We start from the raw sequence: 55,655 nt of genomic DNA, 5'->3' as shown, positions 1-55,655 counted from the left end.
AGGAACTGCCCGCACCGGAGGAGCAGACCCTCTTCTGAGGGCAGCGGCTCCCCTCCCGGGGCCGCGCCCGGCCCGAGCGCCCGTCCCGTGCCTCGTCGCGCCCCGTCCGTGTCGTTCCGCCGCGCAGTGCCGGACGGGTCGGCGGCCGGACCCTGACAGGATGCGCGGTGTGAGCGAAGCAGCAGATGCAGCAGATTCAGCAGGCACAGCAGATGCAGCAGGCACAGCGGACGCAGCGCAAGCAGCAGAGGCGGCCGAGGCCGGGCCGGCCGGTGAGCCGCAGACGGTCGGGACCCCGCACGGTGAGGCGCGGATCACCTGGTACCGGGCGGGGCGGCCGCACACCGTGCTGGCCCTCGGGCACGGCGCCGGCGGCGGGATCGAGGCCCGGGACCTCCAGGCGCTGGCCGCCGCGCTGCCGCCGGAGGGCGTGACCGTCGCGCTGGTGGAACAGCCCTGGCGGGTGGCGGGCCGGAAGGTCGCCCCCGCGCCCCGGACGCTGGACGCCTGCTGGCGCGCGGTGTGGCCCCAGCTGACGCGCCCCGGGCTGCCGGTGGTGGCGGGCGGGCGCAGCGCGGGGGCCCGGGTGGCCTGCCGTACGGCGCGGGAGCTGGGCGCGCGGTCGGTGCTGGCGCTCTCCTTTCCGCTGCATCCGCCGGGCAAGCCGGAGAAGTCCCGTGCGGACGAGCTGACGGAGGCGGGGCTGCCGGTCCTCGTCGTCCAGGGCGGGCGCGACCCCTTCGGGCGGCCGGAGGAGTTCCCGGACGGCACCCCTCTGGTCGAGGTGCCGGGCGGCGACCACGGGTTCGCGGTGCCCCGGTCGGCGGCCGTCTCGCAGCAGGAGGCGCTGCGGGTGCTCACCTCGGCGGTGATCGACCGGCTGAAGCGGGAATGACCCGGCGGGTCTCCTGGTTGTACGAGTCGGCGTGCACGTCCGGTGTGGTGCAGAGACCGCCGCAGCGGGCCGGTCACGCCGTCGATGCAGTCGGACACCGAGCAGAGCACCACGAGGAGAGGGAGCCGCCCGCATGGGTTCTGTCGTTTGCCCCCAGCGCCCACAGGCCGTCGACCTGGACTGGGCCACGGTGGCGCTGTCCGGAGGCTCAAGGATTCGAGCGGCGGACGGTACGGATCGTCGTCTATTCTCCGATTCGAGCGGGTCTTCGTTCGGGCCCGTCACGACGTTGGAGGAGGTGGGTCCGGTCACCGGGACCGAAGGCGGCTCCAGTGCAGAGCAGGAAGGCCGGGCGTCCGAGACGGCCGAGCAGCGCAGCGCGCGCTTCGAGCGGGATGCCCTGACGTTCCTCGACCAGATGTACTCGGCCGCGCTGCGTATGACGCGCAATCCGGCCGATGCCGAGGACCTGGTGCAGGAGACCTACGCGAAGGCGTACGCGTCCTTCCACCAGTTCCGCGAGGGGACCAACCTCAAGGCCTGGCTGTATCGCATCCTGACGAACACCTTCATCAACTCCTACCGCAAGAAGCAGCGTGAGCCCCAGCGCAGCGCTGCGGAGGAGATCGAGGACTGGCAGCTGGCGCGCGCCGAGTCGCACATGTCGACCGGGCTGCGCTCGGCCGAGGCGCAGGCGCTCGACCACCTGCCGGACTCGGATGTGAAGGAAGCGCTTCAGGCGATCCCCGAGGAGTTCCGCATCGCCGTGTATCTGGCGGATGTCGAGGGCTTTGCGTACAAGGAGATCGCCGACATCATGGGGACACCCATCGGTACGGTGATGTCCCGTCTGCACCGTGGGCGGCGCCAGCTCCGCGAGATGCTGGAGGGCTACGCGCAAGAGCGCGGCCTCGTTCCGGCCGGTGCCGCGGCGGACGGGTCGCAAGACCGGAAAGGCTCGGGCTCATGAGTTGCGGAGAGCCGCACGAGACGGACTGCTCGGAGGTGCTCGACCACCTCTACGAGTACCTCGACCGCGAAATGCCGGACGGTGACCGCGAGAAGTACCGGGAGCACTTCGACGAGTGCTCGCCGTGCTTCGAGAAGTACGGTCTGGAGCGCGAGGTCAAGAAGCTCGTGAAGCGCTGCTGCGGTCACGACGATGTTCCGTCGGACCTGCGCGCGAAGGTGATGAACCGTATCGAGGTCATCCGGCAGGGCCAGGAGCCCCTGGATGCCTCCGCACCGGATCCCGCCGGGGGTCACGGTGCCGGTCCGCGCGAGGAGGACACCGGCGTGGCCGGTCCCCGCGAGACGCCGGGGATGACGCACGGCGGCGCGGCCGCCGGTGGCGCCACCACCTGACCGGTCGGCCGGACCTTCCCGGACGAACGCCCCGCCGAGCCCGGGCCACCCGCCTGACGAGGCCGCTCGGCGGTGAGCCCACTGAGCCCACCGGGGCGCCGTACGTGCCCAGTTGCCGTCGGCGCCCGGACAACTCTCCCCGCCCTTCCCGGAGTCGGCGCTGACCGGGTCCCGGCGTCGGTGCTTCCCGCCCCCGGTCCGAGCACGATCCGCCGGGTCGGCTGTGCGCGCGGGCACCGCCGTCGGCAGCCCCGCGTGGCACTCGCTGTGTCGCACAACTCTTCGTCCGGCGCGGGGTGTTCGGGGCGATGTCACCTCTTCGTGTGAGCGGTTCCCTCCCGTACGGGGGAACGTGCGTCCACGCCCCTCCTCGCGCTGCGTACCGACCTATCCTCCCCGTCCTGTGAGAGGTGGGGAGGAGGGTCATGATGGGGACTCGGGGAGCGGATCTTCCGGCGCGCGCCCTTGTGCCTGCTGCCGTGCTCACGGCGGCGGCGTGTGCCGTGCCGGCGGTGCGGCAGCTCGACGGACTCGGTGCGGTGGGCGGGGCGGGCGCCACGGGCTGGACGGTGTGCTGCGTACTGGCCGCCGTGCACGCCGGCTGTGTCGTCCTCACCCGTGAGCGGGGCCCCTGGGCCGGGCTCGCCGCGCCCGGACGCGCGGGGCGGGCGCGCGAGGCCGACGGCGCGCCTCCGCTGGTCTTTCCCGTGCTGCTGGCCGGGGTCTTCCTGCTGCCGCCGTCCGGCGCCGCGCTCGTCGCCGTGCCCGGTGCGCTGCTCGCGCCGCTCGGCGCCGGGGCCGGGCAACGGCTGTGGCACGCAGCCCGGCTGGTGCTCGCGCTGTACGCGGCGGGGCTGGTGCGTGCGCTGTGCGAGCGGGCGTGCGGCGCACAGGGCGCGGTGCAGCGGGCGGAGCTGCCGCTCGCGCTGGTCGCGGCCCCGTTCGTCGCCGTCACGTTCGCGCTCGTCCTGGCCGTACTGGACGGGACGCGGACGGCCGTGTCGGGCGGCCGGGTGCCGGCCACGCTGCGGCGCGGGCTGTGTCCGCGCACCGTGGGACCGCACCTGGTGCACGGCGCGGCGGGGCTGATGATGGCGGTGCTGTGGCGCAGCCCGTACGGACCGGTCGCCGGGCTGTTCGTGCTGTTGCCGATGCTGCTGTCGTCCTGGGGGTTCGCGCAGTACCGCGCGGAGCGTGCCGCCTACCGCGCGACGATCGGCTCCCTGGTGAAGTCCGTGGACATCAAGGACCGTTACACCTGCGGGCACGGCGAGCGGGTCGGCAGGGCCTGTGCGCTGATCGCCCGCGAGCTGGGCATGGGCGAGCGGCGCGCCGAGGAGCTGCGGCTGGCCGGGCTGCTGCACGACGTCGGCAAACTCGGCGTCCCCACCCGGGTGTTGCGCAAGAACGGGCCGCTGACGCCGGCCGAGCGGCAGGAGATCGAACGCCACCCGGAGCTGGGCGACGAGATCGTGCGCGGCATCGGCTTCCTGGGCGAGGCGCGCCCGGCGATCCTGCACCACCACGAGCGCTACGACGGCGACGGCTATCCGTACGGGCTGGCCGGTGCGCGGATCCCGCAGGCCGCGCGCATCGTCGCCGTCGCCGACGCGTTCGACGCGATGACGTCCACGCGCAGCTACCGCAGGGGCCGTCCGGTGGACGCGGCGCTGGCGGAGCTGGAGCGGTGCGCGGGCAGCCAGTTCGACCCGCAGGCCGTCGGTGCGCTGGTGCGCGCGCTGGCCAAGCACGACTGGGCGCGGCTCGTGGCGGATGTGCCCGGGCCTCCCTCGGCCCTCGACGCCGAGGACGCCTCGGCGGCGCGTGCGGGCGCCGGACACGGTGCGGCGGCCGGCGGGCGGCCCGGCGGCGGAAACGTACCGGCCCGGTGAGCGCGCGTTCCGTGGAGGCCCGGCTGCCGGCGGCGCGCCGGCTGCGTACCGTGCCGGCGATGTACGCGGCCGCCGCCGTGCTCGGCGGGGCCGCGCTGTGCGTCACGGTCTGGCGGGGCCTGGAGGAGCCCGGGACCGCGCTGGCGTTCGGACTGCTGGTGGCCGTCGGCGAGTTGGCGCGGGTCCCGCTGCCCGGGTCCGACGGGCGGTCCCGCTCGGCCGGTCCGCTGGCGGGCGCCGCCGCGCTCGGCTACGCGATGCTCGACGCCGCCGGCGGGGAGCCCGCGCTGCACGGCGCGGCGCAGGTCGTCGCGGTGGTGATGACCGGCTCGCTGGTGGGCATGGTGCCGCATGTGGCGCTGGGCCGGCCGCCCGCGCTCGACGTCGCCGCCCGCACCGTGCTGGGGGTCGGGTTCGTCGCGGTGTGCTTCCAACTGCTGCACGGCGGCGGCCCGTTGTACTGCTCGGGGGCGCCGGGCCCGGTGCACGCGCTGTGCCTGCTGGGGCTGACCCTGCTGACCGGGCTGTTCGACGCGGTGCTGGGCGCGACGACCGCGGCCGAGCACACCGGGCGCTCCTACGCGCCGCTGCTGCGCGAGGAGTTGCGCATCCGCTGCGGGATCGTTCCGGCGATCGCCGCCTCCGGCGCCGTCCTCGCGCTGGCGGTGGCCGTGGCGGGGCTGTGGGCCCTGCCGGTGCTGGGGCTTCCGCTGCTGCTCACCCAGATCGCCTTCCGCCGGCACGCGGCCGTCCGGGCGACGCACCGGCAGACCGTGCTCTCCCTCGCGCGTGTGACGGACATCTCCGGGCACACCCCGGGCGGGCACGCGCGCCGTGTGGCGGCGCTGTGCCGGTCCGTGGGCCGGGAGCTGGGGCTGAGCGGCCGGGAGCTCACCGTGCTGGAGTACGCGGCCCTGCTGCACGACGTCGGCCAGCTCTCCCTCGTCGACCCGGTGCCCGGGGGCGCGACGGAGCCGCTGGAGGGCCGGGAGCGGCGGCGGATCGCGCTGTCGGGCGCCTCCGTCGTACGGCGGGCGGGCATCCCCGGCCGGGGGACGGGCGGTGCGGAGGTCGCCGATGTGGTGGAGCGGCAGGCCGACCCGTACCGGCAACAGCCGGTGACGGCCCGTGTCCTCCGTACGGTCAACGCCTATGAGGAGTTGCGGCTGGGCGGTGCGGGAACGCCCGGAAGAGGAGCCGAGGGGGCGCTGGAGCGACTGCGTGCGGCCACCGCCCAGGACCACGAACCACGGGTCGTGGAGGCGCTGTCACGCGTGGTGATGCGGGGCCGGGGAGCCTGACGCACGGGTAATGAGCGGGCACCCGAGCGGGCATGGTTGGATGCGAAGGGGGAACCGCGGAAGACACGTGGGGATGTGTGGAACGCGACGACCTCGAAGGCAAGGCGCGGACACCCGGCGCGCGGCAACTCAGCGGACAGGCGGGACATCGGGCGGAACCGGCGGGATCGGCAGGAACACAGTGAGGATCTTCGGCAAGGTGCGGCACCGTCCCTCCGCCTCCTGGCGGCAGGCGACGGACCGTGCGTTCACGCTTATCGGCGACGGGCGTTACGAGGACGCGGGCGCCCTGCTCACCCGTGCCGCCGATCTGGAGCCGTGGCTCTCGGAGTCGTGGTTCAACCTCGCGCTGCTGCACAAGTTCCGGCACGACTGGGAGCAGGCCCGTACGGCGGGGCTGCGGGCAGTGGCGCTGCTGGACCGGGAGGCGGGGGCGCCCGACTGGTGGAACGTGGGCATCGCGGCCACCGCACTCCAGGACTGGCCGCTGGCCCGCCGGGCGTGGCAGGCGTACGGGCTGCACGTGCCCGGCCAGGCGCACACGGCGGCGGCGGGCGGCGAGCCGAGCGGTATGCAGCTGGGCAGCGCGGCCGTCCGGCTCTCCCCGGAGGGGGAGGCCGAGGTGGTGTGGGGCCGCCGGATCGATCCGGCCCGGCTGGAGGTGCAGAGCATTCCGCTGCCCTCGTCCGGCCGCCGCTGGGGCGAGGTGGTGCTGCACGACGGCGTTCCGCACGGCGAGCGCACCACGGCGGCCGGGCCCGCCTTCCCGGTGTTCGACGAGATCGAGCTGTGGGCGCCGTCGCCGGTGCCCACCTGGGTCGTCCTGCTGGAGGCGGCGACGGAGAGTGACCGGGACGCGCTGGAGCGGCTGGCGGCGGATGCCGGCTTCGCCGCCGAGGACTGGTCGTCGTCGGTGCGGCTGCTGTGCCGCGCGTGCTCGGAGAGCGCCATGCCGGCCGACGAGGGCGACGGCGGGCTGCATCTCGACCCGCACGACCACAGCTCTCCCGGCCACCCCGGGCCGCTCGGCCACATGACGCAGGGCGGGCCCGGTGAGCTGTGGGTGCCCGAGCGCGAGTGCGGGCTGGCGGCGCCCGCCGGGCTGGTCCGCGGGCTGCTGGACGGCTGGGTCGCCGACAGCCCGGACACCCGCGAGTGGCGGGACCTGGAGGAGGTCTGCTGAGGCCGTCGCGGGCCCCGTACCCTGGGGGGCGACGCAGGACGTGTGAGGTCGCAGGAAGGCGTACGAGGCATGGCGCAGCAGCAGGAATCCCCCTCCGGGGCCGCCGGTGAGGTGTTCATCGACGACACGACGGACGCCGCCGCGCGCGAGGAGGCACATGTCTCCCGCGGCACGGTCCGCCCGATCACCGTCGTCGGCAACCCGTTGCTGCACAAGGAGTGCCAGGACGTCACCGAGTTCGGTCCGGAGCTGGCCACGCTGGTGGACGACATGTTCGCCAGCCAGCGGGCCGCCACCGGCGCGGGACTGGCCGCCAACCAGATCGGCGTCGACCTGAAGATCTTCGTCTACGACTGCCACGACGACGAGGGCGTCCGCCACGTCGGCCATGTGTGCAACCCGGTGCTGGACGAACTCCCCGCCGAACAGCGGGTGCTGGACGACAACAGCGAGGGCTGCCTGTCCGTGCCGGGCGCCTACTGCCCCACCCCGCGCCCCGACTACGCCGTCGTGCGCGGGCAGGACATCGAGGGCAAGCCGATCACCGTGGAGGGCACGGGCTACTTCGCGCGCTGCCTCCAGCACGAGACGGACCACCTGTACGGCTATCTGTACATCGACCGGCTCTCCAAGCGGGACCGCAAGGACGTCATGCGGCAGATGGCCGAGAACACCCCGCGGTACGAGATCGTCCCCAACGACTAGGCGCGTTCCGCCGGTTGGCGGAGATGGGCGAAGGGGGCTCCGTTCGCGCGGAGCCCCCTTCGGCTGTGCCGCCGGGTGGGCGGCGGAACCGGGCGGGGGCCGGGCCACCTGGCCCCCGCCCGGTGGTCGGGGCGGAGTTGCGCGGTATCCGGCTGTCGCCGGTGTCCGCGGTGGTCGCTGTCAGCGGCGGTGGCCGCTGCCGGCTGTCGGCGGCCGAGGGCAGCCGACATCGGTTCGACCGCGCTCCTCAGAAGTCGTCGTCGAACGAGACCGAGCCTTCCACAGCGACCTGGTACGCGGAGGCACGTCGCTCGAAGAAGTTGGTCAGTTCCTGGACGTTCTGCAATTCCATGAAGGAGAACGGGTTGCTGGAGCCGTAGCGCACGGGGAAGCCGAGGCGGGCGAGCCGCTGGTCGGCGACCGCCTGGAGGTATTCGCGCATGGACGCGGTGTTCATTCCGGGCAGCCCGTCCCCGCACAGATCGTGGGCGAATTGCAGCTCCGCCTCGACGGCCTCCTCCAGCATGGCCGTGACCTGCTTGCCCAGCTCGTCGTCGAACAGCTCGGGCTCCTCGGCGCGTACGGTGTCGACGACGTCGAACGCGAACGACATGTGCATCGACTCGTCGCGGAACACCCAGTTGGTGCCGGTGGCCAGGCCGTGCAGGAGGCCGCGGGAGCGGAACCAGTAGACGTAGGCGAAGGCGCCGTAGAAGAACAGCCCCTCGATGCAGGCGGCGAAGCAGATCAGGTTCAGCAGGAAGCGGCGGCGGTCGGCCGCGGTCTCCAGCTTGTCGATCTCCTCGACCGAGTCCATCCAGCGGAAGCAGAACTGTGCCTTCTCGCGGATGGAGGGGATGTTCTCGACGGCCGCGAACGCCTGGGCGCGCTCGTCGTGGTCGGGCAGATAGGTGTCCAGCAGCGTCAGATAGAACTGGACGTGGACGGCTTCCTCGAACAGCTGGCGGGAGAGGTAGAGCCGCGCCTCGGGCGAGTTGATGTGCTTGTACAGCGTCAGCACGAGGTTGTTGGCCACGATCGAGTCGCCGGTGGCGAAGAACGCCACCAGCCTGCCGATCATGTGCTGTTCCTCGGGGGAGAGCTCGGCCAGGTCCGCGACGTCCGAGTGGAGGTCGACCTCCTCGACGGTCCAGGTGTTCTTGATGGCGTCCCGGTAGCGCTCGTAGAAGTGCGGGTAGCGCATGGGGCGCAGGGTCAGTTCGAAGCCGGGGTCGAGCAGGTTCCGGGCGCGCGCGGCGCCGGGTGCCGTGCGGTCTTCCTCGGCGGTGGCGGACGGTTCGGGGGTCACTGGCATGCCTCGCAGGTTTCGGGGTTCTCCAGGGAGCAGGCGACGGCTTCGCCGGCCGGCGGCTGCGGTGTTCCGGACGGTCCGGCCGGGGCGGTGGGGGAGGCCGGGGTCCTCGTGGCGGTGGCCGTGCCGCCGGCCGCCTGCGCGATCCGGGTGGCCGGGCGCGACCGCAGGTAGTAGGTGGTCTTGATGCCGCGCTTCCACGCGTAGGCGTACATCGAGCTGAGCTTGCCGATGGTGGGGGAGGACAGGAACAGGTTCAGCGACTGGCTCTGGTCGAGGTACGGGGTGCGGGCGGCGGCCATGTCGATCAGGGCGCGCTGCGGAAGCTCCCAGGCCGTGCGGTACAGCTCGCGCACGGGCGCCGGCACCCAGTCGAGGCCCTGCACCGAGCCGTTGGCCTCGCGCAGCTGCGCGCGGGCGCGCGCGTCCCACCGGCCGAGCCGCTTGAGCTCCGCCACCAGGTACGCGTTGACCTGGAGGAACTCGCCGCTGAGGGTTTCGCGTTTGAAGAGGTTGGAGACCTGCGGCTCGATGCACTCGTAGACGCCGGCGATGGACGCGATCGTCGCGGTCGGCGCGACGGCCAGCAGCAGGGTGTTGCGCATCCCGGTGCGGGCGACGCGTGCGCGCAGCCGTTCCCAGCGCTCGGGCCAGTGCGGCCGCGCCTCGGGGTAGTGGTCGGGGTGCAGGACACCGCGGGCGGTGCGGGTGTGCTGCCAGCCGTCCGGGACGCCGTGCCGCTCGGCCAGTTCGGCGGAGGTCTCGTAGGCGGCGAGCATGATGCGCTCGGAGATCCTGGTGGACAGGGTGCGGGCGGCGTCGGAGTCGAAGGGCAGTCCGAGCCGGAAGAAGACGTCCTGGAGGCCCATCAGGCCCAGACCGACGGGGCGCCAGCGGGAGTTGGAGCGGGCGGCCTGCTCGGTGGGGTAGAAGTTGACGTCCACGACGCGGTCGAGGAAGGTCACCGCCGTGCGGACGGTGGCGTCCAGGCGCTCCCAGTCCAGCGCGTGGTCCGGCTCCCGGCCGGGGCCCCCGCCCGGTGCGCCGTCCGAGGTCCCCTCCGCCGTGCCGCCGGGCAGGCCGTCCCCCGCCGCGCCGGGGCGGACGTCCTCGCGCAGATGTGCGGCGAGGTTGACCGAGCCGAGGTTGCAGACCGCCGTCTCGGCGTCGTCGCTGACCTCCAGGATCTCGGTGCACAGGTTGGAGGAGTGCACCGTGCGGCCCGGGACCGCGGTCTGGTTGGCGGTGCGGTTGGAGGTGTCCTTGAAGGTCATCCAGCCGTTGCCGGTCTGCGCCAGGGTGCGCATCATCGCGCCGTACAACTGCCGTGCGGGCAGGCGGCGTTGGTAGCGGCCCTCGGCCTCGGCCGTGCGGTAGGCCGCGTCGAACTCCTCGCCCCACAGGTCGACCAGCTCGGGCGCGTCCGACGGGGACATCAGCGACCACTGCTCGTCCGCCTCGACGCGCCGCATGAACTCGTCCGGGATCCAGTGCGCGAGATTGAGGTTGTGGGTGCGGCGGGAGTCCTCGCCGGTGTTGTCCCGCAGCTCCAGGAACTCCTCGATGTCGGCGTGCCAGGTCTCCAGATAGACACAGGCCGCGCCCTTGCGCCGGCCGCCCTGGTTGACGGCGGCCACGGAGGCGTCGAGCGTGCGCAGGAACGGCACGATCCCGCCCGAGTGCCCGTTGGTGCCGCGGATGAGGGAGCCGCGGGCGCGGATGCGCGACCAGGACAGCCCGATGCCGCCGGCGTGCTTCGAGAGCCGGGCCACCTGGTGGTAGCGCTCGTAGATCGAGTCGAGTTCGTCCCGTGGGGAGTCCAGCAGATAGCACGAGGACATCTGCGGATGCCGGGTGCCGGAGTTGAACAGCGTGGGGGAGGACGGCAGATAGGCGAGGGAGCTGGTGAGCCGGTACAGCTCGGCGACCTCGTCGACGTCTTCGTCCGTCTCGCCGGCGGCCAGCCCGCAGGCCACGCGCAGCAGGAAGTGCTGAGGGGTCTCGACGGCCTGCCGGGTCGTCGGATGGCGCAGCAGATAGCGGGAGTGCAGGGTGCGCAGCCCGAAGTAGCCGAAGCGGTCGTCGGCGCCCTCGGCGACCGCGGACTCGACGAGGGCGTCGAGGCGGGCGGCGTGGGTGCGGACGAAGCGGGCGGTGGCGTCGGCGATGAGGCCCTGGGCGTGGCCGAGCGCGACCGAGTCGGAGAAGGAGCGCACGCCCTGGCCCGCGGTCTCGTCGCGGAGGGCGAGGGTGAGCAGCCGGGCGGCGAGCCGCGAGTAGGCGGGTTCCTCGCCGATCAGACCGGCCGCCGCCTCGATGGCGAGGGCACGCAACGCGCCCGCGTCGGCGCCGGGTTGGCGACCGCGCAGCACGGCCGCCTCGACGGGGGCGGGGTCGGCGTCCGGCAGGTCCGCGGTGAGCGCGGCGAGTGTGCGCCGGAGCGCGTCGGCGGGGTGGGCGGCCGGGCCGCTGCCGTCGGTGCCGCGGGTGTCGACGGAGCCGTCGGAGGCTTCGTCGGCTGCGGTTCCGGCGGCGGTTCCGGGGGCGCTTCCGGGGGTGGAGGGCGCGGGGGTCCCCTGCGGCGGGGCGGTGGGTGCGATGGTCACTCGGTGCTCTCCCTCACTGCTGCGCCGGCCATCGGGGCAGGGCAGGAGGGCGCACGGCGGCACACCGGCGCTTCCCGTCGGCCCGACCCACGAGGCCCGTACGGACTGCATGCACCGTCGGCAGGTGATCGGACTCGCGGGCACGCGTCAGGACGCGCGCTCGCACACCGTTGCGGGACAGTCCCGGATTCGCACCGGGTTCCCCTGCGGTCGACGGCCTGGAAGAGCATACATGTTGTGGCGCCCCCGCCAAGTCCCCCCATATCTTGTGTCTGTACGGGGCGTGTCGCGGGAGCGCCGGGCGTCCGGCTTCAGCGGGGCGCGGGGCTCACAGGCGCAGCGCGTACGTCCACAGGGTGATGCCTTCGAGGGGCTGCCAGTCCCGCTCGGGGGTGCGGACGAAGCCGAGGCGCTCGTAGAGCCGGTGTGCCGCGTGCATCATGTGCTGGGTGGACAGGACGAGCCCTCTCAGCCCCAGCTCGCGGGCGCGCTCGACGCACGCGGTGACGAGGTACTCGCCGACGCCCCGGCCGCGCGCCGCTTCCCGTACCGCCAGCATCCGGAACTCGCCCTCGCCCTCCCGTGCGCGCTCCGCGTACGGCCCATCGGGCCGGGTGAAGGTGACGGTGCCGAGCAGCGCGCCCGACTCGTCGACGGCGACGAGGAGTTCGGCCTGCTCGGCACGGGTCGCCGCGTCGCGCAGCGTGGCCAGGTAGGGGTCCAAGGCGCCGAAATCCAGCAGCCCGTCGTCCAGATAGGCGCGGGCGACCAGCTCGCCGGCCTCGGCGTACTCCTCGGGGCGTGCGGTCCTGATGGTGATGTCCATGGCCGCCATCATGCGTCCCGGCACCGACAACCGCCGCCGGGTTTCCGCCGGGTCTCCGCCCGGGCCGGGTCTCGCCGGGTCCTGACGCGTCCTGCTGGGTCCTGCTGGGTCCTGCTGGGCTTTGCCCGGTCTCTGCCGGGGTGCGCCGCGCACGGGACGGGCCCGGCACGGCTGGTGACCGTGCCGGGCCCGGGAGGTGCGGACGCGCGGCGGTGTCAGGGGGCGCCGGCGGGCGTCAGGGAGCGGGGACGGGCTCGGGCCGGTCGTCGTCCGGGCGTCCGGCGTCGCCCCCGGGCGCACCGGCGGACGCGGCGGGGCGCGGCGCGGGCGCCGGCGCGTCGGCGGTGTAGTCCTCCGGGCGGGTCTCGTCCACGCCGTCGGGGGCCTTGACGGCGCGCAGGACGACGGTGAGGACGACGGTGACCAGCACGTTGAGGACGAAGGCCGTCACACCGATGTAACCGGTCTCCTTGATGCCGGGGATCGCGGCGTTGCTGCCGCCGAAGTGCTCCTGGGTGGGGCTGGCGACGCCGTACGCGGCGAGCGTGCCGTAGACCATGCCGACGGCCCAGCCGGCCAGCAGCGCCCAGCGGTGGAACCAGCGGGTGAACAGGCCGCCCACCAGCGCGGGGAAGGTCTGGAGGATCCAGATGCCGCCCAGCAGCTGGAAGTTGATCGCGACGGTCTTGTCCATGCCGAGCACGAACACCAGCGCGCCGACCTTCACCAGCAGGGAGACCAGCTTGGAGACCTTCGTCTCCTGTTCGGGCGTCGCCCCGGGCTTGAGGAAGTCCTTGTAGATGTTCCGGGTGAAGAGATTCGCCGCCGCGATGGACATGATGGCGGCCGGTACGAGGGCGCCGATGCCGATGGCGGCGAAGGCGACGCCGGTGAACCAGTCGGGGAACATGTTCTCGAACAGCTGGGGAATGGCCAACTGCCCGTTGTCGACCTTGATCCCGGCCGCGATCGCCATGAACCCCAGCAGCGCCAGAAAGCCGAGCATCAGCGAATACAGCGGCAGAATGGTGGTGTTGCGCCGGATGACGGTGCGGTTCTTGCTGGAGAGCGTCGCGGTGATGGAGTGCGGATACATGAACAGCGCGAGGGCCGAGCCGAACGCGAGCGTGGCGTAGGCCCACTGGGCGTCCGGCCCGCTGGCGAGTTCACCGCGCGGCTTCCCCGTCGCGGGGTCCTTCTGGGCGAGTGCGTCACCGGCCTTGGCGAAGATCTCGTGGAATCCGCCGAGCTTCAGCGGGATGTAGACGATCGCGACGGCGATGACGAGATAGATCAGCCCGTCCTTCACGAAGGCGATCAGCGCGGGGGCGCGCAGCCCGGACGAGTAGGTGTAGGCCGCGAGCACACCGAACGCGATGAGCAGCGGCAGGTCCTTGACGAACCAGTGGGTGGATTCCGAACCGCCCACGCCCATCACGTCCAGCACCGACTGGATGCCCACCAGTTGCAGCGCGATGTAGGGCATCGTCGCCAGGATCCCGGTGAGCGCGACGGCCAGCGAGAGGCCCTTCGAGCCGAACCGGCCGCGGACGAAGTCGGAGGTGGTGACGTAGCCGTGCCGGTGCGAGACCGACCACAGCCGGGGCAGGAAGGTGAAGATGAGCGGGTAGACGAGGATCGTGTACGGCACCGCGAAGAAGCCGGAGGCGCCGGCCGCGTACACGGCCGCGGGAACGGCGACGAAGGTGTAGGCGGTGTACAGGTCGCCGCCGAGCAGGAACCAGGTGATCCAGGTGCCGAAACTCCGCCCGCCCAGGCCCCATTCGTCCAGGCTGTGCTCGTTCTCGGCCTTGCGCCAGCGTGCGGCGCGGAAGCCCATCACCGTCACGAGGACGAAGAAGAAGACGAAGACGGCGAGTGCCACGCCGTTGACGCCGCCGTTCATCGCGGATCACCCGCCTCGGCCCGCTGCTGTGCCCGGTCGCGGTTCTCCCTGCGGACGAGGACGTAGGCGACCGTCGTGAGCAGCGCGGAGACCAGCACCCACAGCATCTGGTACCAGTAGAAGAACGGGATACCGATGAGTTCGGGTTCCACGCGGGCATAGGAACCGACCCACAGGATGCCGACGAACGGCGCGAAGAGGCACAGTCCGGCAAGAACGCGGGTGGGGGTGATCACCGCGCCGGCCGGGCGTCTGCCCGGGGGAGTCGGGGGTGCTGCGGACACGGGCCGCTCCGTTCCTCGCAGAGGCTTATGTAATGTGCACGCAACCTAGGCGAGGAATCGCGCGGCCGTCACCCGGAGTCCGGATAGCGGACAGGGTGCGGGCAGGCCGAACGGCCCGGGGCGCGGCCGGGTTCGGGCCCGGAACCGGCGGTGCGGCGGCTCAGCAGCAGCGGAAGCCCTCGCGCGGGTCCGCCTCGCGGGCGTCCGTCCTGCGGCGCTCGAACTCGCGGCGGCCGGGCACCGCGGCGTCCGGGCCCCGGTGTGCGCGTACGTGCGCGACATAGCGCTCGTAGGCGCTCTCGTCCGTCAGTTCGCGCACGTACCAGCGCACCCAGCGCCCGGCCCGCAGCAGCGCCCCCGCGCCCGCCCGGCCCGTCATCCGTCGCCTCCGCCCGGCCGGTGCGCACCGGAGCCGCCGCCGGGCCCGCCGCCGTCCGGTGTGCCGCCCCCGCCGGCGGACGCCGCGGCCAGTTCGGACTTCTCCTCGGCCGTGGCGAACAGCCCGGCAGGCGCGGTCAGTTGAGAGGGCACGTACGGGGCCTCGTGCAGCGTCGCCTCGCGCGGGTGGCGCGCCGCGCGGACACAGGTGCGGCCCGCGTCGACGAGGACGACGACGACCAGGATCGCGAAGAGCGCCGAGAGCACGCCGTCGACCGTGGAGTTGGTGACGACCGTGTGCATGTCGTCCATGTTCTTGGCCGGGGCGATGACCTTGCCCTGTTCGATGGCCTCCTGGTAGTCGGCCCGCTGCTGGAAGAAGCCGACCTTCGGGTCGGTGGAGAAGACCTTCTGCCAGCTGGCGGTGAGCGTCACCACCGCGTCCCACACCAGCGGAACGCCGGTCACCCAGGCCCACTTGAGCCGCCCCGACTTCACCAGGAGCGTCGTGCAGACGGCGAGCGCCACGGCGGCCAGCAGCTGGTTGGCGATACCGAACAGCGGGAAGAGCTGGTTGATCCCGCCCAGCGGCTCGTGCACCCCGACCCACAGGAAGTAGCCCCACAGCGCCACCACCACCGCGCTGGAGAACAGCAGCCCGGGCCACCAGCTGACCCGCCGGAAGGACCGGTGGACGTTGCCGAGCATGTCCTGGAGCATGAACCGGCCCACCCGGGTGCCGGCGTCCAGCGCGGTCAGAATGAACAGCGCCTCGAACATGATGGCGAAGTGATACCAGAACGCCTTCATGCCCGCGCCGCCCACGACTTGGGAGAAGATCTCCGAGACGCCGATGGCCAGGGTGGGCGCCCCGCCGGTGCGGGAGAGCAGCGTCTGCTCCTCGACGGCCTTGGCCGCGGCGGCCAGTTGCTCCGGGCTGATCGAGTAGCCGAAGCTGCGGACCGCCTCGGAGGCGGACTGGACGGTGTCCCCGATCACGCCGGCCGGCGCGTTCATCGAGAAGTACAGGCCCGGGTCGATGATGCAGGCCGCGACCATGGCCATGATCGCCACGAACGACTCCATCAGCATGGAGCCGTAGCCGATCATGCGGACCTGGGTCTCCTTCTGGATCATCTTCGGGGTCGTGCCCGAGGAGATCAGCGCATGGAAGCCGGACAGGGCGCCGCAGGCGATGGTGATGAAGACGAACGGGAAGAGCGAACCGGCGAACACGGGCCCGTCACCGACGCCGGCGAAGTCGGTGATGCCGTCCATCTTCAGCGTCGGCACCGTGATGACGACACCGACGGCCAGCAGCCCGATGGTGCCGATCTTCATGAACGTCGACAGGTAGTCGCGCGGCGCCAGCAGCGTCCACACCGGCAGGATCGAGGCGATGAAGCTGTAGACGAGCAGCCAGATGACCAGCGTCCCCGGCTCCAGTGTGAAGGCGCCGGCCCAGGAGGACTCGGCCACCCAGCGGCCGGAGACGAGCGCGAGCAGCAGCAGCGCGATACCGATCAGCGAGACCTCGGTGACCCGGCCCGGCCGCAGCACCCGCAGATAGAAGCCCATGAACAGCGCGATGGGGACGGTCATCCCGATGGAGAAGGTGCCCCAGGGCGACTCGGCCAGCGCGTTGACGACGACCAGGGCGAGCACCGCGAGCAGGATGATCATGATGGCGAAGACGGCGAGGAGCGCCGCGGCGCCGCCCACCGGGCCGATCTCCTCACGGGCCATCTGACCCAGCGACTTGCCGTCCCGGCGCATCGAGAAGAACAGCGTGACCATGTCCTGCACCGCGCCCGCGAGGATCACGCCGGCGACGATCCAGATGGTGCCGGGCAGATACCCCATCTGCGCGGCCAGCACGGGCCCGACGAGCGGCCCGGCGCCGGCGATGGCGGCGAAGTGGTGCCCCAGCAGTACCCGGCGGTCGGTGGGGTGGAAGTCGATCCCGTTGTCGAGGCGTTCGGCGGGCGTGGCCCGGTGCTTGTCCACGCGCAGCACGCGCTGCGCGATGAAGCGGGAGTAGAAGCGGTAGCCGATGGCGTACGAGCCGAGCGCCGCCGCCACCATCCAGGCGGCGGAGACCTCCTCGCCGCGCGCCAGCGCGAGCATCGCCCAGCCCACGGCGCCCACCAGGGCCACGGCGGTCCAGACGACGACGGACCGTGGGCTGATCCGGCTGACGTTCCGGGCAGTGCTCACGCTGTGTCCTCCTCGACTCCGCGTACCCCTCGCACCCCTGGCGTGCCCGGCCGGTGCGCCGTGGTGGCGGCGAACGGACGGTGCAGCCCGACGGACGAGACCGTAGAGCAGCCAAGTGATCTGCGCTACACCCCGGTTGGGGGCAGTTGGCGGCGGAGCCGGGCCGGGTCGCGGCTCAGCGCGGGTTGTGCGACACGGCGGGGCGCTGGAGCGTCGCGACGAACTTGTAACGGTCGCCGCGGTAGACCGAGCGCACCCACTCCACGGGTTCGCCCGAGGTGTCGCGCGAATGCCGGGAGAGCATCAGCATGGGGAGCCCGACGTCGGTACCGAGCAGCCCGGCCTCGCGGGGCGTTGCGAGCGAGGTCTCGATCGTCTCCTCGGCCTGGGCCAGATGGACGCCGTAGACCTCGGCGAGCGCGGTGTAGAGGGAGGCGTGTTTGACGAGACTGCGGCGCAGGGCGGGAAATCGCTTCTGGGAGAGGTGGGTGATCTCGATGGCCATGGGCTCGCCGCTGGCCAGCCGGAGCCGCTCGATGCGCAGGACGCGCCCGCCCGGCGGGATGTCCAGCAGCGCGGAGAGCCGGTCGTCGGCGGTGACGTAGCCGACGTCGAGGAGCTGGGAGGTGGGTTCGAGGCCCTGGGCCCGCATGTCCTCGGTGTAGGAGGTCAGTTGGAGCGCCTGGGAGACCTTCGGCTTGGCGACGAAGGTGCCCTTGCCCTGGATCCGCTCCAGCCGTCCCTCGACGACGAGTTCCTGGAGCGCCTGGCGCACCGTCGTGCGGGAGGTGTCGAATTCGCTGGCGAGGGTGCGCTCGGGCGGGACGGGGGTGCCGGGCGGCAGGGTGTGCGTCATCTCCAGCAAGTGCCGCTTGAGCCGGTAGTACTTGGGCACGCGTGCGGTGCGGGCCGCCCCGTTGCCGCCCGCTGTGGAGGCGGCGGAGCCGCCCGTGGCCGGCGCCGTGGCGCTCCCGTCCGCGCTCATGGCCCGCCTTCCCGACTCGTCTCGTGCTGCCGTCACCGGCTTCCTCCGTGTACGTCGCGGCTCACAGTTCACAGCGTGGCACGGGCCGGGGCCCGCCGAGGTGCCCCGGCCCAGATGTCGTTCCGGTAACGGAACGGACGGTGGGCACTGCACACCGTTGACACCCCTATAGGTCTAGGCCAAGCTCTGCACACTGGTCTAAACCATTAAAGACCACTTCCAGTGTGCAGGGGAGGATGCTGTGAAACGTGGACTCATAGCCGCGGCCGGAGTCGCGGTTCTGGTGGTGAACGTCGCGGCCTGTGGGTCCGACGGGGGCGACACGTCGGGTGCGGACGGCAAGGGCGAGACGCTCACGGTCTGGGCCATGGACGGTTCCACCGCCGACCAGTGGCAGAAGGACGTCCAGGCCGACTTCGAGAAGAAGACCGGGGCGAAGCTCAAGGTCGAGATCCAGCAGTGGAACGGCATCCAGCAGAAGATCACCACCGCTCTCTCCGAGTCCGACCCGCCGGACGTGATCGAGGTGGGGAACACCCAGACCCCCGCGTACGCCAAGACCGGCGGGCTGGCCGACCTGAGCGATCTGAAGAAGACCCTCGGCAAGGACTGGACGCCTTCGATCAACAAGTCGGCCGTCTATGACGGAAAGCAGTACGCCGCCCCCTGGTTCGCCGTCAACCGCGTCGTCATCTACAACAAGAAGATCTGGTCCGAGGCGGGCATCAAGGGCACGCCCAAGACGCGCGAGGAGTTCTTCGACGCGCTGGACAAGATCGAGCAGAAGACCGACGCCGAACCGCTCTACATGCCCGGTCAGAACTGGTACTTCTTCGACGGTCTGCTGATCGGGAACAACGCCGACCTCGTCAAGAAGAAGGGCGGCAAGTGGGTCTCCAACCTCTCCGACCCGAAGATCGGCGAGGCCATGGACGTCTACAAGAAGTACGCCTCCTACTCCAAGGCCCCCAAGGACAAGGACGAGGCCACCCCGCAGCAGGGTGAGGTCTTCGCCAAGGGCAAGACCGGCGCGATGATCGGCCTCAGCTGGGAGGCCGCCACCGCCGTCAAGGCCAACAAGAAGATCGAGAAGGACATCGGCTACTTCACCATCCCCGGCGAGACGGCCGACAAGCCCGAGGGCGTCTTCCTCGGCGGCTCCAACCTGGCCATCGCCGCCGGCAGCGAGAAGCAGGAACTCGCCAAGGAGTTCTTGAAGATCGCGCTGTCCGACAAGCACGAGGGCGCCCTCGCCAAGGAGAACGGCGTCATCCCCAACAAGGAGTCGCTCAGCGGGAAGTTGAAGGGCAACCCCGCCGCCGAGGCCGCCGCGCCGGCCGTCGCCGACGGCGGTCTGACCCCGCTCATCCCGGAGTGGGCCGCGGTGGAGAACCCGCCGAACCCGATCAAGACCTATATGACCTCCGTGCTCAAGGGGAAGTCCCACAAGGCCGCGGCGGCGGCGGTCGAGGGCGAGATGAACAAGAGGCTGTCGCAGAAGCAGTGACGCCACCGGATCCGGCCCGGGCCGTCCACCGGGCCGTACCGCCCGCGAGGGAGCACGCCGGTGCCCCCTCGCGGGCCCGCGCCCCGCAACCGTGTTCTTCCGTGCGACTTGGAGCTCGACCACATGTCTGTGCAGACCGGCGAGGCACCGCCCGAGGACAAGGTGCCGATCAGGCCAGCGGCCACCGCCGTGCCCCCGGGGCGCGGCCGGAAGAGGGCGTCCGGCGGGCTGCCCTACCTCCTGCTGCTCCCGGCCCTCGGCCTCACCGTGATCTTCCTGGGCTACCCGCTGGTGCAGAACGGCGTGCTGTCGTTCCAGAACCTCAACATGACGCAGCTGATCCAGCACGTCACCGAGTGGCGGGGGTTCGGCAACTACGGCGACACGCTCACCAGTGAGACGTTCTGGCGGGTCACCCTCCGCTCGGTGCTCTTCACGCTGGTCAACGTCGTACTGATCATGGGGATCGGCACGCTCGTCGGACTGCTGCTGGCCCGGCTCGGCTCCAAGATGCGGCTCACGTTGCTGATCGGGCTCATCCTGGCCTGGGCCATGCCGGTCATCGCCGCCACCACCGTCTACCAGTGGCTGTTCGCCCAGCGCTTCGGCGTCGTCAACTGGGTGCTGGACAAGGTCGGTTTCTCCGCGATGGCCGACTACAACTGGACGGGCAGCCAGCTGTCCACGTTCTTCGTCATCACGCTGCTGATCGTGTGGACGTCGGTGCCGTTCGTCGCCGTCAACATCTACGCCGCCTCGACGACGATCCCGCGCGAACTGTACGAGGCCGCCGCGCTCGACGGCGCCGGCGCCCTCAAGAGCTTCCGGGCCGTCACCCTGCCGTTCCTGCGGCCGTTCCTGATGGTCGCCACGTTCCTCGAAGTCATCTGGGTCTTCAAGGCGTTCCCGCACGTGTTCGCCGTCAACGAGGGCGGCCCCGACCGGCTGACCGAGACCCTGCCCGTCTACGCCTTCGTCGAGGGCGTCGGCAACCAGCACTACGGAGCCGGCGCCGCCATCGCCGTGCTCACCATCCTGATCCTGCTCGCCCTGATGTCGTACTACCTGCGCATGGTGCTGCGGCAGGAAGCCGCCGACGAGGAAGGCGAACCCGGTCCGGGCGCCACCGCGGGCGCGGGCGTCACCGTGGGGGAGAAGTCCTGATGAGAAAGTCGCTCGTGGGCCGGATATGGCCCAACGCCACCGCCCTCGTGCTGTTCGTGGCCTTCGTCTTCCCCGTGTACTGGATGTTCAACACGGCGCTGAAGCCCAACGGGCAGATCATCAGCGAGGATCCGGTGTGGTTCCCCGGCTCGCCCACGCTGGAGCACTTCACGACGGCGGTGAACGCCGAGAACTTCTGGACGCTGGTGCGCAATTCCGTCACCGTCACGGTGGTGGCGGTCGGACTCTCGCTCACCGTCGCACTGTTCGCCTCGTTCGCGCTGGCCCGGATGCGGTTCAAGGGGCGGCGCGGCATCGTCCTCGTCTTCATGATCGCGCAGATGGCCCCCTGGGAAGTCATGGTCATCGGCATCTACATGATCGTGCGCGATGCCGACATGCTGAACAGCCTGGTGCCCCTGACGCTCTTCTACACCGTCATGGTGCTCCCGCTGACCGTGATCACCCTGCGGTCCTATGTCGCGGCCGTGCCCAAGGACCTGGAGGAGTCCGCCCTGGTCGACGGCTGCTCACGCACCCAGGCGTTCCGGAAGGTGATCTTCCCGCTGCTGGCGCCGGGCCTGATGACCACCTCGCTCTTCGGCTTCATCACCGCGTGGAACGAGTTCCCGATGGTGCTCATCCTCAACAAGAACGACGAGGCACAGACCCTGCCGCTGTGGCTGTCGAAGTTCCAGACCGCCTTCGGCGACGACTGGGGCGCCACCATGGCCGCCGCCTCGCTCTTCGCCATCCCGGTCCTGCTGCTCTTCCTCTGGCTCCAGCGCAAGGCGGTCAGCGGCCTCACCGCGGGCGCGGTCAAGGGCTGACGGGGCGAGGGCCGCCACCATCCGCGGCTGTCGGGGGACAGCCGAGTGAGCCGGGGCTGTCGGGGGACAGCCGCAACCGCCCGGCCGCGACGCACGTGACGTGAAGGGACACCGCGCCAGATGACCACCTCTCTCCCAGCAACCGACACCCTCACCCGTGACGCCCTGGCCGTACTCCAGCCCGGCTTCACCGGGACCTCGGCGCCGTCATGGCTGCTGCGGCAGCTGGACGAAGGGCTCGCCTCCGTCGGGCTGTTCGGCCGCAACATCGACTCGCCCGAACAACTGGCCGTGCTCACCGAGCAGTTGCGCGAGGCACGCCCCGACGTCCTGGTCGCCATCGACGAGGAAGGCGGCGACGTGACCCGGCTGGAGGCGCGCACCGGCTCCTCCTTCCCCGGCAACCTCGCGCTCGGGCACATCGACGACCCGGACCTCACCCGCGCCGTCGCACACGAACTGGGCCGCCGGCTCGCCCAGGCCGGCGTCACCCTCAACTGGGCGCCCTCCGCCGACGTCAACACCAACCCGGACAACCCGGTCATCGGCGTACGCTCCTTCGGCGGCGACCCCAAGCTCGTCGCCCGGCACACCGTCGCCTATGTCGAGGGCATGCAGGCCGCCGGGGTCGCGGCCTGCGTCAAGCACTTCCCCGGGCACGGCGACACGGCCGTCGACTCCCACCTGGCCGTCCCGCGCATCGACGCCGACCTGGAGACGCTCAGGCGCCGGGAACTCGTCCCGTTCCGGGCCGCGATCGAGGCCGGCTGCAAGTGCGTGATGAGCGCGCACATCCTGCTGCCCGCGCTGGACGCCGCACGCCCCGGCACGCTCAGCCGGGCCGCGCTCACCGGACTGCTGCGCGCCCCCGTGAGCGAGGGTGGGCTCGGCCACACCGGGCTGGTCGTCACCGACGGCATGGAGATGCAGGCGATCTCCGCCACCTACGGCCTGGAGCGCGGCAGCGTGCTCGCGATCGCCGCGGGCGCCGACGCCATCTGCGTCGGCGGCGGACTCGCCGGACAGGACACCGTGCTGCGGCTGCGCGACACGCTCGTCCAGGCCGTACGCGACGGCGAACTCGACCGCGAACGCCTCGCGGACGCCGCCGACCGCGTCCGTGCGCTGGCCGCCTGGACCCACGAGGCCCGCCGCTCCGGCACCGGAGAGCTGACCGACCCCGCGCTGCGGCCCGACCCCGGCATCGGCCTGGAGGCCGCCCGCCGGGCACTCGTCGTCACCGGCCTGGAGCGCTACCGGCGGCCCCGGGGACCGCTGTTCGTCGCGGCGTTCACCCCGCTCGCCAACATCGCGGTGGGTGACGAGACCCCCTGGGGTCCGGCCGCCGAGCTGGAGCGCATGGTGCCCGGCACCCGCACCGCGAGCTTCGGCAGCACCGACGGCGACGCCGCGGCCCGGGTGCTCGACGCCGCCGAGGGCCGCCCGGTGGTGGCCGTCGTCCGCGACATGCACCGGCACCCGTGGATGGCCCAGGCCGTCGACCGGCTCATCGCCGCGCGCCCCGACACCGTCGTCGTCGAGATGGGCGTACCGCAGTCGGCGCCGCGCGGCGCGCTGCACCTGGCCACCCACGGTGCCGCCCGCGTCTGCGGACGCGCCGCCGCCGAGGTCATCGCCCGCGGCTGAAGCCACCCCCGGCCCCTCCCGGGCACCGAGCCGGAGGGGCCGGGGGCCACCACGCGACGAACCCGCGGACCCGGACGGGACCCGTGGACCGCCGGAGAACGGACCGCCGGAGAACGGACCGCCGGAGAACGGACCGGCGGGGGCAGCGGGGACACAGGAACCGGCGGACCGGCCGGACAGCGGCACAGCCGCAGGAGCCGCAAAAGCCGCAGGAACTGCGAAGAACCGCACGGTCTGCGACAACCGCGGGAGCCGCAACAAGCGCAACGACCGCAGGATCAATCGGAATCGAAAGAACCGAAACAACCGGAAGAACCGGAAGAAGCGGAAGCAGCGGGAGAATCCGCCGGTTCCCGGGAGATACGGGGTGAAGGAGCCGCCCGACCCCGTACGCCGTAGGATCGGTTGCAAGCCGACACTCGCACCGCACCATGGAGGCCATCCGCATGTCCCCGACCACGTCCGAGCCGGGCACCATCATGTCCGGCGAGATGGCAGAGCAGCCGGCCGTGCTGCGCCGCATCCTGGACGAGGGCGCCCCGCGCATCCGCGAGGTCGCCGAGCGGATCGCCGCGAAGAACCCCCGGTTCGTGCTGCTCACCGCCCGCGGCACGTCCGACAACGCCGCGCTCTACGCCAAGTACCTGCTGGAGATCCGCCTCGGCAGGCCCTGCGGGCTGACCTCCATGTCGACGACGACGGCCTACGGCGCCGAACAGGACCTCACCGACTGCCTCGTCGTCACCATCAGCCAGTCCGGCGGCAGCCCCGACCTGGTGGCCTCCACCGAGGCGGCCCGCGCGGCCGGCGCGGTGACGCTCGCCGTCACCAACAACGCCGACTCGCCGCTGGCGCGGGTCAGCGAGTTCCACATCGACGTGCTGGCCGGCCCGGAGAAGGCGCTGCCCGCCACCAAGACCTACACCGCCGAACTGCTCGCGCTGTACCTGTTCGTGGACGGTCTGCGTGCCGCGCTGCGCGGCGAGGCCCCCGCCGGCGCCGAGGCCGCCAAGGCGCTGCCCGCCGCCGCCGAGGCGGTGCTGGCCCGCCGGGACGAGGTCAAGGAGCTGGCCCAGCGCTACCGGTTCGCCGAGCGCATGGTGATCACCTCGCGGGGCTACGGCTACCCGACCGCGAAGGAAGCCGCGCTCAAGCTGATGGAGACCAGCTACATCCCGGCGCTCTCCTACTCCGGCGCCGACCTGCTGCACGGCCCGCTGGCGATGGTCGACAACGTCTCGCCCGTCATCGCGGTCGTCCCCGACGGCAAGGGCGGCGAGGCCCTCCAGCCGGTCCTCGACCGGCTCCGGGACCGCGGCGCCGACCTGGTCGTCATCGGCAGCCAGGAGCAGGTCGAGCGCGCCTCCGCCGGGTTCGCGCTGCCCACCGAGGGCCTGCCGGAGGAGCTCCAGCCGGTGCTGGAGATCGTCCCGCTCCAACTGCTCGCCTACGAGGTGACGATGGCCCGCGGCCAGGACCCGGACGCCCCGCGCTCCCTCGCCAAGGTCACCGAGACCCGCTGACGACGCTCCCCGACCCGTACCGCACCAGGGGCCCGGCCCGCCGACACCGGCGGCCGGGCCCCTGCGCGTGCGTGCCCGCGGCCGTGCACCCGCTTGTCACCCGGCGGCGCCGCGAGGCAGGATGAACGGAAGCTCGTCCGTACGTACAAAAGTTCAGCCGGTGGGGGCGTCGATGGAGGCCAGGGAGTTGCAGGGGCGGGTCGCCCGGCTGCACTACGAGCACCACATGACCCACCACGAGATCGGCGCGCTCCTCGGCCTCTCCCGGGTCAAGGTGACGCGGCTGCTCGCCGAGGCCCGCCGCTCCGGGATCGTGGAGATCCACGTGCACAGCCCGCTGACCCCCTTCGCCGAGCTGGAGGCCGCCCTGACCGGGGAGTTCGGCCTCGACCAGTCGTGGATCGCCCCCGGCTTCGCCGACCCCGCGCGCACCCGGGAGGCCGTGGGCCGGGCCGGCGCCGAGTGCCTGGCCGCGCTCGTGCCGTCGGCCCGCACGGTGGCGATCGGCCTCTCCGCCACGATCGCCGCCGTCGTCCCGCATGTGCGCCCCGAGCCCGTGCCCGGCCTGGGCCTGGTGCCGCTGGCCGGCAGCTGGGGCGGGCTGTCCCGGGGCACCAGCCCGCACGAACTGGTCCTCAACCTCGGTACCGCGTTCCAGGCGGAGACCTATCATCTGCCGGCTCCCGTGCTCGCGGCGGACCCGGAGACGGGCCGTGCGCTGCGCGCCGACCCCGCGGTGCGCGAGACGCTGCGGCGGGCCGCCGGCGCCGATCTGCTCGTCGCCGGGATCGGCGGCACCGGCCGGGACGCCGGGCTGCTCGTCGGACGCCTCGGCGCGCACGAACGGCGCCGGCTGGACGAGGCCGGGGCCGTGGGCGACGTCTCCGGCCGCTTCTTCACCGCGGCGGGGGAGCCGGTCACCGGCCCGGCCGACGAGCGCGTCGTCGGCCTCACCCTGCGCGAACTGGCGGCCATCCCGCGCCGGGTGGCCGTCGCCTGCGGCCCCCACAAGGTGACGGCCCTGCGCACCGCCCTGCGGACGGGGCTGATGAACGCGGTCGTCACCGACGCCACCACCGCCGAGGCGCTCCTCGCGCACGAGGACGCCCCCACCGCACAGAAAGCGACAGCGCGATGAAGAAGGCGACCACCGTCGAGGGTCTGATCGAGCAGCTCACCGACGTCGGCAGCACCGCCGTGCAGCGAGGCTTCGTACTGGCCAGCGGCGGCAACCTCTCGGCCCGGCTGCCCGGCTCCCAGGAGTTCGTGGTCACCGCGGCCGGCACCTGGCTGGACCGGCTCGCACCGGAGGACTTCACCGTCATGAACCTCGACGGCGAGGTCGTCGGCGGGAACCCGGTGCCCTCCAGCGAGTGGAAGCTGCACCAGCGCACCTACCGCGTCCGGCCGGACGCCAACGCCCTTGTCCACATGCATCCGCAGCACGCCGTACTCGTCGACGCGCTCGGCCACGAGATCCGGCTGCTGACCCTCGACCACGCCGTCTACGTCCGCTCCTACGGGCGCACCGACTTCCACCCCAACGGTTCGGACGCGCTCGCCGACACCGCCGCCGAGCAGGCCAGGGAGCACAACTGCGTCGTCCTCGCCCACCACGGCTGCTCGGCGCTCGGCGAGGACGTCGGCATGGCCTTCCGGCGGGCGATGAACCTGGAGGAGGCGGCGACCGCCACCTACCGCGCACTGCTGCTCGGCGACCGTACGACTCGGTTCCCGACGACCGCCGACGAGGCCATACAGCACGCCTGAGCCGGCGGGGGAGCCCAGTCCCCGGAAAACACTTCGGGCCGCGGCGCCGGAGCGGGACCCTCAACCCGCCCGGCACCGCAGCCCGGAGCTACAAGGCCCGTCCGCAGTCAGGGCAGAGAGCGGCGCGGACCTCGATCCACCCTCCTGTGCGGGGAGGGCAGAAGCGCACTGCCGGAAATTGTGGACTAGACCACGGTCGGCTGTCCATGGATCGCACACACTTCCGCACCCGGAACCGCCCGCCGCGCACCGCCGAGCCCCCTGCGACGCCCCCTGGGCACACCCCGCCACGGCCCGGTCACCCCGGGCTCATCGGGCGCCGTCCCGGCCCGGCACCGCCGTCCCGGCCCGGGTGCCCGGCCGGAGGGCTGTCGTACCCTCGGCTCCGTGCCCTCCATGAACGACCTCGTACGCCAGCACACCGCGCTCTCGGACGCGGAGCTGGAATGGCTGCACCAGCTGATCTCCGAGTGGCAGCTGCTGGCCGACCTGTCCTTCGCCGACCTCGTCCTGTGGGTGCCCACGCTCGACGGCACCCGGTACGTCTCCGTCGCGCAGATGCGGCCCAACACCGGGCCCACCTCGCACCAGGACGACATGGTCGGCCATCTCGTCCCCCGGGGCCGCCGTCCGCTGCTGGACGCGGCGCTGGACGAGGGCCGCATCGTGCGCGAGGGCGACCCGGAGTGGCGCGAGGAGGTGCCCGTCCGCGTCGAGTCGATCCCGGTGCGCCGCGAGGGCCGGGTGCTCGGCGTCATCGCGCGCAACACCAATCTGCTGACGGTCCGCACGCCGAGCCGGCTGGAGCTGACCTATTTGCAGAGCGCCTCCGACCTCGCCCAGATGATCGCCGCCGGCTCCTTCCCGTTCCCCGGCCACCAGGTCGACATGGACCATGTGCCGCGCGTCGGCGACGGGCTCATCCGGCTGGACGCCGACGGCATCGTCCAGTACGCCAGCCCCAACGCCACCTCCGCCTACCACCGGCTGGGCCTGGCGGCGGATCTGGTCGGGCTGCACCTCGGCCAGGCGACGGCCGAACTCGCCCCGTCCCGCGGCCCGGTGGACGAGGCCCTGGTGAAGCTCGCCAGCGGCTGGGCACCGCGCGGCGCCGAGGTGGAGGGCACCGACTGCGTCGTCCAGCTGCGCGCCATCCCGCTCAAGCCCAAGGGCACCCGCATCGGTTCGCTCATCCTGCTCCGCGACATCACCGAAGTGCGCCGCCGCGAGCGGGAGTTGATGACGAAGGACGCCACCATCCGGGAGATCCACCACCGGGTGAAGAACAACCTCCAGACCGTCGCCGCGCTGTTGCGCCTCCAGGCCCGCCGGATGGACTCCGTCCGCGGCAAGGAAGCCCTCGACGAGGCGGTGCGCAGGGTCGGCTCGATCGCGATCGTGCACGAGACCCTCTCCCAGAACCTCGACGAGCGCGTCGACTTCGACGAGATCGCCGACCGGGTCCTCGCGATGGTCGCCGAGATCTCCCCGGGCCGGATCACCGGCCGCCGCACGGGCCGCTTCGGCATCCTGGGCGCCGAGACGGCGACACCGCTGTCCATGGTGCTCACCGAGGTGTTGCAGAACGCCATCGAGCACGGTTTCGGCCCCGAGGAGCACGGCAGCGTCGAGGTGCACGCGGTGCGTGGCGGGGGCGCGGGGCGCGAACAGCCGCGCCTGCTGGTCACCGTCCAGGACAACGGGCGTGGCCTGCCTGCCGGGTTCGACGCCAAGAGCGCGGGCAACCTCGGACTACAGATCGTCCGGACGCTGGTGGAGGGCGAGTTGGGCGGAAGCTTCGACATGCTCCCGGCGCCGGACGGCGGCACCCGGGTCCTGTTCGACCTGCCCGCCGGAACCGAGCAGCGGGACAAGCGGGAGAGCACCAACGCCCCCCGCGCGCACGTGACTTCGTGAAGCGGGCCGCGTCGCGCGAGAGCCTCCACGGCACTGCTCACGGCACCGCCCGGACAACGCGGAGCCCCCGACCCTTGAAGGACCGGGGGCTCCGCGTTTCCTGCTTCGCGTGCGTGGACGCTGCGCGGGCGGCTCGGCGCTCCGCGTGCACTGCGCGCTGCGGCTCGGGGTGCAGCTGGTGCCAGGGCTGGCTGGGCGTCAGGCGGTCGCGGCGTTGTTCCGCGCCCGGTTGCGGGCGGCGCGGCGCTTCATCGCACGGCGCTCATCCTCGCTGAGGCCACCCCAGACACCGGAGTCCTGACCGGACTCCAGGGCCCACTGCAGGCACTGCTCCATGACGGGGCAGCGGCGGCAGACGGCCTTGGCTTCCTCGATCTGCAGCAGCGCAGGACCGGTGTTGCCGATGGGGAAGAACAGCTCGGGGTCTTCCTCGCGGCAAACGGCGTGGTGACGCCAGTCCATGGCTGCTACCTCTCCTTGTGTGGCTTGCTTGTGAATGTGAACGCTTTCACGAATCCCCCCGCAGGGGAAGGGGGGCCCTCAGGAGTGTGAGGGGTCCCACTGAAGTGAAGAGGAGGATTCGGACTCTCAAGGGGGCCCTTCGAAGGGGCCGTCCCGATCGCCACGAAGAGACTCGCAAACCTCGGCTCCGGATACAACCCCTTCCGGAAAGTTTTTTTTGAATCCGAGGTGTCGACTAGCTCACAGCCCTCATTCCAGTGGGTGGAGGCTGGTTTAAACGTTCGACTGGAAGGAGTTTGGGGCCTTCGACTTACACAATCACACGCAGTGCACGGCGTACGCCTGTGAAGCTGACGTTCGTACGCAGTCCCAGGTGGTCACCGTCCATCTGAAACGGCAGTGGAACCTGCGAATGCAAGGTGAACTCACTGAGGTCGTGCAGCGTCGTCGCGTGCTTGCCGCGCGGCCCCCGGTCGGGCCCGGAGGTCAGCAGCTGGGTGCCGTAGCGGCTCACGGCCGCGGGCGTCAGCCGGCTCAGCCCGAGCACGTCGAGACCGGTGTCGAAAGACGCCTGCGGCGCCGCGTACAGCGGTTTGTTGCCCAGATAGGACCAGGGCGCCGTATTGCACACGATGGAAAGCGCGAGTTCCTCGACCGGTTCCGCGTCCGGGCGGCGCAGCGTGATCGTTCCTCTCGCGCGGTGCGGCTCCCCGAGGAACTGCCGTACCACCTGGCGCACATAGAGCGTGTGCGTCGAACGCTTTCCCCGTTCCCGCTGCTGTTCGACCCGGCCGATCACGCCCGCGTCGAACCCGAGTCCGGCGGTGAAGGTGAACCAGCGGGCCGGCGCGCCCGCGTCGTCCGAGCCCGGTACCCCCGAGGCCAGCCCGAGGCCGACCGTGCGCTCCGAGCCGGCCTCCAGCGCGTCCAGCAGGGCGCCCGTGGCCTCCACGACGTCGTTGGGCAGCCCCAGCGCCCGCGCGAAGACATTGGTGGAACCGCCCGGCACCACCGCGAGCCGGGGCAGCCGCTCCGGGTCCGGGCCCTCGTGCAGCAGGCCGTTGACGACCTCGTTGACGGTGCCGTCCCCGCCGAGCGCGATCACCAGCTCCGTGCCGTCCCCGCCGCAGGCCGCCTGCCGGGCCAGATCGCGGGCGTGGCCGCGGTACTCCGTGGTGGCGACCTCCAGCTTGAGGTCGCTGGCGAGCGCGTGCGCCAGGACATCACGGGTCCGCGCGCTGGTGGTGGTGGCTGCCGGGTTGACCACGAGGAGAGCGCGCATGGGGTGCAGGGTACCCAGCGCCGGATCCGGCGGCCCACCCCCGTCCGGCGGCCACGGGGCCGGACCCCGCGAGCCCGGCGGGATCCGGGCGAGAGGCCCGGAGCATTCCGACGACGAGGCCCTAAGCTTTCAGGCGTGAGTGAGAGCGCCAACCCCACCGACACGACGGAAGCGGACGCCGAAGAGGCAGCGAAGGCGGCAAAGGCAGCACAGGGCGCCGCCGAGGCGCCACGTCCCCGCCGGATCGCGGCCGCCGCCGCGGTGACCGGGCTCCAGGGGGTCGTCGTCGCGGTCTTCGGACTCGTCTCGCTGGTGATGCTCGTCACCGGTGAGCCCGACGACATGACGCAGGCCGTCACGCTCGCGGTGACCGTGCTCGCGCTGGCCGTGCTGCCGCTCGCGGCGGCCCGGGGGCTGTGGCTGCGGCGCCGGTGGAGCCGCGGCCCCTCGATGATCGTGCAGTTGATCGCGCTCCCCGTCGCCTGGCAGATGGCGCAGAACGGGGGGCTGCTGCTGGCGCTGGCCGTGCTGCTCGCCGGCTGCGCGGTGGCCGTGCTGTGCTGCCTCGTCAACCCGACCGCCACCGAGGCGCTGGGCATCGGGCCGCGCTGAATCCGGGCCGCACGGGGCCACAGCAGTGAGCCGTACGGGCCGGGACGGAGACGCGGAAGGGGCCGGGCCCCGCCCCCGGGGGGAGAGGGGCGGGGTCCGGCGGGTCACTCCTCGACCAGGAGGCGGTCGCGGAGCTGGGCGAGGGTTCTGGCGAGCAGGCGCGAGACGTGCATCTGCGAGATGCCGACCTCCTGCGCGATCTGCGACTGGGTCATGTTGCCGAAGAACCGCAGCAGCAGGATCTTCTTCTCCCGCGGCGGCAGTTGCTCCAGCAGCGGCTTGAGGGACTCGCGGTACTCGACGCCCTCCAGCGCGTCGTCCTCGGCGCCGAGGGTGTCGGCCACCGCGGGCGACTCGTCGTCGGTGTCCGGCACGTCCAGGGAGAGCGTGCTGTAGGCGTTCGCCGACTCCAGTCCCTCCAGGACCTCCTCCTCGGAGATCGACAGGCGCTGCGCCAGCTCGTGCACGGTCGGGGCACGCCCGTGCAGCTGGGACAGTTCCGCCGTCGCCGAGGTCAGGGAGAGCCGCAGCTCCTGGAGCCGGCGAGGTACCCGGACCGCCCAGCCCTTGTCGCGGAAGTGCCGCTTGATCTCGCCGACGACCGTCGGGGTCGCGTACGTCGAGAACTCGACGCCGCGTTCCGGGTCGAAGCGGTCGACCGACTTGATCAGTCCGATGGTGGCGACCTGCGTCAGGTCGTCCAGGGGCTCGCCGCGGTTGCGGAAGCGGCGTGCCAGGTGCTCCACGAGCGGCAGGTGCATCCGGACCAGCTCGTCCCGCAGCCGGGAGCGCTCCGGGCCGTCGGGCAGCTTGCGCAGTTCGACGAAGAGCGCGCGGGCGCCGCCGCGGTCCGCGGGGTCGGAGCCGCGGGAGGCACCGTTCGCCCGCCGGCTGTGCTCCTGGCGGTCCTGGTGCTCCTGGCGCTCCCCGCGCTCCTCACGCTGCTCGTGCTCCATCGCGTCCGCCCGCTCCGGTCGCTGACTGCTGGGGTCGGCCGGGTGCTGGAGGGCCTGCTGCTCAGGAATGCCCACGGGGGCCGCCTCGGGGCGGCCCGCCCACATCTCCCGTGCCTCGTGCTCGGTCACGACGCTCCGGGGCCCGCACCGCGCTTCTTGTGCAGGCTGATGCTGACCGTACGGTCTTCCGACACTGATGAATCCACCTCACCGGCCAGGGCCGACAGCACCGTCCACGCGAAGGTGTCGCGCTCCGGGGCGCGGCCGTCGGTCGTCGGCGCCGAGACGGTGACCCGCAGCGAGTCGCCGACGAGCTTGAAGACGCAACTGAGCACGGAACCGGGGACGGCCTGCTGGAGCAGGATCGCGCACGCCTCGTCCACGGCGATCCGCAGATCCTCGATCTCGTCGAGGGTGAAGTCCAAGCGGGCCGCGAGACCGGCGGTGGCCGTTCGCAGCACCGACAGATAGGCACCCGCGGCCGGCAGCCGGACCTCGACGAAGTCCTGCGACCCGGGCTCGCCTGCGATCTGGGACACCCTCACCTCCAAGGTGACACGAGCCGGTTGGGCCCGCGCGGGCCGGCACGGCTGTTGGTTCGTTTCGTCAGCGACGCTATCGCGATCCGCGCCGCGATGCCGCACGTGCGGATCTTCGCCGCTTCACTTCGCGGGTGTCACCCATAGTAAACATATGGGCACTTTCTGTGGCTAGGGGTTGGGGCCCTCAAATCCTGTGCGATTACGCTGTGTTGGCGCTTCGGGGAAGCCTCAGAGGGATTCCCCGCCCGTGCAGGACCGTTTCGGGAGCGGCCGTTCGCCGGGGTCGTCCGCTGCCGCGCGGGCAGGGCGGCCGACGAAAGGGCCTGCCAAGTCATTACCCGCCACCCGATGTCTTCATAGCCACCTGCGGAACACCGTCCAAGGAGGGCCGAAACCCGACCCCGGGGGCGCCCCGGAGTGCGGCTGCCGGGCGGCGGATCGGAGGGTGCTCGCTCATTTTCCTTACACAGAGTGATGGTTGAGCGGGCGGCTTCCGAATGACGGTGACAGAAAGTCGTGGCGACTATCACTGTGTGTCATGGGCTCGGGCCGGTGCCGCGGTCGCCTCCGACGGTTTCTCTCACTCTCAGGTGGCCTGCTGTCCGCTGCCCGTCACGACGGCCGTGACGGTGCTGCCGGCCGGGAAGGCGCCCTCCTGGGCGAGGCGGTCCAGCGCGTACAACAGCTTGGCGACGTAGACGAGATCGAGCGGGGCGAGCGCGTGGCGCCGGGCGAAGCCCTCGGCGAACTCCCGCAGTTCCGCGCTCACCCGCGCGTAGCCGCCGCCGTGGAACCGCTCGTCCAGCCACCAGGTGCCGCGCGGCCCGCCGAACGCCGCGCGTTGCAGGGCCCGTATCTCGCCGGTCAGGAAGCCGCCCTTCAGTACCGGGACGCCGAGCACGCGCTGACCTGGGGAAACCCCCGCTGCCAGGCCGGCGAGCGTGCCGCCGGTGCCGCAGGCGACGGCCACCACATCGGTCCGGCCGCGCAGTTCCTCGCCGAGCCTCGCGCAGCCGTGCACGGCCGCCGCGTTGCTGCCGCCCTCGGGCAGCAGCGCGCACGGACCGAAGCGGGAGAGCAACTCCGCGTGCCAGTCGGGGTCGGCGCGGCGGCGGTAGGCGGAGCGCTCGACGAACTCCAGCTCCATGCCGTCCGCGGCGCAGCGGGCCAGCGAGGGATTGAGGGGGCGGGTGGCCAGTTCGTGTCCGCGCACGATGCCGATCGTGCGCAGGCCCAGCAGCCGGCCGGCGGCAGCGGTGGCCCGCAGATGGTTGGACCAGGCCCCGCCGAAGGTCAGCAGCGTCCGGTGCGACGAGTCCAGGACCGACCGCAGGTTAGGGGCGAGTTTGCGCCACTTGTTGCCGGGGAGCGCGGGATGGATGAGGTCGTCGCGTTTGAGGAGAAGGCGCACGCCGCGGCGTGCGAACCGCTCGTCGTGCGCCTCCTGGAGCGGTGAGGGCAGCCGCGGGGCGAGAGCGGCGAGCGGATCGGACATGTGTCCATTGTGGCTCCGGTGCCGAGCGCACCCGCGGGGCCTGCCGTGGTCGCCGGGCGCAGCGCTGCGCCCCGGCGCCGCGGGGGTGCGGGCGGCGCCGGGGCGCGGTTGCCGAGCCGGTTACTTGAGGCGCTCGGTGATCTTCTTGCGCAGGGCGTCCATCGTGAACCCGCGGGGATCGGTCTTCTGGTTCGTCCACTCCAGATGGCCGATGACCGAGCGCGCGTTCCAGCCGTGGTGGCGGCACAGCGCCGCCGAGGCCCGCACGATCGCGTCGATCTGCTCATCCGGCCACGGGTCGTCCCCGTCGCCGAGGTTCTCGCACTCGAAGCCGTAGAAGTGGGTGTTCCCGTCGGTGTCCTGTTCGTTCGGGTCCGGGGTGCTGCGCTCGGCGATGACCGCACGCAGGACGTCCCCGTCGCCCGTCCCCGCGTGGTTGGCCCGCCCGTGGCCCGTCAGATGGACGGTGCCGTCCTTGGTGATGCAGCCGTGTGCGAGCGGGCCCGGCAGGTCGGAGCGGCCGTCGTAGACGAGGTCGACGGTCTCCTTGGCGCCGCTGGTGACCGTGTGGTGGATCATGATGCCGTGCACCGGGCCCCAGGGCCCCTGCTGGTTGCGGTTGTGCTCGCGCCAGTTGCGCACCTCGTCGACCTTGACGCCCTCCTTGTCGAGAGCTTCCAGGAGTGCCTTCGCGGTGATCGGTGTGGCCATGCTCTACGCCCCGTGTCCGTCGTGGCTGTCCGTGCTGCCTGTGTTGTGTGTGCTGTCTGTGCTGTTCGTGCCGGCTGTGTTCTGCGTGCCGCGCGGCTGTGCCGGTCGTGCCGGGTGCCGCGGTCGTGCGTGCCGCGCCCGCCGGGTGTGCGGCCGGTTCCGTGCGTCCGGCGGGTGCTGCCTGCGTCATACCCGACGGCGGTGACCTTCTAGCCACGCGACCGTACGCCTGCTGGGGAGTTCGTGTGTGCGAGGAGTGAGCGTACGCAGCCCTCGCGGGCGTACGGGCGCAGCAGCACCGGCAGCCGGGCGCGCGCGGCCTGCACCCGGCCGGAACGGACCCGGTCCGCGTCCTGGAGGAAACCCTGCCAGGCGGCGCACGCCTCCTCCAACCTCCGTTCGGCGAGCAGGAGTTCGGCCAGTTCCGCACGGGTGATCGCCCGGGGGCGCAGCTCCGTAGCCGGCCGGGCGTGCAGGGACGCCCGCAGCTCGCGTACGGCGCCCGGCCGGTCGCCGAGCGCCGCCCGCACCTGGCCCGACTGGTACAGCAGCGCCGCGTCCTGGTACGTGCCGACCGGCTCGGCGCCGGGCGCGCCCGGACCGGTCGTGAGGTCCAACGGGGCCCGGGCGAGCTGGTGTTCGGCGTCGCGCAGCGCCTCCAGGGCGCTGGAGCGCTCACCGCAGGCGGCCCGGGCGACCGCCAGGCCCGCGTACAGATACGCCCGGACGGAGGGCTCGACCGCCGCCGGCGCCGCGGCCAGCGCGGCACGGGCCAGCGTGTGGCTCGCCCGGGGATGGCCCAGCTGGTGTGCCTGGGAGCCGAGGGCGCGGCGGGCCAGCGCCACGCCCTCCGGGTCCTCGGCCTCGGCGGCCAGCTCGGCCGCGGTGACGAACGCGCGCTGGGCGAGCCCGTGCCGCCGCTCGTCGGCGTAGACCCGGGCGAGCAGGAAGCTCAACCGGGCGGCGCCCGCCAGCAGTCCGCGGTGGTGGGCGTCACCGGGGCCGGTGCGCAGGGTGCGGACGAGGCCGGAGAGGTACGCGGCGAGCGAGGTGCGGATGTGGCCGCCGCCGTACCGGTCGGCCTGGAGCGCGAAGAACCGCGCGTGCTCGTGCACCGAGGCGACCGCGCCCGGCCCGCCGGGGCCGGTGCCCGGCACGGTGCGGTGCAGCCCGGGGGTGCGTGCCGCCGGGGGACGGACGGGGGCGGGGACGGCGGCGCGCTCCGCGCCCGTGCGCCCGTCCTCGCCGCGCGCGCCTCGGGCCGGGCGCACGGTCTGCTCCAGCAGGCCGAGCGTGTACGGGGCCGGGGGAGGGGAGTCGGCGCGGGGCGGCGGGACGACCGGGGCGGTCAGCGCGGTGAGGCGGTCGGCGGGGTGGGCGGGCGCGCGGGTGCCCGGGGACGCCGGGTCCCGGTCGGGCGTGCGGCGGTGCGCGCCGTCCCCGGGCCCGGCTCCCTCGGTGGTGTCCGCGCGCCGCCCGTCGCCGGGTGTGCTGAGTGTGCTGGGGGTGGCCCGGCCGTCGGCCATGCCGAGGTCGGCGACGGCGACGGGGCGTCCCAGCCGGCGCGACAACGCCTCCGCGATGAGGTGCTGGACGCGGGGGTCGGGACGGCTGCCGCGTAACCAGTGCGCGACTGAAGTCCTGTCGTACCGAAGCTGTATGCCGATCTCGGCGCCGAGACGGGAAAGCGCACGCGCGAACGCCGCCTGCGTCCACTCCGTCTCCTCCAGCAGGGCGCGCAGCGCGCGGTTGGGCGGGCGAACGCGGCGGCGTGCGGCGGGAGTCGGGGCGGTGTGCGAGGGGTCAGCGGTGCGCATGACCGCTCCTGTGGTGCCACATGATCGGATCGTTCATCGAAGTGCCTCTCTTCCTTCTGCCAAGGGGTAGCTCTGCGTGTGCGCGGCGTGCTCTGATTCCGGTCGCCGCACCGCGATGCCTTCCAGGCAAACGCGCCTCGCGGACGAGCGGGAGCATGTGCCGCACACATGCGTGCGCGGTCCTTTCACACCCCGTGTGAATCCGGTTCCGTTACTCTGCGGAACAACACGTTTGTACGGCCGGAGGGCGGGATGGAGCCCAACAGTCAACTGGACGCGCTGCTTGACCAGTCAGGGATGTCCCGGGCCGGTCTGGCGGCGAGGATCAATCGATTAGGAAGCCAAGCAGATCTCACCCTGCGTTATGACCACACGGCCGTCTCCCGCTGGTTGAAGGGACAACGGCCACGGGGCAGGGTCCCCGAGTTGATCTGCGAGGTCCTCGGCGAGAAGCTCGGGCGCATTCTCACCCTCAGTGACATCGGCATGGGGTCGGTGAGCGCCCCCGATCTGCCGCCGCCGCCAGGGGAGGGCGGACTCGGAGCGTTCGTCGAACGCGCGGCCTCGCTGTGGCGGGCCGACCAACTGCACGACGACTGGCCGGGACCGGCGCTGCTGAGCGGGGCGGCCGCCGTCGCCCCCGTGTGGGAGTGGGAGAACCCGCCCGAGGACCGGGACGTCTCGCGCACCGCGGGAGCGCCCGTCACCGCCGCGGACGTCGCGGTGCTGCACGCGGCCCGCGGACACTACGAGCACCTCTACCGCAACGCCGGAGGCGTGGCCACCCGCGCCCGCGTCGCCGGCTTCCTCACGGCCGAGGTGGCCCCGCTGCTGCGCGGCACCTACGACGACGCTACCGGCCGCCAACTGTGCCGCGCCGCAGGCGCGTTGGCGGCGATCAGCGGCATCTGCGCCTACGACGCCGACGCCCAGGGGCTGGCCCAGCGCTACTTCCACCAGGCGCTGCGCCTGGGCAAGGCGTCGGGGGATCTGCGGTTCGGCGGCTACGTCGTGGCCCTGCTGGTCAACCAGGCCCTGTTCCTGGGGGAGCACCGGCACGCGCTGGCCTGCGCCGAGGCCGTGCTGCGCACCACCGGAGCGCACCTGACGCCCGCGCTCGCCACGGATCTGTACGCGATGCAGGCCCGGGCCTACGCCCAACTCGGCGACCGGGCGGCCGCGTACGCCTGCATGCGCAGGGCCGAGGCGTACTCCGAGCGCATCCGTCCCGAGGAGGAGCCGGAGGAGACCGGCTACGTCCAGCCGGGCCTGGTGCAGGTGCGTCTGGCCGAGGCGTTGCTCCTGCTGGGAGAGGTGGAAGCGGCCAGGGACTACGCGCAGGAGGCCGCGCGTGCGCCGGCGCACGTCCGCGGCCGGGTCAACCGGCTGGCCACCCTCAGCGACGTGCGGCTGCGCAGCGGCGACGGCGAGGGCGCGGCGGACGCGGCGGTCCGCATGGTCGACACCGCGCAGGGCATCGAGTCGCAGCGCCTGCGCGGGCGCATGCGCAGGGTGGGACAGCGGCTGGCGCGCCACCCCGGCGCATCGGCGGCCGAGGCGGCCAAGCTCATCGAGGAAGCGCTGAGCGTGCCCTTCTGACACCGGGGCACCCGGAGTGCCTCTGTCAGCGGGTGAGCGCACCGTGCTGGGATGTGCCCACTCCGTCCGGGAAGGGGGCACATGACGTGCGATGGAAGAACCTGGGTGAACGCACCGTGTACGAGAACCAGTGGCTTCGGGTCAATCTCGCGGACGTGGAACTGCCCGACGGGCGGCATCTGGATCACTATCTGATCCGGCTGCGGCCCGTGGCGATGGCGACCGCCGTCAACGAGCGGAACGAGGTGCTGCTGCTGTGGCGGCACCGCTTCATCACCGACAGCTGGGGGTGGGAACTGGCGGCCGGCGTCGTCGAGGACGGTGAGGAGCTGACCGAGGCGGCGGCGCGGGAGATGACGGAGGAGACGGGCTGGCGGCCCGGCCCCCTCCGCCATCTGATGACCGTCGAGCCGTCGAACGGGCTGACCGACGCGCGGCACCACATCTACTGGGCGGACAGCGCCGAGTACCTCGGGCAGCCCGAGGACGACTTCGAGTCCGACAAGCGCGAGTGGGTCCCGCTGAAGGAGACCCCCGATCTGATCGCCTCGGGCCAGGTGCCGGCGGCGAACACCGCGGCGGCGCTGCTGATGCTGCACCGCGTCCGCTTCGGCTGAGCCGCGGGCCCGCGCGGGCGCGAGAGCCCCCGCGGGCGGGCCCGTCCGCCCTGCCGGGGTGCTTCGGCAGCGCGTCCCGGCAACACCCGGGAGCACCGGGAAGTCCCCGGGAGCGTGGCTCACTTCAAGAACGCGTCGCCGTTCTGTGCGATGTGGGCCTCCAGGGCCGCCATGGCCTGCTGCACCTGCTGCGGCGAGCCGTTGCCGCGCTGCTCGGCGTAGTAGGCGGCGCCCAGCTTGCGCAGCAGGTCGTTGCCCGCGCGCTGGGCCTGGACCTCTTCCACCTTCTCCTTGCCCTGCGCGAGACCCTTCTGGGCCTGCTCCTTGGCGCGGTCGAGAAAACCTGCCATGGTCCTGCCTCCCGTCGTGCGGTGCGGATGGGGCGGGTGCCCGCCGTGCGCGGTCTCACCCGTCGTGTCGGTCAACGTATGCCGTGGTCAGGCGGTTCCCCGCGCCGACAGGACCTGCCGGGCGGCTGTCACCAGATCGGGGATGGCCGGGTGGCCCGGCATGTCCCGCCACACCAGTGAGACGGGCACCCCCGTGTCGCCCGGCACCGTGAGCGGCCGGTAGGCGACGCCCGGATGCGGGTGCAGCTCCGCCGTGGCCTGCGTCGAGACGCCCACGGCGCCGCCGGCGGCGATGGCGCCGAGCCAGTCGTCGGTGTTGGCCACCCGGACCGCGGCGTCCGCGTCCGGCCGGATCTCCGGCGGCCACAGCCCGAGCGTGGTCAGCCCCGAGACGGTGTTGAGCGCCACCGGATGCGGCGCGAGGTCGGCCAGCGTCAACGCCTCGTGTCGCGCGGCCAGTTCACCGTGCGCGGGGACGGCGGCGACGCGCGGCTCGCGCACCAGCTCGGTGGCGCACAGCCCCCGGCCGCCGGGCACCGGGCCGCGCAGCAGCGCGGCGTCCACCCGGCCGGCCAGCAACCCCGCCGTCCGGTCGTCGATGCGCAGCAGCTCCAGCGGGGTGGCGGGGTGCTCGGCCCGCCAGCGGCGCAGCAGCGGCGTCGTGCTGCGCCCCAGCGCCGACCAGGCGTGGCCCAGCCGCAGCGGCCAGGTGTGCAGCCGCTGCGGGTCCAGCGCCTCGTCGACGGCGGCGACGGCGGCGCGCGCCTTGTCGCGGAACGCGTGGCCCTGCGCGGTCAGTTCCAGATGGTGCGTGGAGCGGTCGGCGAGCCGGACGCCCAGGTGCTCCTCCAGCCGGCGCAGGGTGCGCGAGAGCGCGGGCTGGCTCATCCGGAGCCGGGCGGCGGCGCGGGTGATGCCGCCCTCCTCGGCGATGGCGAGGAAGGCACGCAGGTGACGCAGCTCGACGGTCATGCGCGTGGAGCATAGCCGCAGCGGAAGGCGCATTTCACGGCGCACGCGGGGGCGTCCTAGCGTGGCCTGGTGACCGCTTCCGACCGCTCCCCGGCCGCCCCCTCGGCGGGCGGCCCCGCACCCACCCCCGGCGACGGAGGCCCGGCCGCCACCCGGCCCGCGCCGGCGGGCTCCGCTTCCGGTTCCGCGTCCGGTGCCGCTTCCGGCTCCGCGGCGCGTGCCCGGCTCGGCGGGGTCGGCATGGTGCTCGGCAGCGCCTTCTCGCTCCAGTTCGGGTCCGCCGTCGCCGCGCTGCTGTTCCCGCGGGCCGGGGCGCTCGGCGTCGTCGCGCTGCGGCTGGTCTTCTCGGCCGCGCTGATGCTCGCCGTGTGCCGCCCGCGGCTGCGCGGCCACAGCCGGTCGGACTGGGCGGCGGCCGTGGGGCTCGGTATCGCGCTCGGCACCATGAACAGCCTCTTCTACCAGGCCATCGACCGGATCCCGCTGGGCGCGGCCGTCACGCTGGAGCTGCTCGGGCCGCTGGTGCTCTCCGTCGTCGCCGCGCGGCGGGCCGCGAGCCTGCTGTGGGCGGGCCTCGCGCTCGGCGGGGTGTATCTGCTCGGCGCGAGCGACTTCGACGGGCTCGCACCCGCCGGTGTCGGCTTCGCGCTGGCCGCCGGGGCGATGTGGTCGGCGTACATCGTCTTCAACGCCCGCACCGGCGCCCGGTTCCCGAAGGCCGACGGCCTCGCCCTGGCGATGGGCGTCGCGGCCCTCGTCAGCGCCCCGCTGGGCCTCTTCAGCGCGGGCACGGCCCTGCTCGACCCGGTCACCCTGGGCCTGGGCGCCGCCGTCGCCGTGCTCTCCTCCGGGCTGCCCTACACCCTGGAGCTGTTCGCGCTGCGCCGGCTGCCGGCCGCGACCTTCGCCGTGCTGATGAGCCTGATGCCCGTCGCGGCCACCACCGCCGGCTTCCTGGTGCTCGGGCAGAGCCTGGGCGGCGTGCAGCTGGCCGCCATCGCGCTCGTCGTCGCCGCCAGCATGGGCGCCGTACGCACCGCACGGAGCTGAGCGGCGGGCACCGGGGCGGCGCGTCCCCGGAGTCGGCCTACCCTTTCCCGGTGCGTACAGAAGACGAGCGGCAGCCGCGGGCCGGTGCGGAGCGGGTCCGCTGGAGCGAGGACGGCGTGGAGCGCGACGCCCGCTGGCGGTCCGGCAGCGGGGCGCGACCACCCCGGTGGGTACGGGTCGCCGACGACCGGATGCCCGCCGACACCGCCTACAAGCTGGCCTGCGAGGGTACCGCGCTGCTGTGGCGGGGCGATCACCACGGCGCCCGGCAGCTGCTCGCCGCGCTCGGCCGCCGGGTGGACCGCAAGCAACCGAAGCCGGGCGCCGGCCCGCGCGAGACCTTCCACCGCTACCGGCAGGCCCGCTCCCGCAGGACGCGGGTGCTCGGCATGCTGCTCGTCCCGCTGGAGACCACCCCGGACGGCCGCTACGAGGTCCCGCTGCGCCGCGCCCCCGACGTGGACGCCGCCTGCACCGCCGCCTGGGGCCCGGCGCGGCCCGGCGACGGGCCGGCCCTGGTGGCGCTGCGGGAGCTGCTCGGCGTGCTCTCGGCCCACGAGTGGCGGCGTACCGGGGTGCCCGTGGACGCGCTGGGCGGGGACCGGGTGCACCCGCACCACGGCGTCTTCTCGCCCGTGCGGGGCGAGTACGTCGACCTGGTCGCGCGGGCGCCGCTGCCCGGCGATCCCGGCTCGCTGACGGCGTTCGACATCGGGACGGGCACGGGCGTGCTCGCCGTCGTGCTGGCCCGGCGCGGGGTCGGCCGCGTCGTCGCCACGGACGCCGCCGAGCGGGCGCTGGCCTGCGCGGAGGAGAACGTCCGGCGGCTGGGCGCCGCGGAGACGGTCCGGGTGTGCGGCGCGGATCTCTACCCGCCCGGGAGCGGCCCGGCACACCCCGCCGACGTCGTCGTCTGCAACCCGCCCTGGGTCCCCGCCAAGCCCGCGTCCGAGCTGGAGCAGGCCGTCTACGACCCCGGCAGCCGGATGCTGCGCGGCTTCCTGGACGGGCTCGCCCCGCGGCTGGCGCCCGGCGGCGAGGGCTGGCTGATCCTGTCCGACCTCGCCGAACACCTGGGGCTGCGCAGCCGTGCCGAGCTGTGCGGCTGGATCGAGGCCGCGGGCCTGCGCGTCGTGGACCGCCTGGACACCCGCCCCGCCCACGCCCGCGCGAGCGACCCCGACGACCCGCTGCACGCCGCCCGGGCCGCCGAGGTCACCAGCCTGTGGCGGCTCGCGTCCCGCTGAGCGGAACTCCGGCGGGGCGGGCGCCGCTTGGGCGGCGGAGGCGCCGACGCCCGGCCGCCGGGCGGGAGATGATCTCCCGGATTCCTCCCGTCCGGCCGGGGAGACGGCGACGGGCCCGTCCGGAGGTTCTCCGGACGGGCCCGTTCACGAAGAGTCCGGCCTGCTCGGCAGGACCGCGCGAGTGCGCGTGAAGTGCCGGGGCGTCAGCCCTTCTTGGTCTCCCAGAAGATCTTGTCGATCTGGGCGATGTAGTCCAGCGCCTTCTGGCCGGTGGCCGGGTCGGTGGACCCCTTGGCCGTGGAGAGCGCCTTCAGGGTGTCGTTCACGAGCTGGTGCAGCTCGGGGTACTTCTCGAAGTGCGGAGGCTTGAAGTAGTCGCTCCACAGCACCGAGACGTGGTGCTTGGCCAGCTCGGCGCGCTCCTCCTTGATGGTGGTCGCACGCATCCGGTAGTGCGGGTCGTCGTTGGCCTGGTACTTCTCCTGGATGGCCTTCACGGACTCGGCCTCGATCCGGGCCTGGGCCGGGTCGTAGACACCGCACGGCAGGTCGCAGTGTGCGCTGACCTGCACCTTGGGGGCGAACAGGCGGGAGAGCATAAAGCTGTCCTTCCTCGTGATCGTCTTCTCACATGCGACATTACTCCGTGTGGGAAGTCTTTTCGCGTGTGCCCCCACGGGCTTAGGACAAAAGTCCAGTGACAGTCTGGATCTGCTGGATTAAACGGACCGGTCGCGGTCCGGAGGACCGGAGGCGGAGAAGATGCCGGAGCGGACGCGCGAGTACGGCCAACTGGTGGAACGTACGGACCCGGAGCACGGCGGCCGGGGCCCGCTGGGGCGCATCGGCCTGGCAGAGGTCTACAACCCGTCGATGGAGCCGACGCTGCTGCCCGGTGACCAGCTGGTGGTCCGGTACGGCGCACCGGTGCGCACGGGGGACATCGTGGTGCTGCGGCACCCGTTCCAGCACGATCTGCTGATCGTCAAGCGCGCTGTGGAGCGGTGCGACGGCGGCTGGTGGGTGCGGGGGGACAACCCGCTGGTCGTGAACGACAGCAGGGAGTTCGGTGCGGTGCCGGACGAGCTGGTGATCGCGCGGGCGTGGCTGCGGGTGCGCCCGCCGCGCGGGGTTCATTCGATGGGGTCGGCGGTGCGCTGGTCCTCCGGGGCCGTGCGGCCGCTGGTGGGCCCGCTGCGCCCGCGCTCGGGCGGGGCGGCGCGCTCGTCCTCCAGGCTGCTCTCCAGGCGCTTGCGGGCGCGGTAGGCGGCCACGTTGGCGCGGGTCGCGCAGCGGTCCGAGCAGTAGCGGCGGGACCGGTTCGTCGACGTGTCCAGGTAGGCGTTGCGGCACGGGGTCGCCTGGCAGATGCCGAGCCGCTCGACGCCCAGTTCCGTGAGGTGGAAGGCCAGGCCCATGCAGGCCGTGGCGGCGTAGGCGGCGGCCGCGTTCGCGGGCTGTTCGGCCAGGTGCATGTGCCAGCGGGGGCGTCCCTCGTCGTCGAGGTACTCGTGGCCGGAGATCTGGGGGCTGGTGGGGAACTCCATCAGCAGGGCGTTGAGCAGGTCGACCGCCCGTACCTCGTCGCCCTCGGACGCGGCGGTGAACACGGCGCGCAGCCGGGTGCGGACGGCACGCAGCCGGGACACGTCCCCTTCGGTCGCCTTGCGGGCCACTGTCTGGTTCGGGCCGCACAGGTCCCGGACCGAGGCGATGGACGTGAGGGTGTCGGTGCCGCGCTCGGGCTGCTCGGTGTTCACCAAGCGCACAGCCATATCGGAGTAATAGCTCAGTTCCACTTGTGGTCCTTACGGCGGGCGGTCTATCGTCGGTAATGGCTCAATCCAGAACGAGGGTATTACGCCGAGGAGGGGGCATGACGACCGACGCGACAAGCGGAGTCGACTGGCAGGGCTGGCAGGCGAGTTGGGACCGCCAGCAGGAGTGGTACCTCCCCGACCGCGAGGAGCGGTTCCGGGTCATGCTCGACATGGTCGAGGCGTTCGCCGGCCCCGCGCCCCGGGTGCTCGATCTCGCCTGCGGTACGGGCACCATCTCCGCCCGGCTGCTGGAGCGGCTGCCGAAGGCCACCGCCGTCGGCGTCGACCGCGACCCGGCGCTGCTGGCGATCGCGCGCGGCACCTTCGCGGGCGACTCACGTGTGGAGTTCCGCTCGGCCGATCTGAACGACCCGGAGTGGACGGCCGCGCTGCCCGCCGGGCCGTTCGACGCGATCCTGACCGCCACCGCGCTGCACTGGATGCGCGCTGCCGAGCTGCGCGCGCTCTACGGACAGCTCGCCGGGCTGGTGCGGGAGGGCGGCGTCTTCCTGAACGCCGACCACATGCCCGAGGAGGGCACACCGCGGATCGACGCGGCCGTCGAGGCGCACGCCGAGGCGCAGCGCGAGCGCAAGAAGGCGGAGGGGCAGCTGGACTGGGGCGGCTGGTGGCGCGAGCTGTCCCGGGACCCGGGGCTGCGCGAGGTGGCCGAGGAGCGCTTCCGGCTGTTCGGCAACCCCGCGGAGGTCACCCATGACCACAACTCCGAGGAGTTCCCCAGCGCCCGCTGGCACGCCGACACCCTTTGCCAGGGCGGCTTCGGCGAGGCCCGCACGGTGTGGGCCTCGCCCAGCGACGCGATGGTCCTCGCGGTGCGCTGAGGCACGGGAGCGCCGGCGGACGCCGAACACCCGGGCGCGACGGGCGCGTTCACGGACCGTCGCGCGGCGCACACGCCGAAGGGGCCGCCCCCTCGTGGGGAGCGGCCCCTTCGCGGTCTCCGGCTCCGCCGGGCGGGCCGCCGGAGCGCGGCTCAGCGGCGGGCGACGCCCTCGGCGCGGGCCGCGGCGGCCACGGCGGCGGTCACCGCCGGGGCGACCCGCTCGTCGAACGGCGAGGGGATGACGCGCTCGGCGCTCAGCTCGTCCGCGACGACCGCGGCCAGCGCCTCGGCGGCGGCCAGCTTCATGCCCTCGGTGATGTCCGTCGCCCGCACCTGGAGCGCGCCCGCGAACACCCCGGGGAAGGCCAGCACGTTGTTGATCTGGTTCGGGTAGTCGCTGCGTCCGGTGGCCACCACGGCCGCGTACTTGCGGGCGACGTCCGGGTGGACCTCCGGGTTCGGGTTGGCCATGGCGAAGACGAAGGCGCCCTCGGCCATCCGCGCCACCGCGTCCTCGGGGACGGTGCCGCCGCTGACGCCGATGAAGACGTCGGCGCCGTCCAGCGCGGCCTCCAACGAGCCCGTGCGGCCCGCCTTGTTGGTGAAGCCGGCCAGCTCGCGCTTGACCGCCGTGAGGTCCTCCCGGTCCTGCGAGACGACGCCCTTGCGGTCGCAGACCGCCACGTCGCCGATGCCCGCCTCGATCAGGATCCGGGCGATCGCGACACCGGCCGCGCCCGCACCGGAGATGACCGCGCGCAGCTCGCCCAGCGTGCGCCCGTTCAGCTTGGCCGCGTTGCGCAGGGCGGCCAGCGTGACGATCGCGGTGCCGTGCTGGTCGTCGTGGAAGACCGGGATGTCCAGCGCTTCCTTCAGCCGTGCCTCGATCTCGAAGCAGCGGGGGGCCGCGATGTCCTCCAGGTTGACGCCGCCGAAGGACGGGGCGAGCCGGGAGACCGTGGCGACGATCTCGTCGGTGTCCTGGGTGTCCAGCGCGAGCGGCACCGCGTCCACGCCGCCGAACTGCTTGAAGAGGATGGCCTTGCCCTCCATCACGGGGAGCGAGGCGCCCGGGCCGATGTCGCCCAGACCGAGCACCGCGCTGCCGTCCGTCACCACAGCGACCACCTGGGACTTCCAGGTGTAGTCGTCGACCATGTCGGGCTGTTCGGCGATGGCGCTGCAAACCTTGGCGACGCCGGGCGTGTAGGCGAGGGACAGGTCGTCGGCGTCGCGCACCGGCACGGTCGCCTGCACGGCCATCTTGCCGCCCCTGTGCAGGGCGAAGGCCGGATCGATGACGTCGTCCTCCAGCCCGTCCTTCTGATTGACGATCTCCGCTGCCACTGTGTGAACCCCTTTTGTCTGATGTCGGTGAGGGTGACCGCTCCCTGCTGTGAGGAACGGGCGGGCACCGCGTCCGCTTCCCGGGAGAGCGGTTGGCCGCTGCCCGGAGGGAGGTACGGACGCCGGGCACGCCGCACACGTGCCCTGGTCCCCAGGTGAGGGGTGTAATCGACCTTTCTACCCGACGGGGGCCGGTGGCGACGACCTCGATCCAGCCCGGGTGCAGTGGTCCGCGAGCCCCGCTCGTGCCCCGGCGCGGTATCCGGTGCGCCGTCGCCGCCCGCCGCCGGGGCGCCGGCCGGTCCGGTGGGTCCCGAACAGTCCGGTTGCTCCGGAACGATCCCGAACAGGGGGGAGTCCGGGCGAAGTTCCCCTCCCGGCCCGGATGTCCGCACAGTGAGACGAGGCGTGCGGCGGGACGTACCGCGCCGGGTCGCCGGGCGCCGCGGATCCGGCCCCCGGAGGACGGGTGCGCCGCCCCGGCCGAGAGCCCTCCGGCTCATCCCGCCGTGCCGCGTGGGCTGTTGGGAAAGGTGCCCGGTCGCCCCTTACGCGGTGGACGGCGCCCTGTATCCGGAACCGCAGGTCCGTTATCCGATTTTGACCTCGCGGGCGGCGTGCAGCCCGATGTCCGGATGGCAAGATGCCCCCCATCCGTCCCGCATCCGGACGAGGTCGCGACATCCGAAGGTGTGTGCACGACCGTACGGCTGCCGCCCCACCCCGCAGGAGGACCCATGACCGCCGGTACCCGCCCGTCGGGCGCCCGCCCCCGCGCGCGGCGCTCCCGCCCCCTCGTGCCCGCGGCCCTCGCGGTCACCGGTGCCCTGCTGCTGGCGGGCTGCGGCAACCAGCTGGACAGCGCGCAGGGCGGCGGCTCGGGCAGCGACGCACCGCTGTTCAAGAAGCTGCCGAAGGAGATCCAGGACGCCGGCGTCATCAAGGTCGGCTCGGACGCGGCGTACCGGCCCATGGAGTACAAGCAGGGCGCGGAGATCGTCGGGCTCGACCCCGACCTCGCGCAGGCGATGAGCAAGAAGCTCGGGGTGAGCTTCCAGTTCACCAACGGCACCTTCGACGGGCTCATCACCTCGATGCAGACCGGCCGCTTCGACCTGATCATGTCCGCCATGACGGACACCAGGGACCGGCGCGAGGGACTGGACGAGAAGGGCAAGAAGGCCGGAAAGGGGGTGGACTTCGTCGACTACCTCACCGCCGGCTCCTCGATCCTCGTCAAGAAGGGCAACCCCGACAAGATCGAGACGGTGGAGCAGATGTGCGGCAAGAAGGTCGCCACACAGCGCGGCACCACCTCGCACGAGATCCTCAAGAAGCAGACCAAGAAGTGCCGCGCGGACGGCAAGAAGGCGATCTCCGTCGAGGCGTACGACACCGACGACGAGGCCCGCGTGCGGCTGAAGGCGGGCGGTGTCGTCGCCGACGTCTCCGACTTCCCCGTCGCCGCGTTCGCCGCCAAGTCCGCGGCGGACTTCGAGGTCGTCGGCGAGCAGATGGAGTCCGCGCCGTACGGCATGGCCGTCAGCAAGGACAACACCGAACTCCGCGACGCCCTCAAGGAAGCCCTCGCCGCGATCATCAAGGACGGAAGCTACGAGAAGGCGCTCGCCAAGTGGGGCGTCGAGGACGGTGGCGTCTCCTCCGCGAAGATCAACTCCGGCGCCTGAGCGGGCCGTACGGACACCTAGGACACGGAGAGGCAAGACCGTGACAACACGCATCGACAAGGTGCCCGAGGACGCGCCCGGGCCGTCGGCACCGGGCGCCCCCGAAGCCATCAAGGCCATTCCCGTGCGGCACTGGGGCCGTTATGTCGCCGCCGTCGTCGTCCTCGTGCTGCTGGGGCTGCTCGTCAACGCGGTCGCCGGGGCCGATCTGCGGTGGAAGTCCGTCGGGGACTTCTTCTTCGACGATCAAATCCTCGAAGGCGTCAAGAACACGATCGTGGTCAGCGTGCTGTCCATGATCATGGGCCTGGTGCTGGGCATCGTCCTCGCGGTGATGCGGATGTCGAAGAACCCGGTGACCTCCTCGGTCGCCTGGGGCTACATCTGGTTCTTCCGCGGCACCCCCGTCTACGTCCAGCTGCTGCTGTGGTTCAACCTGGCGCTGATCTTCCCGATCATCAACCTCGGGCCGATCTACAAGGACGAGATGACGGACGCCATGACCCCGTTCATGGCGGCGCTCCTCGGGCTCGGTCTGAACGAGGCGGCGTACATGGCCGAGATCTGCCGTGCGGGCATCCAGTCCGTCGACGAGGGGCAGACGGAGGCGTCGCAGGCGCTCGGCATGACCCAGGCGCAGAACATGCGGCGGATCGTGCTGCCGCAGGCGATGCGGGTCATCGTGCCGCCCACCGGCAACGAGTTCATCAACCTGCTGAAGACCTCGTCGCTGTGTTCGGTGGTCATGTACGAGGAGGCGCTGCGCAAGGCGCAGAACATCGGCAACAACTCCAGCGCCGTCGTCGAACTGCTGCTCGTGGCCACCGTCTGGTATCTGGCGATCACCACGGTCTTCAGCATCGGCCAGTACTACCTGGAGCGCCGCTACGCCAAGGGCTCGCTGCGGGAGCTGCCCGACACGCCCTGGCAGCGGGTGCGCAAGAATCTGTTCGTGCTCGGCCGCGGCACCGGCTCCGGAGCACAGGGCGCGGGAGGAGTCGGCGCATGAGCGCGAGGGACAGCTCGATGGTCAAGGCGGAGGCCGTGCACAAGTCCTTCGGGGCCGTGGACGTCCTCAAGGGCATCGACCTGGAGGTGAAGTCCGGCGAGGTCTTCTGCATCGTCGGCCCGTCCGGCTCCGGCAAGTCGACGTTCCTGCGGTGCATCAACCACCTGGAGAAGATCAACGCCGGGCGGCTGTACGTCGACGGCACGCTCGTCGGCTACCGGGAGAAGAACGGCAAGCTCTACGAGCTGCGGGACCGCGAAGTCGCCGAGCAGCGCCGGGACATCGGCATGGTCTTCCAGCGCTTCAACCTCTTCCCGCACATGACGGCGCTGGAGAACGTCGCCGAGGCGCCCGTCCAGGTCAAGCGCGTGCCCAAGAGCAAGGCGCGGGAGCGCGCACGGGAGCTGCTGGAGCGCGTCGGCCTCGGCGACAAGACGGACAGCCACCCCGCCCAGCTCTCCGGCGGGCAGCAGCAGCGCGTCGCGATCGCCCGCGCGCTGGCCATGGACCCCAAGCTGATGCTCTTCGACGAGCCCACCTCGGCGCTCGACCCGGAGCTGGTCGGCGAGGTCCTCGACGTCATGCGGGACCTGGCCAGGGACGGCATGACGATGATCGTCGTCACCCACGAGATGGGCTTCGCGCGGGAGGTCGGCGACTCGCTGGTCTTCATGGACGGCGGCGTCGTCGTCGAATCCGGCGCCCCGCGCGACGTGCTCGGCGACCCCCAGCACGAGCGGACCAAGGAGTTCCTCTCCAAGGTCCTGTGAGCGAGGGCCCGTGAGCGGGGCCCGGTGAGGGAGGTCCCGTGAGCGAGGGCCCGTGCGCCGCGGGCAGTTCACACGTTCGTGGGAAAGCGCAGGGGGCGGAGCCGCGCCGGTGGAATAGCGGCGCCGCTCCCTGTGCTGTGGACGGCATGGCATTCCACCCACACCTCGGCAGGATCGGCATCTGGACGGCGTCCCTGCGGTTCTCCGACCCCGAGCGGCGCGCGGAGATCGCGGACGCGGCGGCCCAGTTGGACACCTTCGGCTTCGGCGCGATCTGGCTCGGCGGCAACGCCTCGCCCGACGAAGCAGGCGATCTCCTCGCCGCCACCTCCCGCACCACCATCGGCACCAGCATCCTCAGCATCTGGGACCACACCGCGGCCGAGGTCGCCGCCCGGCACACCGAGCTGAACGACGCCCACCCCGGGCGGCTCGTCCTCGGCCTCGGCGTCAGCCACGACGAGCGGTACGGCGCGCTCGACCACCCCCTCGCCCGCCGCCCCTACACCGCCATGCGCGCCTACCTCGACGCGCTCGACGCCGCCGAACGCCCCGTGCCCCCGCAGCAGCGGGCCCTCGCAGCCCTCGGCCCGAAGATGCTGCGCCTCGCCCGGGACCGCGCGCTGGGCGCCCTGCCCTACCTGGTGACGCCCGAGCACACCGCCGAGGCCCGCGCCGAACTCGGGCCCGAACCGCTGCTCGCGCCCGAACTGAAGGTCGTCCTCATCCCCGAGGGTGTCGACCCCGAGCCGTACCGGGAGACGGCCCGCGCCTACCTCAGCCGCTACCTGGAGCTGGCCAACTACCGCAACAACTGGCTGCGGCTCGGCTTCACGGAGGAGGACTTCCCCGGCGGCGGCAGCGACCGGCTGATCGACGCCGTCTACGCCATCGGCTCCCCGGCTGACGTTCGCCGCCGCGTCGACGAGTTCTTCGACGCCGGTGCCGACCACGTCGCCCTCCAGGCCGTCACCGACAACACCGTCACGGGCCTGCCGCTGGCCGAATGGCGCCTGCTGGGGGAGACGTTCGCGGATCTGGACTGAGGGCACACGTCCCCCGGAGGAGGGAACCGGGCCACGACGTCCCCGCGGGACCGGCCGGGTGTCGATACTTCCGGCCGGGAGGAACAAGGAACCGGCGGCCGAGCGAGGTGGGCGGATGGAACCGCGGGAGTTCGAGGAGATCGCCCGCTGCTGCCCGGATACCGTCAGGCTGGAATTCCTCGGGGGCCGGCTCGGCCCCGGCAAGGCGCGGGACGGTGACCACTCCGAAATCGTGGCCCGGCTCCAACAGCAGTCGGCCGCCCTGGGCCGCGGGCTGTGGCTCTACCCCGCGCGCGGACTCGTCGTCGAGCGGTACCGCAAGGGCCGCGCACGGGCCGATGGTGTGCTGGCGCCGCGGAAGCACTTCGCCGGGCAGGGGGAGTGGGCCGATCCCGAGGGGGTGTTGATGACGGTGGAAGTCACCTCCTACGACGACGACACCGACATGCGCGACCGGGTGGAGAAGCCGCTCGCCTACGCCGCCGCCGGCATCCCCGTGCATCTGCTGATCGACCGGGAGCACGGCACCGTCACCGTGTACAGCGGGCCGGACGGCGAGCGGTACCGGGACACGCACACGGTGCGGTTCGGGGAGGACGTCGTGCTGCCCGAACCGGTCGGGTTCGCCCTGCCCACCGAGGAGTTCACCAAGCATGTGCGGTGAGCGCGGGCCGCTTCGTGAGGTGTGTCGCTCGGTGGGGCGGGGCCTTTCCGGGGGCGGCCGGGCGGCCTAGTGTCGGATCATGTTTGCTGCCTACGCCGCGCGGATCGACCAGGACAAGCCGCTCGACGCCCTGGAGGTGGGGGAACGGCCCGACCCCGTCGCCCCCGAGGGCTGGACGACGGTGCGGGTGAAGGCCGCCTCGCTCAACCACCACGACCTGTGGTCGCTGCGCGGTGTCGGCCTCGGCCAGGAGGCGCTGCCGATGGTGCTCGGCTGTGACGCGGCCGGGATCGACGAGGACGGCAACGAGGTCGTGCTGCACTCCGTCATCGGCGAGAGCGGGCAGGGCGTGCCGCCGGGTGAGCGGCCCAGCATTCTCACCGAGCGCTACCAGGGGACCTTTGCCGAGCGGGTCGTCGTGCCCCGCTGGAACGTGCTGCCGAAGCCGGCGGAGCTGTCGTTCGAGGAGGCCGCGTGCCTGCCGACGGCATGGCTGACGGCGTACCGGATGCTCTTCACCAACGCGGGTGTGCGCCCCGGTGACACGGTGCTGGTGCAGGGCGCGGGCGGCGGCGTGGCCACGGCCGCGCTGGTCCTGGGCGCGGCGGCGGGGCTGCGGATGTTCGCCACCAGCAGGGACGAGGCCAAGCGGGAGCGGGCGAGGGGGCTGGGCGCCGAGCTGGCCGTGGAGCCGGGGGCGCGGCTGCCGCGCAAGGTGGACGCGGTGCTGGAGACGGTCGGCGCCGCGACGTGGTCGCACTCGCTGAAGTCGCTGCGGCCCGGCGGCACCGTCGTCATCTCGGGGGCGACGAGCGGCACCACGCCGCCCTCCGGGGAGCTGAACCGGATCTTCTTCCTCCAACTGCGCGTCGTCGGCTCGACGATGGGCAGCAAGGACGAGCTGGCGTCGCTGCTGAGCTTCTGCGCCGCGTCCGGGGTGCGGCCGGTGATCGACTCGACGCTGCCGCTGGCCGGGGCGCGGGACGGCTTCGCGAAGATGGCGGCGGGCGACCTCTTCGGGAAGGTCGTGCTGACGGTCTGAGCAAAGCAGGGCCGACCGCGCCGCACACAGCGGGGGCGGTGCGCCGTGCGGTCAGCGGTGTGCGGCGGCGTCGTGTGCGGGGGCCGGGGCGGCGGCGGTGACCCGGATCTTGGACTGGGCGTGGCCGCGCAGCTCCCAGTCGTCCATGAAGCGGGCGTGGAGCCCGTGCCGGGCGGCGAGGGAGACGAGGGTCTCGGTGCGGTAGTAGAAGTCCTCGCGCAGCACCTGGTGTTCGGTGGCCGTGGTGCGGTCGAAGGTGAAGTCGAAGAAGCCGCCCGGGGCGAGCACGCGTCCCACATGGGCCAGGCACTCGTCGATGACCGTCAGCGGTGAGTGCGAGAAGACGCTGTGTGCGTGCACGACGTCGAAGTGGTGCTCCGGCAGGAAGTCCAGCGTGAGGTCCTGGGTGAGCGTCAGGTGCGGCAGCTTGGCCTGGAGTCCGTGCTCGGTCAGGGTCCGCTTGGCGGCGATGAGGATGTCGGGGGAGATGTCGATGCCGTAGTAGTGGCCCGGCTCCAGATAGGAGATGAGGTGCCAGCCGGCGCGCAGATTGCCGCAGCCGATGTCGAGCACCCGGGAGCCGGGGGTGAGCCCGTGCTCGCGCAGATAGTCGAACTGGAGCCGGCCGAGGGCCAGCCACTGCCCGTAGGTGGGGCTGCCGACGGCGGCCCGCGGGTCGCGGCGGGTGTCGGAGGCCATGACGGCGCGGTAGTAGCTGACGTGGTCGCGGTGTTTGAAGGCGAGCCAGCGGTCGCGGCCGGCCCTGCGGAGGTGGCCGGGGACGCGCTGCGGGTGGGCCAGCGCGTACCGCACCTTGTGGCCGAGGCCGGTGCGGTCGACGACGAGGTTCTTCCTGGTGGCCATGGCGTACTCCGTCTGCTGACCGTGCCCGGGCGGGCGCCGCGCGGCGAGGGTACCGGGGGTCCGGCGCCGTGGGGACGGTGCCGGACCCCCGGGGCGGAACATCCCTCTTGTCGGGAAGTATGACCTGTTGTCGCGCCGGGGCACCGGGCCCGGGCCCGGAGCCGTCCGGATGGAGCCGGTGCACGGCGGGAGTTCGCCTGTGCGGCGGCGCCCGGCTTGCGCGCGGTGCCGGTGGATGCCCGGTCTGCGCGCGCCCACGGGTGCCCGCGGGCGGGCGGGCCCGCTCGCGGGGGCGGCCGTGGAAACCGCTGGTCGGTGCGGAAGTGCGGTGCGAGGCTGGGGCGATGGAGGCGACAGAGCCGACAGAGACGGCAGAGTCGACAGAGACGACGGGGGCGATGGGGACGATGGGGACGAGAGAGCCGGGGGAGCCGGCAGGGCGTGGTGTGCGGTCCGTCGTGGAGCTGTGCGAGCGGGAGCGCGCCGGGGAGCGGCTGAGATATCTGTACTTCTGGGGGCACCGGCCGGCGCGGGGCGGAGGGCCGGGCGCGGGGTGTCTGAGCCAGTGGTGGCCCGCGCGCTTCGAGGTGGACGGGGTCGGTTACGCCAGCGCCGAGCACTTCATGATGGCCGAGAAGGCACGGCTGTTCGGCGACCGGGAGACGGCCGAGGCGGTCCTGGCGGCGCCGCACCCGGGAGCCGCGAAGAACCTGGGGCGCCGGGTGGCCGGCTTCGACGAGGAGGTGTGGGCCGCGCACCGCTTCGGGATCGTGGTGCGGGGCAGCACGGCGAAGTTCGGCCAGGACGCGGAGCTGAGGGCGTATCTGCTCGGTACCCGGGACCGGGTGCTGGTGGAGGCCAGCCCGGTGGACCGGGTGTGGGGGATCGGGCTGGCGGCCGACGACGAGCGGGCCGCGAGCCCCGCACGCTGGCGCGGGCTCAATCTGCTGGGCTTCGCCCTGATGGAGGCCCGGGCCGTGCTCGCCGACGGGGCGCGGGAGGGCTGAGCGTCCCGGCGGGGGTCAGCGCGGGTCCTGCTCCGGGCCGGCGGGGGAGGGGTGGGAGCCGATGCCGTCGAGGACCATCGCGCTGTAGTGGCGGGCGATCTGCGGGGCGGTGAGCCGCCCCTGCGGGCGGAACCAGACGGCGGCGACCCAGACGGTGTCCCGGACGAACCGGTAGGCGACGGGCACGTCGAGGTCGGGGCGGAAACTGCCGTCGGCGACGCCGCGTTCGAGGGTTCCGGTCCACAGGGCGCGGAAGCGCTGCTGTGCGTCGGTGAGGTAGCCGAAGCGGGCGTGCGCGGCGAGGTGGCGGGCCTCCTTCTGGTAGAGCACGACGGCCGGCCGGTGCCGTTCCAGCTGGGTGAAGGACTCCGCGACGAGGTTCTCGAAGGTCTCGCGCGGCGGCAGGGCGGCCTCCTCGATGCGTCCGTAGCCGGCCCACAGGTCGTCCAGGAAGGCGCTGAGGATCTCGTCGGCCATCGCCTCCTTGGAGTCGAAGTGGTAGTAGAGGCTGCCTGCCAGCAGCCCGGCGCGGTCCGCGATCGTGCGGACGGTCGTGGCGTTGTAGCCCTGTTCCGCGAACGTCTCGGCCGCGGTCGCCAGCAGTTCGGCGCGCCGCTCGGGGCCGGCCGTCTTCCGGGGCCGGGTGCCGGTGCGGGGCCGTGCCGTGCCGGGCGCGGGGTCCGCGGTGCGCGGGGTGCGCGCGGAGGTGCGGCTGCCGGAGGGGGAGGGGGTCGAGCTCACCATGGGTCCATTCTCGCTGCGGTTCGTCGTGGCCCTGCGTTGCCCTGCGTTGGCTTGCGTTGGCCTGCGGGGCCCTTCACCGTCGTCGCGGCCGTCATGCCGTCATGCCGTCATGCCGTCATGCCGTCATGCCGTCATGCCGTCATGCCGTCATGCCGTCATGCCGTCATGCCGTCGTGGGCCGTCGTCGGGCGGTGGTTCACCAGGAGGCGATCACCGCGCGGCCCTGGGGTACGGCGAGGTCGAGCAGGCCGGGGAAGCGGGCGTCCAGATCGGCGCGGCGCAGCTGGTTGAGGCGGCGGGTGCCCTCGTCGCGCTGGCGGATGACGCCGGCCTCCCTGAGCACCTTGAAGTGTCCGCTCTGGGTGGACTTGCTGACGGGCAACGCGAAGGTGGAGCAGGCGAGTTCGCCGTCGGGTCCGGCGTCGGCGAGCCGGGCGACGACCGCCAGCCGCACAGGGTCGGCGAGCGCCGCCATGACGGTGGTGAAGGTGAGCGCGGCGCGGTCGGGGTGGGTGAGGGCGGTCGAGGTCCGGCTTGCCATGGCTCCAGGGTAGCGCAGCATGTTCGGCACCTTCGAACATCTGCTATGTTCGGCCACTCCGAACATCCAGGTTTCCGTGTGCCGGACGCAGCCGTCCGGCCGGAGCCGTGACCCGCCGGAGGGCCGGATGCCTCTCGACAAGCCCCGTGACCTGACGGGCGACACGCCCCGCCGTGCGCCGCGCCGTACGCCGTGCGACATGCCTCGGGGGCGCCCGGCCGCCTCGTCGGTGCACCGGGCTCCGCCCGCGTTCCGGCCCGCCCCGGACCCGTCGGCGGGCGGCCAAGTACCGGAGCGGCGCGGCCGGTTGCGCTACCGGGGAGCCGCCTACGCGCTGCTGACGC

The 55,655-nt window shown here is 72.6% G+C and carries 53 protein-coding genes, 1 pseudogene and 1 riboswitch (2 of these 55 cut by a window edge); of the genes and pseudogenes, 31 read left to right on the top strand and 23 right to left on the bottom strand.

All coding sequences use genetic code 11. The annotated features are described in order from the left end of the window. The 8 genes from SCA03_RS15505 to def form a co-directional block, all read left to right on the top strand. Window positions 1–38: the 3' portion of an SOS response-associated peptidase gene (locus SCA03_RS15505; RefSeq protein ID WP_086815088.1), read on the top strand. 823 nt of this gene lie to the left of the window's left edge; 38 of the gene's 861 nt are visible here — the last part of the coding sequence; its start codon lies off the left edge, out of view; it ends in the stop codon at window positions 36–38. Window positions 39–313: 275 nt separating this feature from the next. Beyond that, the gene (locus tag SCA03_RS15500) at window positions 314–895 is read left to right on the top strand and encodes an alpha/beta hydrolase family protein (RefSeq protein WP_030876398.1); all 582 of its coding nucleotides are present in this window, start codon (window positions 314–316) and stop codon (window positions 893–895) included. A gap of 298 nt (window positions 896–1,193) precedes the next feature. After that, the gene (locus SCA03_RS15495) at window positions 1,194–1,865 is read left to right on the top strand and encodes a sigma-70 family RNA polymerase sigma factor (protein ID WP_030892090.1); all 672 of its coding nucleotides are present in this window, start codon (window positions 1,194–1,196) and stop codon (window positions 1,863–1,865) included. Continuing rightward, window positions 1,862–2,260, top strand: coding sequence for a mycothiol system anti-sigma-R factor (gene rsrA / locus SCA03_RS15490; protein WP_078872804.1), 399 nt, complete (start codon window positions 1,862–1,864; stop codon window positions 2,258–2,260). The genes SCA03_RS15495 and rsrA overlap by 4 nt, the downstream gene beginning before the upstream one ends. A gap of 425 nt (window positions 2,261–2,685) precedes the next feature. Further along, window positions 2,686–4,152: an HD-GYP domain-containing protein gene (locus SCA03_RS15485; RefSeq protein WP_371863942.1), complete on the top strand. Its 1,467-nt coding sequence runs from the start codon at window positions 2,686–2,688 to the stop codon at window positions 4,150–4,152. After that, the gene (locus SCA03_RS15480) at window positions 4,149–5,453 is read left to right on the top strand and encodes an HD-GYP domain-containing protein (RefSeq protein ID WP_078872803.1); all 1,305 of its coding nucleotides are present in this window, start codon (window positions 4,149–4,151) and stop codon (window positions 5,451–5,453) included. The genes SCA03_RS15485 and SCA03_RS15480 overlap by 4 nt, the downstream gene beginning before the upstream one ends. A 181-nt stretch (window positions 5,454–5,634) precedes the next feature. After that, a complete protein-coding gene (locus SCA03_RS15475; protein WP_030876385.1) occupies window positions 5,635–6,636 on the top strand; it encodes a tetratricopeptide repeat protein in 1,002 nt (333 codons plus the stop codon). 69 nt (window positions 6,637–6,705) lie between these two features. Then, the gene (gene def, locus SCA03_RS15470; protein ID WP_030876383.1) at window positions 6,706–7,341 is read left to right on the top strand and encodes a peptide deformylase; all 636 of its coding nucleotides are present in this window, start codon (window positions 6,706–6,708) and stop codon (window positions 7,339–7,341) included. A gap of 247 nt (window positions 7,342–7,588) precedes the next feature. Here the strand turns inward: def and SCA03_RS15465 are convergent, their stop codons facing one another. The 8 genes from SCA03_RS15465 to SCA03_RS15430 form a co-directional block, all read right to left on the bottom strand. Then, window positions 7,589–8,656: a ribonucleotide-diphosphate reductase subunit beta gene (locus SCA03_RS15465; RefSeq protein ID WP_371863941.1), complete on the bottom strand. Its 1,068-nt coding sequence runs from the start codon at window positions 8,654–8,656 to the stop codon at window positions 7,589–7,591. Next, the gene (locus SCA03_RS15460; protein WP_371863940.1) at window positions 8,647–11,259 is read right to left on the bottom strand and encodes a ribonucleoside-diphosphate reductase subunit alpha; all 2,613 of its coding nucleotides are present in this window, start codon (window positions 11,257–11,259) and stop codon (window positions 8,647–8,649) included. The genes SCA03_RS15465 and SCA03_RS15460 overlap by 10 nt, the downstream gene beginning before the upstream one ends. Window positions 11,260–11,361: 102 nt before the next feature. Further along, a riboswitch (cobalamin riboswitch) is annotated at window positions 11,362–11,497 on the bottom strand. Between the two features lie 90 nt (window positions 11,498–11,587). Continuing rightward, on the bottom strand, window positions 11,588–12,085 hold the full coding sequence (locus SCA03_RS15455) for a GNAT family N-acetyltransferase (RefSeq protein WP_086815947.1): 498 nt from the start codon (window positions 12,083–12,085) through the stop codon (window positions 11,588–11,590). Window positions 12,086–12,320: 235 nt separating this feature from the next. Continuing rightward, window positions 12,321–13,991, bottom strand: coding sequence for a monocarboxylate uptake permease MctP (mctP, locus tag SCA03_RS15450; RefSeq protein WP_051855802.1), 1,671 nt, complete (start codon window positions 13,989–13,991; stop codon window positions 12,321–12,323). Continuing rightward, window positions 13,988–14,275: a DUF3311 domain-containing protein gene (locus tag SCA03_RS15445; RefSeq protein WP_030876368.1), complete on the bottom strand. Its 288-nt coding sequence runs from the start codon at window positions 14,273–14,275 to the stop codon at window positions 13,988–13,990. Before SCA03_RS15445 ends, mctP begins: the two co-directional genes overlap by 4 nt. 160 nt (window positions 14,276–14,435) lie before the next feature. Next, window positions 14,436–14,654, bottom strand: a complete 219-nt coding sequence (locus tag SCA03_RS15440) for a YbdD/YjiX family protein (RefSeq protein ID WP_030876365.1) — start codon at window positions 14,652–14,654, stop codon at window positions 14,436–14,438. Next, window positions 14,651–16,780, bottom strand: coding sequence for a carbon starvation CstA family protein (locus SCA03_RS15435; RefSeq protein WP_230988720.1), 2,130 nt, complete (start codon window positions 16,778–16,780; stop codon window positions 14,651–14,653). Before SCA03_RS15435 ends, SCA03_RS15440 begins: the two co-directional genes overlap by 4 nt. Window positions 16,781–17,045: 265 nt before the next feature. Continuing rightward, on the bottom strand, window positions 17,046–17,855 hold the full coding sequence (locus tag SCA03_RS15430) for a GntR family transcriptional regulator (RefSeq protein ID WP_030876358.1): 810 nt from the start codon (window positions 17,853–17,855) through the stop codon (window positions 17,046–17,048). 241 nt (window positions 17,856–18,096) lie between these two features. Here SCA03_RS15430 and SCA03_RS15425 point away from each other — a divergent pair, with 241 nt between their 5' ends. The 8 genes from SCA03_RS15425 (at window position 18,097) to SCA03_RS15390 (ending at window position 28,213) form a co-directional block, all read left to right on the top strand. After that, window positions 18,097–19,362: an extracellular solute-binding protein gene (locus SCA03_RS15425; RefSeq protein WP_030876354.1), complete on the top strand. Its 1,266-nt coding sequence runs from the start codon at window positions 18,097–18,099 to the stop codon at window positions 19,360–19,362. 123 nt (window positions 19,363–19,485) lie between these two features. Beyond that, entirely contained in the window at window positions 19,486–20,526 is a 1,041-nt protein-coding gene (locus SCA03_RS15420; RefSeq protein ID WP_051846602.1) for a carbohydrate ABC transporter permease, read from the top strand. After that, entirely contained in the window at window positions 20,526–21,356 is an 831-nt protein-coding gene (locus SCA03_RS15415) for a carbohydrate ABC transporter permease (protein ID WP_030876349.1), read from the top strand. The genes SCA03_RS15420 and SCA03_RS15415 overlap by 1 nt, the downstream gene beginning before the upstream one ends. A 120-nt stretch (window positions 21,357–21,476) precedes the next feature. After that, window positions 21,477–23,003, top strand: a complete 1,527-nt coding sequence (locus SCA03_RS15410; protein WP_086815939.1) for a glycoside hydrolase family 3 protein — start codon at window positions 21,477–21,479, stop codon at window positions 23,001–23,003. 446 nt (window positions 23,004–23,449) lie between these two features. Continuing rightward, window positions 23,450–24,526 (top strand): SIS domain-containing protein, encoded by a 1,077-nt coding sequence (locus tag SCA03_RS15405; RefSeq protein ID WP_230988715.1) that lies wholly within the window; start codon window positions 23,450–23,452, stop codon window positions 24,524–24,526. 160 nt (window positions 24,527–24,686) lie between these two features. Next, the gene (locus tag SCA03_RS15400; RefSeq protein ID WP_158102309.1) at window positions 24,687–25,664 is read left to right on the top strand and encodes a sugar-binding transcriptional regulator; all 978 of its coding nucleotides are present in this window, start codon (window positions 24,687–24,689) and stop codon (window positions 25,662–25,664) included. Continuing rightward, window positions 25,661–26,296: a class II aldolase/adducin family protein gene (locus SCA03_RS15395; protein WP_030876336.1), complete on the top strand. Its 636-nt coding sequence runs from the start codon at window positions 25,661–25,663 to the stop codon at window positions 26,294–26,296. The genes SCA03_RS15400 and SCA03_RS15395 overlap by 4 nt, the downstream gene beginning before the upstream one ends. Window positions 26,297–26,692: 396 nt before the next feature. Beyond that, window positions 26,693–28,213, top strand: coding sequence for a sensor histidine kinase (locus SCA03_RS15390; RefSeq protein WP_051846599.1), 1,521 nt, complete (start codon window positions 26,693–26,695; stop codon window positions 28,211–28,213). Window positions 28,214–28,411: 198 nt separating this feature from the next. Here the strand turns inward: SCA03_RS15390 and SCA03_RS15385 are convergent, their stop codons facing one another. Together SCA03_RS15385 and SCA03_RS15380 are read right to left on the bottom strand one after the other, a co-directional pair. Further along, on the bottom strand, window positions 28,412–28,675 hold the full coding sequence (locus SCA03_RS15385) for a WhiB family transcriptional regulator (RefSeq protein ID WP_016469673.1): 264 nt from the start codon (window positions 28,673–28,675) through the stop codon (window positions 28,412–28,414). Window positions 28,676–28,985: 310 nt separating this feature from the next. Beyond that, on the bottom strand, window positions 28,986–29,957 hold the full coding sequence (locus SCA03_RS15380; RefSeq protein ID WP_030876330.1) for a diacylglycerol/lipid kinase family protein: 972 nt from the start codon (window positions 29,955–29,957) through the stop codon (window positions 28,986–28,988). Window positions 29,958–30,092: 135 nt separating this feature from the next. Here SCA03_RS15380 and SCA03_RS15375 point away from each other — a divergent pair, with 135 nt between their 5' ends. Further along, window positions 30,093–30,569, top strand: coding sequence for a hypothetical protein (locus tag SCA03_RS15375; protein ID WP_086815945.1), 477 nt, complete (start codon window positions 30,093–30,095; stop codon window positions 30,567–30,569). A 104-nt stretch (window positions 30,570–30,673) separates the two neighbouring features. Here SCA03_RS15375 and SCA03_RS15370 read toward each other — a convergent pair whose 3' ends face one another. From SCA03_RS15370 to SCA03_RS15350, 5 genes are all read right to left on the bottom strand, one after another. Further along, window positions 30,674–31,654, bottom strand: coding sequence for an RNA polymerase sigma factor SigF (locus SCA03_RS15370; RefSeq protein ID WP_037851250.1), 981 nt, complete (start codon window positions 31,652–31,654; stop codon window positions 30,674–30,676). Then, the gene (locus SCA03_RS15365; RefSeq protein WP_030876321.1) at window positions 31,651–32,064 is read right to left on the bottom strand and encodes an ATP-binding protein; all 414 of its coding nucleotides are present in this window, start codon (window positions 32,062–32,064) and stop codon (window positions 31,651–31,653) included. Before SCA03_RS15365 ends, SCA03_RS15370 begins: the two co-directional genes overlap by 4 nt. 589 nt (window positions 32,065–32,653) lie before the next feature. Next, window positions 32,654–33,562 (bottom strand): 1-aminocyclopropane-1-carboxylate deaminase/D-cysteine desulfhydrase, encoded by a 909-nt coding sequence (locus tag SCA03_RS15360; protein ID WP_030876318.1) that lies wholly within the window; start codon window positions 33,560–33,562, stop codon window positions 32,654–32,656. 120 nt (window positions 33,563–33,682) lie between these two features. Then, a complete protein-coding gene (locus tag SCA03_RS15355) occupies window positions 33,683–34,273 on the bottom strand; it encodes an N-acetylmuramoyl-L-alanine amidase (RefSeq protein ID WP_030876315.1) in 591 nt (196 codons plus the stop codon). Window positions 34,274–34,482: 209 nt separating this feature from the next. Beyond that, window positions 34,483–36,090: an NsdA family TPR-like regulatory protein gene (locus tag SCA03_RS15350; protein ID WP_174864497.1), complete on the bottom strand. Its 1,608-nt coding sequence runs from the start codon at window positions 36,088–36,090 to the stop codon at window positions 34,483–34,485. A gap of 252 nt (window positions 36,091–36,342) precedes the next feature. Here SCA03_RS15350 and SCA03_RS15345 point away from each other — a divergent pair, with 252 nt between their 5' ends. Both SCA03_RS15345 and SCA03_RS15340 read left to right on the top strand, forming a co-directional pair. After that, window positions 36,343–37,689, top strand: coding sequence for an NsdA family TPR-like regulatory protein (locus tag SCA03_RS15345; RefSeq protein ID WP_086817438.1), 1,347 nt, complete (start codon window positions 36,343–36,345; stop codon window positions 37,687–37,689). 86 nt (window positions 37,690–37,775) lie between these two features. Beyond that, a complete protein-coding gene (locus tag SCA03_RS15340) occupies window positions 37,776–38,306 on the top strand; it encodes an NUDIX hydrolase (RefSeq protein ID WP_030876306.1) in 531 nt (176 codons plus the stop codon). Window positions 38,307–38,425: 119 nt separating this feature from the next. Here SCA03_RS15340 and SCA03_RS15335 read toward each other — a convergent pair whose 3' ends face one another. Both SCA03_RS15335 and SCA03_RS15330 read right to left on the bottom strand, forming a co-directional pair. Continuing rightward, window positions 38,426–38,656, bottom strand: a complete 231-nt coding sequence (locus SCA03_RS15335; RefSeq protein ID WP_030876304.1) for a hypothetical protein — start codon at window positions 38,654–38,656, stop codon at window positions 38,426–38,428. A gap of 87 nt (window positions 38,657–38,743) precedes the next feature. Next, on the bottom strand, window positions 38,744–39,628 hold the full coding sequence (locus SCA03_RS15330; protein WP_030876301.1) for a LysR family transcriptional regulator: 885 nt from the start codon (window positions 39,626–39,628) through the stop codon (window positions 38,744–38,746). A 240-nt stretch (window positions 39,629–39,868) separates the two neighbouring features. On the opposite strand from SCA03_RS15330, the gene SCA03_RS15325 reads away from it, so the two are divergent. Together SCA03_RS15325 and SCA03_RS15320 are read left to right on the top strand one after the other, a co-directional pair. Then, window positions 39,869–40,678 carry an EamA family transporter gene (locus SCA03_RS15325; RefSeq protein WP_030876297.1) on the top strand — a complete coding sequence of 270 codons (810 nt, stop codon included), beginning with the start codon at window positions 39,869–39,871 and terminating at the stop codon, window positions 40,676–40,678. Window positions 40,679–40,728: 50 nt separating this feature from the next. Beyond that, entirely contained in the window at window positions 40,729–41,925 is a 1,197-nt protein-coding gene (locus SCA03_RS15320; protein WP_141275447.1) for a methyltransferase, read from the top strand. 203 nt (window positions 41,926–42,128) lie between these two features. Here the strand turns inward: SCA03_RS15320 and sodN are convergent, their stop codons facing one another. Further along, window positions 42,129–42,524: a superoxide dismutase, Ni gene (sodN, locus tag SCA03_RS15315; protein WP_030876292.1), complete on the bottom strand. Its 396-nt coding sequence runs from the start codon at window positions 42,522–42,524 to the stop codon at window positions 42,129–42,131. Between the two features lie 163 nt (window positions 42,525–42,687). On the opposite strand from sodN, the pseudogene SCA03_RS15310 reads away from it, so the two are divergent. Then, window positions 42,688–42,969 (top strand): annotated as a pseudogene (locus SCA03_RS15310) (S24 family peptidase); the annotation flags it as partial. An 89-nt stretch (window positions 42,970–43,058) separates the two neighbouring features. Here the strand turns inward: SCA03_RS15310 and SCA03_RS15305 are convergent. Further along, a complete protein-coding gene (locus SCA03_RS15305; protein ID WP_230988708.1) occupies window positions 43,059–43,724 on the bottom strand; it encodes a CGNR zinc finger domain-containing protein in 666 nt (221 codons plus the stop codon). Window positions 43,725–43,801: 77 nt separating this feature from the next. Between SCA03_RS15305 and SCA03_RS15300 the strand changes: the two genes are divergently transcribed. Continuing rightward, window positions 43,802–44,587: a class I SAM-dependent methyltransferase gene (locus tag SCA03_RS15300; RefSeq protein WP_030876285.1), complete on the top strand. Its 786-nt coding sequence runs from the start codon at window positions 43,802–43,804 to the stop codon at window positions 44,585–44,587. Between the two features lie 152 nt (window positions 44,588–44,739). Here the strand turns inward: SCA03_RS15300 and SCA03_RS15295 are convergent, their stop codons facing one another. Next, complete coding sequence (locus tag SCA03_RS15295; RefSeq protein ID WP_086816948.1) at window positions 44,740–45,936, bottom strand: NAD(P)-dependent malic enzyme; 1,197 nt, start codon at window positions 45,934–45,936, stop codon at window positions 44,740–44,742. Between the two features lie 737 nt (window positions 45,937–46,673). Between SCA03_RS15295 and SCA03_RS15290 the strand changes: the two genes are divergently transcribed. The 6 genes from SCA03_RS15290 to SCA03_RS15265 all read left to right on the top strand — a co-directional run bounded on the left by SCA03_RS15290 (window position 46,674) and on the right by SCA03_RS15265 (window position 52,155). After that, on the top strand, window positions 46,674–47,624 hold the full coding sequence (locus tag SCA03_RS15290) for an ABC transporter substrate-binding protein (protein ID WP_141275446.1): 951 nt from the start codon (window positions 46,674–46,676) through the stop codon (window positions 47,622–47,624). A gap of 40 nt (window positions 47,625–47,664) precedes the next feature. Continuing rightward, window positions 47,665–48,633 (top strand): amino acid ABC transporter permease, encoded by a 969-nt coding sequence (locus SCA03_RS15285; protein WP_030876277.1) that lies wholly within the window; start codon window positions 47,665–47,667, stop codon window positions 48,631–48,633. Continuing rightward, window positions 48,630–49,403 carry an amino acid ABC transporter ATP-binding protein gene (locus SCA03_RS15280; RefSeq protein ID WP_030876274.1) on the top strand — a complete coding sequence of 258 codons (774 nt, stop codon included), beginning with the start codon at window positions 48,630–48,632 and terminating at the stop codon, window positions 49,401–49,403. Before SCA03_RS15285 ends, SCA03_RS15280 begins: the two co-directional genes overlap by 4 nt. A 146-nt stretch (window positions 49,404–49,549) precedes the next feature. Continuing rightward, on the top strand, window positions 49,550–50,449 hold the full coding sequence (locus SCA03_RS15275; RefSeq protein WP_030876272.1) for an LLM class F420-dependent oxidoreductase: 900 nt from the start codon (window positions 49,550–49,552) through the stop codon (window positions 50,447–50,449). Window positions 50,450–50,564: 115 nt separating this feature from the next. Then, complete coding sequence (locus tag SCA03_RS15270; protein WP_086815291.1) at window positions 50,565–51,113, top strand: Uma2 family endonuclease; 549 nt, start codon at window positions 50,565–50,567, stop codon at window positions 51,111–51,113. 79 nt (window positions 51,114–51,192) lie between these two features. Continuing rightward, entirely contained in the window at window positions 51,193–52,155 is a 963-nt protein-coding gene (locus tag SCA03_RS15265; RefSeq protein WP_030876267.1) for a zinc-binding dehydrogenase, read from the top strand. 51 nt (window positions 52,156–52,206) lie between these two features. Here SCA03_RS15265 and SCA03_RS15260 read toward each other — a convergent pair whose 3' ends face one another. Then, window positions 52,207–53,019: a class I SAM-dependent methyltransferase gene (locus tag SCA03_RS15260; RefSeq protein ID WP_030876264.1), complete on the bottom strand. Its 813-nt coding sequence runs from the start codon at window positions 53,017–53,019 to the stop codon at window positions 52,207–52,209. A 398-nt stretch (window positions 53,020–53,417) separates the two neighbouring features. Here SCA03_RS15260 and ybiA point away from each other — a divergent pair, with 398 nt between their 5' ends. Continuing rightward, window positions 53,418–54,026 carry a riboflavin biosynthesis intermediates N-glycosidase gene (gene ybiA, locus SCA03_RS15255; RefSeq protein ID WP_169729629.1) on the top strand — a complete coding sequence of 203 codons (609 nt, stop codon included), beginning with the start codon at window positions 53,418–53,420 and terminating at the stop codon, window positions 54,024–54,026. Between the two features lie 15 nt (window positions 54,027–54,041). Here ybiA and SCA03_RS15250 read toward each other — a convergent pair whose 3' ends face one another. Further along, entirely contained in the window at window positions 54,042–54,770 is a 729-nt protein-coding gene (locus SCA03_RS15250) for a TetR/AcrR family transcriptional regulator (protein ID WP_078872800.1), read from the bottom strand. Between the two features lie 196 nt (window positions 54,771–54,966). Beyond that, window positions 54,967–55,311 (bottom strand): ArsR/SmtB family transcription factor, encoded by a 345-nt coding sequence (locus SCA03_RS15245; protein WP_037851242.1) that lies wholly within the window; start codon window positions 55,309–55,311, stop codon window positions 54,967–54,969. Between the two features lie 199 nt (window positions 55,312–55,510). On the opposite strand from SCA03_RS15245, the gene SCA03_RS15240 reads away from it, so the two are divergent. Beyond that, window positions 55,511–55,655: the beginning of an MFS transporter gene (locus SCA03_RS15240; protein WP_086815300.1), read on the top strand. The gene runs 1,127 nt beyond the window's last position; the window shows 145 of its 1,272 coding nt (coding positions 1–145); its start codon is at window positions 55,511–55,513; its stop codon lies beyond the right edge, outside the window.

Source organism: Streptomyces cacaoi (assembly GCF_006539165.1).
GTDB classification, from domain to species: Bacteria; Actinomycetota; Actinomycetes; order Streptomycetales; family Streptomycetaceae; genus Streptomyces; species Streptomyces cacaoi.
Note: the sequence above shows the minus strand (reverse complement) of the source record. Positions and strands in the feature narration are given on the sequence as shown.

What these genes read in the sequence shown, in the direction of transcription:
- rsrA (WP_078872804.1), top strand. Translation starts at nt 1,862, where the DNA reads ATGAGTTGCGGAGAGCCGCACGAGACGGACTGCTCGGAGGTGCTCGAC.
- SCA03_RS15485 (WP_371863942.1), top strand. Translation starts at nt 2,686, where the DNA reads ATGATGGGGACTCGGGGAGCGGATCTTCCGGCGCGCGCCCTTGTGCCT.
- def (WP_030876383.1), top strand. Translation starts at nt 6,706, where the DNA reads ATGGCGCAGCAGCAGGAATCCCCCTCCGGGGCCGCCGGTGAGGTGTTC.
- SCA03_RS15465 (WP_371863941.1), bottom strand. Translation starts at nt 8,656, where the DNA reads ATGCCAGTGACCCCCGAACCGTCCGCCACCGCCGAGGAAGACCGCACG.
- SCA03_RS15455 (WP_086815947.1), bottom strand. Translation starts at nt 12,085, where the DNA reads ATGGACATCACCATCAGGACCGCACGCCCCGAGGAGTACGCCGAGGCC.
- mctP (WP_051855802.1), bottom strand. Translation starts at nt 13,991, where the DNA reads ATGAACGGCGGCGTCAACGGCGTGGCACTCGCCGTCTTCGTCTTCTTC.
- SCA03_RS15440 (WP_030876365.1), bottom strand. Translation starts at nt 14,654, where the DNA reads ATGACGGGCCGGGCGGGCGCGGGGGCGCTGCTGCGGGCCGGGCGCTGG.
- SCA03_RS15435 (WP_230988720.1), bottom strand. Translation starts at nt 16,780, where the DNA reads ATGCTCGCGCTGGCGCGCGGCGAGGAGGTCTCCGCCGCCTGGATGGTG.
- SCA03_RS15430 (WP_030876358.1), bottom strand. Translation starts at nt 17,855, where the DNA reads ATGAGCGCGGACGGGAGCGCCACGGCGCCGGCCACGGGCGGCTCCGCC.
- SCA03_RS15420 (WP_051846602.1), top strand. Translation starts at nt 19,486, where the DNA reads ATGTCTGTGCAGACCGGCGAGGCACCGCCCGAGGACAAGGTGCCGATC.
- SCA03_RS15415 (WP_030876349.1), top strand. Translation starts at nt 20,526, where the DNA reads ATGAGAAAGTCGCTCGTGGGCCGGATATGGCCCAACGCCACCGCCCTC.
- SCA03_RS15410 (WP_086815939.1), top strand. Translation starts at nt 21,477, where the DNA reads ATGACCACCTCTCTCCCAGCAACCGACACCCTCACCCGTGACGCCCTG.
- SCA03_RS15405 (WP_230988715.1), top strand. Translation starts at nt 23,450, where the DNA reads ATGTCCCCGACCACGTCCGAGCCGGGCACCATCATGTCCGGCGAGATG.
- SCA03_RS15395 (WP_030876336.1), top strand. Translation starts at nt 25,661, where the DNA reads ATGAAGAAGGCGACCACCGTCGAGGGTCTGATCGAGCAGCTCACCGAC.
- SCA03_RS15390 (WP_051846599.1), top strand. Translation starts at nt 26,693, where the DNA reads ATGAACGACCTCGTACGCCAGCACACCGCGCTCTCGGACGCGGAGCTG.
- SCA03_RS15385 (WP_016469673.1), bottom strand. Translation starts at nt 28,675, where the DNA reads ATGGACTGGCGTCACCACGCCGTTTGCCGCGAGGAAGACCCCGAGCTG.
- SCA03_RS15380 (WP_030876330.1), bottom strand. Translation starts at nt 29,957, where the DNA reads ATGCGCGCTCTCCTCGTGGTCAACCCGGCAGCCACCACCACCAGCGCG.
- SCA03_RS15360 (WP_030876318.1), bottom strand. Translation starts at nt 33,562, where the DNA reads ATGTCCGATCCGCTCGCCGCTCTCGCCCCGCGGCTGCCCTCACCGCTC.
- SCA03_RS15355 (WP_030876315.1), bottom strand. Translation starts at nt 34,273, where the DNA reads ATGGCCACACCGATCACCGCGAAGGCACTCCTGGAAGCTCTCGACAAG.
- SCA03_RS15350 (WP_174864497.1), bottom strand. Translation starts at nt 36,090, where the DNA reads ATGCGCACCGCTGACCCCTCGCACACCGCCCCGACTCCCGCCGCACGC.
- SCA03_RS15345 (WP_086817438.1), top strand. Translation starts at nt 36,343, where the DNA reads ATGGAGCCCAACAGTCAACTGGACGCGCTGCTTGACCAGTCAGGGATG.
- SCA03_RS15335 (WP_030876304.1), bottom strand. Translation starts at nt 38,656, where the DNA reads ATGGCAGGTTTTCTCGACCGCGCCAAGGAGCAGGCCCAGAAGGGTCTC.
- SCA03_RS15330 (WP_030876301.1), bottom strand. Translation starts at nt 39,628, where the DNA reads ATGACCGTCGAGCTGCGTCACCTGCGTGCCTTCCTCGCCATCGCCGAG.
- SCA03_RS15325 (WP_030876297.1), top strand. Translation starts at nt 39,869, where the DNA reads ATGGTGCTCGGCAGCGCCTTCTCGCTCCAGTTCGGGTCCGCCGTCGCC.
- sodN (WP_030876292.1), bottom strand. Translation starts at nt 42,524, where the DNA reads ATGCTCTCCCGCCTGTTCGCCCCCAAGGTGCAGGTCAGCGCACACTGC.
- SCA03_RS15300 (WP_030876285.1), top strand. Translation starts at nt 43,802, where the DNA reads ATGACGACCGACGCGACAAGCGGAGTCGACTGGCAGGGCTGGCAGGCG.
- SCA03_RS15290 (WP_141275446.1), top strand. Translation starts at nt 46,674, where the DNA reads ATGACCGCCGGTACCCGCCCGTCGGGCGCCCGCCCCCGCGCGCGGCGC.
- SCA03_RS15280 (WP_030876274.1), top strand. Translation starts at nt 48,630, where the DNA reads ATGAGCGCGAGGGACAGCTCGATGGTCAAGGCGGAGGCCGTGCACAAG.
- SCA03_RS15275 (WP_030876272.1), top strand. Translation starts at nt 49,550, where the DNA reads ATGGCATTCCACCCACACCTCGGCAGGATCGGCATCTGGACGGCGTCC.
- SCA03_RS15270 (WP_086815291.1), top strand. Translation starts at nt 50,565, where the DNA reads ATGGAACCGCGGGAGTTCGAGGAGATCGCCCGCTGCTGCCCGGATACC.
- SCA03_RS15265 (WP_030876267.1), top strand. Translation starts at nt 51,193, where the DNA reads ATGTTTGCTGCCTACGCCGCGCGGATCGACCAGGACAAGCCGCTCGAC.
- SCA03_RS15260 (WP_030876264.1), bottom strand. Translation starts at nt 53,019, where the DNA reads ATGGCCACCAGGAAGAACCTCGTCGTCGACCGCACCGGCCTCGGCCAC.
- ybiA (WP_169729629.1), top strand. Translation starts at nt 53,418, where the DNA reads ATGGGGACGATGGGGACGAGAGAGCCGGGGGAGCCGGCAGGGCGTGGT.
- SCA03_RS15250 (WP_078872800.1), bottom strand. Translation starts at nt 54,770, where the DNA reads ATGGTGAGCTCGACCCCCTCCCCCTCCGGCAGCCGCACCTCCGCGCGC.
- SCA03_RS15245 (WP_037851242.1), bottom strand. Translation starts at nt 55,311, where the DNA reads ATGGCAAGCCGGACCTCGACCGCCCTCACCCACCCCGACCGCGCCGCG.